Consider the following 57671-nt stretch of genomic DNA (forward strand, 5'->3'; position numbering starts at 1 on the left):
CGGGTTTTCGCAGCTGTAGCCATCGAGCCACGCATCCGGTTGGTCCAGGGCCAGGGCACTGACCCCGGCCGGGATCGGCAAGCGCGCCAGCAACGGTGCCTGGGTCAGCAGCAGGGCCAGGCCGCTGTCTTGCATCATGTAGGCCAGGCGTTCCTCGGGGTACGCCGGGTCCAGCGGCACATAGGCGCCACCGGCCTTGAGAATCGCCAGCAGCCCGACCACCAGGTCAACGCTGCGTTGCACCGCAATCCCCACCAGTACATCCGGGCCGACACCGGCCTCGATCAGGCGATGGGCCAGGCGGTTGGCCTGCTGGTTGAGTCGGGCAAAGGTCAATGACTGGGTGTCGAAGACCAACGCCACGGCATCCGGGGTGCGGGCAGCCTGGGCTTCGATCAGGTGGTGGATGGCGCTGTCGCGAGGGTAGTCGGCAGTGCTGGCGTTCCAGGCTTGCAGCGCCAGGCGCTGTTCAGTGGCGTTGAGCATCGGCAGTTGACCGATGCGCTGCCGTGGATCATCGACTATGCCCTGCAACAATCTCTGCCAATGCCGCGCCATGCGTTCGACGGTCGAGGCGTCAAAGATATCGGTGGCATAGGTGAGGACCGCCGACAGGCCATCAGGGCCGTCGAAGGTATTGAGGGTCAGGTCAAACGGCGCACTGAGGTTCTCCGAGTCGACTGGCGTGCACAGCAATCCGCCCAGGGGTTGGCCATCGGCAAACCGGCCAGTTTCCATCTGATGGTTGAACATCACCTGGAACAGCGGCGTGTGCAGGCTGTTGCGCTCGGGCTGCAGCGCCTCCACCAACTGCTCGAACGGCAGGTCTTGCCAGGTCTGGGCCTCGTGGGCCGCCGCCTTGACCGCCTGCACAAAGTCCGCAAACGGCTGCTGGCTGTCAAGCGTGGCCTGCATCACCTGGGTATTGACGAAAAAGCCGATGACCCGCTCGGTCTCGGCCCGGTTGCGGTTGGCGGTGGGTACGCCGACGCGAATGTCAGACTGGCCGCTGTAGCGGTGCAACAGCACCTGGAACGACGCCAGCAACAACATGAACGGGCTCACCCCTTGCTGCTGCGCCAGGCCCTTGAGGCCGTCGCTCAAGGCACGATCCAACGCCAGCGGCAGCGTCGCCCCACGCTGGTCCGGCGGCCCCAGGCGTGGGCGATCCACCGGTAGTTCAAGCAAGACGTGCTCGCTGCCCAATTTACCGCGCCAGTAATCCAGTTGCCGGCGCCCTTCCCCGGCCTCCAGCCATTGCCGTTGCCAGGCGGCATAGTCAGCGTATTGAATGATCGGTGCCGGCAACGCGCAAGGCGTGCCCGTGACCTGGGCAATGTACAGCGCCAGCAGCTCATCGATCATGATCTGCATCGACCAGCCATCGGTGATGATGTGGTGCAACGTCAGTACCAACACGTGCTCATCGTCCGCCAGACGCAACACTGCGGCGCGCAGCAGCAGATCGTGTTCCAGATCGAACGGCTGGCTGCTCTGCACCTGGACAAACGCCTTGATTACGGACTCGGGATCGCCTGCCGGGGCAGCCTGCACCGCCAGCTCCACGGCTTCGATGGGCCGCATGATGCATCGCACCTGCTCGCCTTGCTGCACAAATCCGGCGCGCAGCCCTTCATGGCGCGCCAGCACCTGCGACAGGCTGCGTTGCAGCGCCTCGACATCCAGCTCCCCCTTCAAATGCAGCGCCGTACAGATGTTGTAGGCACTGCCCGTTGGGTCGAACTGCCAGAGAAACCATTGCCGCTGCTGGGCATACGACAGTTGCTGGGGCCCGGTTTCGCTAGCCGGCACAATCGGGAAACGCGCGACGTTGACGCCCTGCTGCTCCAGCTTGCGGAACAGTTGCGCACGCTTGGGTGCGCTCAAGTCCTTGATACGCGCCACCAGTTCTGCGGTTTTGGCCCCGCCTTGCTTAAGCATTGGTTTCCTCCAGGTTTTCCTGCTCCAGCTCATCAAGGGCATCGAAGATCAGGTCAAAGTCATCATCCAGGCCATCGTCCCGGGTCGCATCGACCAGCGATTGGGCCAAGGCCCCGAGGCTGTCCTGCGCGTAAAAGTCCTTCACGGCCACGTCTACCCCAAGCACTGCCCGCACACGGGACAGCATCACCACCACTTGCAGGGAGTGCCCGCCCAGGTCGAAGAAGTTGTCGCCAAGCCCCACGCGCTCGACCTTGAGCACCTCTTGCCAGATCCCGGCCAGTTGCTGCTCAAGTTCCGAAACCGGCGCCACATAGGCTTTTTGCGTCTGGCTGACATCCGGTGCCGGCAAGGCCTTGCGGTCCAGTTTGCCGTTGGGGGTCAAGGGCATCTGCGCGACGAATACCAGGTGCGCAGGGATCATGTAGTCGGCCAGATGCTGCTTGAGCCCGGCCTTGATCGACTCGCGCAACGCCGTATGTTGCTCGGTGCTGTCCGTCGATTCGGCGAGCACTACGTAACCCACCAGTTGCGGGCCGCTGGGTCCATCGAGGGCCACCACGGCCGCTTCGCGCACAGCATCCTGGGCCTGTATGCGCGCTTCGATTTCCCCCAGTTCGATCCGGAAGCCGCGAATTTTCACCTGGTGGTCCAAGCGCCCGAGGTATTCGATCACCCCTTCGGCGCGATAGCGCGCCAGGTCGCCGGTGCGGTACAAGCGCTGGCCGGGCGCACCGAACGGGTCGGGCAGGAAACGTTCGGCAGTCAGGCCTGGGCGCTGGAAGTAGCCGCGCGCCAGGCCATCACCGCCGATCAACAGCTCACCGGGCACGCCGACCGGGGCCAAGGCACCGTCCTGGCTGACGATGTACAGGCCGGTGTTGTCGATCGGCCGCCCCAGCCATGGCTGGCCGTCGAGACGATGGGCGGCTGACCAAATGGTGGTTTCGGTTGGCCCATAGAGGTTCCATACCGCTCCACCGAGGGCGAGCATGCGTGCCGCCAGTTCATCGGCCAGGGCTTCGCCACCGCAGAGCAAGGTGCAGCCCTGCAACGCCGCCACCTGCAGGCTGTCGAGCAACATGCGCCAGGTCGAGGGCGTGGCTTGCAGGGTGTTGACACGCTGGGTAGCCACGGTGGCGAGGATCGCGTCCGGGTCGAGGGTGGTGTCTTTGTCCACCAACACCGCACAGGCGCCAACGGTCAGCGGCAGGTAGATCTCCAGGCCGAAGATATCGAACGAGAAGGTGGTCAGAGACAGGATCCGCTCTCCCACCGCAAGCCCCGGCTGGCGGGCCATGCTCGCAATGAAGTTGCCCAGGGCGCCATGGGGCACCATTACCCCTTTGGGCTTGCCGGTTGAACCGGAGGTGTAGATTGCATAGGCAAGGTTGCCCGGCCCGGCCGATGGCTGCGGGTTGTGGCTCGGATAGCCCGCGAACCAGCCCGCCTCACCCTCCAGCACCAGCGCCTGGACACCGCCTGGAATTGGCAGCGCCCCCAGCAGTGGCGCCTGGGTAATCAGCAACATCAGGCCGCTGTCTTGCATCATGTACGCCAGGCGATCAGCCGGGTATGCCGGGTCCAGCGGCACATAGGCGCCACCGGCCTTGAGGATCGCCAACAGGCTGATGATCATCGGCAAGCCGCGCTCCACCGCGATCCCCACCAGACGATCCGGCCCGACACCTTCGGCCAGCAACCGATGCGCCAGTTGGTTGGCCTGTTCGTTGAGCTCGCGATAGGTCAGCGACTGCTGGCCGAACACCAGGGCGACGGCATCGGGAGCGCGCTCAGCCTGGGCCTCGAACAGTTGGTGAATGCATTGCCCGCGCGGGTAATCGACCGCCGCCGGGTTCCATTGCGCGACCATCTGTTGTTGCCGCGCAGCGCCTTGCATCGACAAATCACCCAGCGCCAGCTCGGGCTGATCGAGCATACCCAGCAGCAGGTGGCTGAAATGCCCGCTGAGCTCGCTGATGGTGTCGGCGCTAAAGTGCCCATGGCTATAGCGGTAATGCACACTCAGGGTCTGCCCCAGACTGACCGACAGGCTCAACGGATAATGGGTCTGTTCATGACTCTGCACTTCGCCGAACACCAAGCCTTGCGGCGCGCCGCGCTTGAGGGTTTCGGCCACCGGGTAGTTCTCAAATACCAGCAGGCTGTCGAACAGTGCGTCACCGCTCTGCCCGGCCCAACGCTGGATATCGAACAACGGCGTGTGCTCATGCTCGCGCAGGGCCAGGTTTTGCCCCTGCACGACCTGTAACCATTGGCTGACGGTTTGCTCGGCGCGCGGGCTGGCAACCACCGGCAAGGTATTGATGAACAGCCCAACCTGCTGCTCGATACCCGGCAAGTCAGCCGGGCGACCGGCGACCGTGGCACCAAACGCCACGCAGTCCTGCCCAGTGTAGCGCTGCAACAGCAACAGCCACGCGGCCTGCACCAAGGTGTTGGAGGTGACTTTTTGCTGGCGGGCAAACTCGCTCAGGCGGCGGGTTTGCTCCCCATCCAACATCAAGTGATGGTCGCCGTGACCGGCGGCGGCCTGCCCCTGGCCACTGACCGTCTGTGCCAGCAGGGTCGGCTCCTCCAGTGCCGTCAGATTGGCGCTCCAGAATTGTTCACTGGCCTGTTGATCCTGGCGTTGCAGCCAGGCGATGTAATCGCGATAGCGCCCAACGGACGGCCCCGGCGCCTGGCCGTCATAACGCTGCAGCACCTCACCCAGGAGTTGGGAATTGCTCCAGCCGTCCATCAGGATGTGATGGTTGGTGTAAAGCAGTTCGCAACGACGGTCATCCAGGCGCACCAGTACCAGGCGTAATAGCCCAGGCCGGTTCAAGTCAAAACCCTGGGCCAGTTCGGCAGCAGCCAGCGCTTGCAGCGCAACTGATTGATCGTCGCGCGCGCGCCAGTCGAGCACGGTAAAGGGCACATCAAGCTGCTTGTGCACCACCTGCATCGGCTGCGGCAAACCGCCCTGCCAGGCAAAGGCCGTGCGCAGAATGGCGTGCCCATCGACCACCGCCTGCCACGCTGCGCGAAAGCGTTCTGGGTCCAGGCCGTCCACCGATACTTGCATCTGATTGACGTAATCGCCGCCGCTTTGCTCCAGCAAGCTGTGGAACAACATGCCTTGCTGCATGGCCGAGAGCGGGTAGATGTCTTCGATGGCTTCAGGCGCGCCGGCAAGCACATCCACGTGGGCCTGTGTCAACGCCGCCAGCGGGAAGTCCGACGGTGTCACGCCGTGATGACCGGTTGTGGTGCAGTGCTCAATCACAGCCTTGAGCTCTACAGCCAGGGCGTCGGCCAGTAGCTGGATGGTCGCTGCGTCGAACATCTGCTGGCTGAACGTCCAGCCCAGGCACAATTGGCCTTCAAATACCTGGCCGTTGAGGGTCAACCAGTTACCCAGTGGTGCGTCCGGATGCTGCTCAACCCCGGCATGCTCGCCACTGGGCACAAACAACGCCGTTTGCTCGCCTTCAACGGTGCTGTCGAATTGGCCCAGATAGTTGAAGGTGATACGCGGCGCCGGCAGTGCCGCCAGGGTTTGCTGCACGGCAGCGTCACCCAGGTAACGCAAGGCGCCAAAGCCTGCGCCCCGGTTGGGAATGGCGCGCAGTTGTTCCTTGACCTGCTTGATTGAATCTCCCAGCGCCTCGGCAGGCGCCAGACGCACCGGGAACAGGCTGGTGAACCAACCCACGGTGCGGGTCAGGTCCTGATTGTCGAACAGCTCTTCACGGCCATGGCCTTCGAGCTGGATCAGCACCTCGCTGCGTCCCGTCCAGCGCGTGATGACTCGCGCCAGCGCGGTCAGCAGCAGATCGTTGACCTGGGTGCGGTAGGCCGCTGGCGCATCCTGCAACAGGCGCCGGGTCAGCTCGGCATTCAGGCGTGTATCAAGCGTGACGCCGTCGCGACTGCGCAAGCTGGCATCCGGCTTGGCGCCCGGCAGATGGTTGTCGGTTGCGCCCAGTGATTGCCAAAACGAAATCTCGGCTTGCAGCGCGGGACTGCGGGCAAGACCTTGCAGTTGCTCGGCCCAGGTTTTGAACGCGGTGGTCTTGGCCGGTAAGCCCAGGGCGGGCTGACGGTAAGCGTCCTGCAGATCTTGCAAGAGGATGCGCCATGACACGCCGTCGACTACCAGGTGGTGAATCGCCACCAGTAAGCGCTGGCTGCCATCGGCACGCTCAAACAACACCGCGCGCAGCAGCGGGCCTTGTTGCAGGTCCAGGCTGGCCTGGGCCTGATCGGCCACCGCCTGGAGCTGGGTTTCATCGTTGACCCGATGCTGCCACAGCAGCTCAGGGTTCGACGCCTCGCCATGGCTGGCGACCCACTGCTCGCCGTCGCGGTAGAAATTCAGGCGCAAGGCATCGTGATGGCCGACCAGCGCCTGCAAGGCCTGGGCGAGTCGTGCGCCGTCCAGGGGGTGCTGGGGCGCAAGCAGCACGGATTGGTTCCAGTGATGGCGCTGGGGAACATCCTCCTCGAAGAACGCCTGCTGCACCGCCAGCAACGGCATGACGCCGGCCACCGGCCCTTGGTCGATGGTCGGCACGCCTTCACCGCTGCGCGTTACGCTGGCCAAACCTTGAATCGTTTGCTGCTCGAACAACGCTTTGGCAGTGAAGTGCAGCCCCGCCTGACGGGCGCGGCTGACCACCTGCATCGACAGGATCGAATCGCCTCCCAGCTCGAAGAAGTTGTCGTTCAAACCCACGCGCGGCAGGTTCAACACTGTTTGCCAGATATCGGCCAGTTGCTGTTGCAGCGCCGTGACCGGTGCCACGTAGTCCTGTTGCAACAGGCTGGCGTCCGGTGCCGGCAGGGCCTTGCGGTCGAGTTTGCCGTTGGAGGTCAGCGGCAAGTGGTCGAGCACCATCCAATGGGTCGGCACCATGTAGTCCGGCATGCTCGCCTTGAGACTGGCCTTGAGGCGCTCGCACAACGAGCGCTCGGCCTTCGCCGGTACGATATAGGCCACCAGTTGCTGGGTGCTTGCGCCTTGATGGGCCAGGACCACCGCGTCACGCACACCGGATTGTTGCAACAGGCGCGATTCGATTTCGCCCAGCTCGATGCGAAAACCACGGATCTTCACCTGATGGTCGATCCGCCCGCAGTAATGCACCACGCCCGCCGCGTCGCGGCGCGCAAGATCGCCAGTGCGATACACGCGGCTGCCGGCCACGGCGGCTAAAGGATCGGGAATAAAACGCTCGGCGGTCAGTGCCGGACGCTGGTGATAACCCTGGGCCAAACCTTCACAGGCGGCGAGACACAACTCACCCACCACGTCATCGGGCACCGGGTTGGCGTCGCGGTCGAGCACATACAGCGCTCGTCCCGGTAAGGCACGACCAATCGGTACGCCATTGGCTTCATCGATATCCTCGAGCTGGCACAAGTGGGTGCTGGACACTACCGTGGCTTCGGTCGGGCCGTAGGTATTGAGCAAGCGCACACCGCCAAGGCCTGCGGCGTGCCAGAGCTTGAGCCCCTCCACCGACATCGCCTCCCCCCCCACGTGCACCTGGCGCAGTCGCCCGCGACTGCGCTGCGGGTCCGCCGCCCAGTCCTGGGCCAGCAGGAACCAATAGGCTGCCGGCAAGTCGGCCAAGGTCACGCCGTGTTCGATGATCTGCTCGTACAAGGTCGCCGTGTCCCAGGCTTCATCGCCGCGCAGCACCAGGCAGGCGCCTTCGCACAGCGGCGGGAAGCACTGTTCGACAAAACCGTCGAAGCTGAATGTTGCAAATTGCAGTACCCGTTCCTGGGGCGTGAGTTGTGAGTACTCGGCGGCTATCGTGCAGAATTCGCGCAGCGCGCCATGGGCGATGGACACGCCCTTGGGCTGCCCGGTGGAACCGGAGGTGTAGATCACATAGGCCAGATGCTCGGCCTGCGCCAGGTTGGCCAGGTTGGTGCGTGGGTAGTCGCGCTCCGAACCGTCGAGCAGCAGGCACGGCACGCGTGCATCGGCCAGGACGTCGTCGAGTACGCCGGGTTGGCGCAGCAGCAGGTCCATTGCGCTGTCATCAATCATGTAGGCCAGGCGCTGGGCTGGGTAATCGGGGTCCAGTGGCACGTAGGCGGCGCCTGCCTTGAGGATCGCCAACAGGCTGGCAATCATCGCCCCACCGCGACGCACCGCCAGCCCGACGCGCTGGCCGGGCATTACGCCCTGCTCACGCAAGCGATGGGCCAGGCAGTTGGCGCGCTGGTTGAGCTCGGCATAGGTCCAGCGCTCGTCACCGCTGATCAAGGCCAGGGCATCCGGGGTCGCTGCCGCGCGGCGTTCGATACGCTGGTGCGCCAGCAGCGGGTCGAGTGCCGGCTGTACTGCGGTTTGCTCCAGGGTTGGCTCGCGCAGGCTCAGGTTGCCCAGTGCTTGCTGGTTATCCTCAACAAACTGCGCAAGCAGTTGCAGCAGGCTTGTGCCGATAACACGTATCTGCTGCGGGCTGAAATCGGCCCGGGCGTAGCTGAAGTCCAGGCTCAGGGTTTCACCCAACTCGATGCCCAGGGTCAGCGGATAGCTGGTCTGTTCATGGTTGTGCAGCCCGCTGAAGCTCAAGCCGGCCGGCGCACCGGCTTGCAGCGCCTGGGACACCGGATAGTTTTCAAACACCAGTAAGGTGTCGAACAGCGCACTACCAGGCTGCCCGGCCCAGCGTTGAATGTCGTACAACGGTGTGTGCTCATGCTCACGCAGGAGCACACTGTGCGCCTGCACGTGCTGCAGCCAGTTGGCGACGCTATGGGTAGCATCCGGGCTGCAAATGATCGGCAAGGTATTGATAAACAACCCGACCTGCTGCTCGATCCCGGCTAAATGAGCCGGACGCCCGGCCACTGTGGCGCCAAAAGCCACGCTCGACTGGCCGCAATAACGTTGCAGCAAAACCGCCCATGCCGCTTGCAACAGGGTATTGAAGGTGACCTTGTTGTGCCGGGCAAACTCACCCAGGCGCGCGGTGGTGGTTGCGTCCAGCAGTACGTGGTGACTGGCATGGCCACTGCCCTCGCGCGGCGCCGGCAAGGCGTTGCCAAGCAAGGTCGGCGCGGGCAGCGCTTGCAGTTGCACGCGCCAGAATTGCTCGCTGGCGTCGGCGTCCTGCGCCAGCAGCCAGCCCACATAGTCGGCATAACGCCCGGTGGCCGGTGGCGGCACTTGTCCGGCGTACCGCTGCAAGACCTCCCCCAGCAGTTGGGCATTGCTCCAGCCATCCATCAGGATGTGGTGGCTGGTGTAGATCAGCTCATAACGCCGGGCCGCCAGCGGTACTAGCACCAGGCGCAACAACGGCGCCTGATGCACGTCGAAGCCTTGTTCGCGCTGTTCAAGGGCCAAACGATCGAGGTCGTCAGGAGCGCTCTCCAGCACTGTCAGCGGCAATTGCACCGAGCGCTGGATCGCTTGCATCGCCTGCGCCTGGCCTTCCCAGACACATCGTGCGCGCAGCACTTCATGGCGCTCCAGCACCGCCTCCCAGCACTGGGCAAACCGCGCCACGTCCAGGCCTTCAATGGTCAGGCGCAGTTGATTGATGTAGGCGCCGGGCTCGGCATCGTAGGCGCTGTGGAACAGCATGCCCTGCTGCATCGGCGACAGCGGATAGAGGTCCTCGATCTGCGCCAATGGCAGGCCCAGGCCTTCCAGTTGTGCCTGGTCGAGGCTGACCAGCGGGAAGTCCGAAGGCGTCGCGCCGCCCTGTTGTGGATCGAGGCAGTGTTCAATCAGTTCGTGCAAGGTGCGCGCGCAGCTGTCCACCAGGGCCTGGATGGTGTCCCGACGAAAGACTTCGCCACTGAAGCTCCAGTCCAGTTCCAGTTCACCGGCGTAGACCCGCCCTTCCACACTCAGCCAGTTGGCCAAGGGCGCGTCCAGGCTCTGGGCCTGGCCGCCGCCTTCGCTGGCCGGTACGAACAACGCATCCTCACCAAATTGCTGGTCGAACTGCCCCAGGTAATTGAAGGTAATCCTTGGCTGGGCCAGGACCGCCAGTTCATTGGCCGCCGCGCCGTAGCGCAACACACCATAGCCAATGCCCTTGTTGGGTACCTGGCGCAACTGTTCCTTGATCGCCTTGAGGGTGGCACCCAGCTCGACGCTTGGCGTCAGGCGCAACGGGTAGAGGCTGGTGAACCAGCCCACGGTGCGAGTCAGGTCGATGTCATCGAAAAGCTCTTCACGACCGTGGCCTTCCAGCTGGATCAGCACCGAAGGGTGTCCGGTCCATTGACAAATCGTGCGCGCCAGGGCCGCCAGCAACAGGTCGTTGACCTGAGTACGGTACGCCGCTGGCGCCTGTTGCAGCAGTTGACGGGTTTGCTCGCGGTCCAGGCGCCAGCGGATATGTTCAGCCACTGCCTGGGTTTGCCGGCCCTGCGGGTTATCCCGGGGCAAGTCGTTTGCCACGCCCTGCAATTGTTCGCGCCAGTACGCCAACTCAGCCAGCAGCGCCGGGCTGCGGCTGTAGTCGTCCAAGCGTACTGCCCACTGCTGGTAGGCGCTGGTCTTGTGCGCCGTGGTCAGCGGTTGGCCGGCCACGCCTTGGCCGTAGCCGCGCTGCAAGTCTTCCAGCAACACACGCCAGGACACCCCATCCACCACGAGGTGATGCAGCACCAACAACAGGCGCTGGCTGCCGTCGGCCATGTCCACGAGCAAGGCCCGCATCAACGGGCCGTGCTCCAGGTCCAGGCTGGCCTGGGCGAGATCACAGTGCTCACGCAATTCCTCGACGCTGGCGGCCTGGCGCTGCCACAACTCCACAGTTGCCGACGGGGCATGAGTCTGTTCCCAGCCCTCCCCGCGCTCGACAAAGCGCAGACGCAAGGCATCGTGTTGCGCCACCAGCGCCTGCAACGCGCCAGCCAGTGCTGTGACGTCTACCGCCTGACGCGGAGTCAGCAGCAGCGACTGGTTCCAGTGCTGGCGTGTGGGAATATCCTCGGCAAAGAACCATTGCTGCACCGGGGTCAACAGCACCGGCCCCTGGACCGGGCCTTGCTCGATGGCCAGCGCCGACACTTCACGCGCGGCAGCGGCCAGGCTGCGTAGGGTCTGGTGGCGGAACAGGTCGCTGGGCGCCAGTTGCAAACCGGCCTGGCGGGCACGGCTGACCACCTGGATCGACACGATGGAGTCGCCGCCCAGTTCGAAAAAGTTGTCATCCAGGCCAATCTGCGACTGCCCAAGAATGTCTTGCCAGATCCCGGCAAGCAGCAGTTGCCGTGGATCCTGCGGCGCACTGAACGCCTGCACCTTGGCCTCACCGGCACGCGGCAGCGCCTTGCGGTCCAACTTGCCATTGGGGGTCGAGGGAAACTGTGCCAAGGCCATGGTCACCGTTGGCAGCATGTATTCAGGCAAAGTTTCGGCCAGGTACGCATGCAACGTTTGCGTGAATACCTCGTGATCCTGGGGCATTGCTGTCGGCACCACGTAGGCTACCAGCAAGCGTCCATCCTGGGCGATCACCAGTGCTTCCTTGATTTGCGGGTGACTGAGCAGGCGCGCTTCGATCTCCCCCAGCTCAATCCGCAGGCCACGGATCTTCACTTGATGGTCGATCCGCCCGACGTACTCGATCACGCCATCGGCGCGATAGCGGGTCAGGTCGCCAGTGCGGTACAGCCGTTCGCCAGTACTGGAGAACGGGTTGGGTACGTATTTTTCGGCAGTCATCGCGGCCCGGCCCAGATAGCCCCGGGTGAGCCCGGCGCCGGCCAGGTGCAGCTCGGCAGCCACCCCGGTAGGCACCGGTTGCAGGTCGGCATCGAGGATATAACCCTGGGTGTTGCTCAACGGCCGGCCAATGGACGGCTGGCCCAAGGCTTCGCGAGGGGTCCAGGTGGAATAGGTGGTGTCTTCGGACGGGCCGTACAGATCAAAGACCTGTTTGATCGACGGTTGCTGATAGAGGCGGTCCACCAGGGATTGCTTGAGCGGCTCGCCGGCCAGGTTGATGATGCGCACACTCTCAGGGATCTGCCCGGCACGCTGCAAGGCATTGATGGCCGAGGGTACGGTGTTGATCAGACGCACCTGGTCACGGGCCGGCAGCTCGGGCAGTTCCAGGGCATTGCGGGCAAGAATCAGCGAGCCGCCGTTGGCCAGGGTGACGAAAATCTCCCACACCGAGAGGTCGAAACACACCGAAGTGGAAGCCAGCACACCCTGGATATCTTCGCGACTGTAGACCTGCTGCGACCAGTGGATCAGTGCCAGTACGTTGCCATGGGCAATGGCTACGCCCTTGGGCTTGCCAGTGGAGCCGGAGGTGTAGATCACGTAGGCCAGGTTGTCGGGGGCAACCTGGGTGACCGGTGCGCTCAACGGGTAGCCAGCCAGTTGATCCATCTGCAACACCTGGGCCTGGGTCTGGGGCAAGTCGGCGAGCAGCTCGGCCTCGGTCAGCAGCACCTGAGCGCGACTGTCTTGCAGCATGTAGGCGACGCGGTCAGCCGGGTAATCCGGGTCCAGCGGCACATAGGCGCCGCCGGCCTTGAGCACGCCAAGCAAGGCAACGATCAAGGCGTCGGTGCGCTGCATGGCTACGCCAACGCGCACTTCGGGGCCAACGCCCAGCTCGATCAGCTTGTGCGCCAGTTGATTGGCCTGGCCGTCCAATTGGCGATAACTCAGAGTCTTGCTGCCAAAGGTCAGGGCCAGAGCGTCGGGCTGGCGCTCCACCTGCTCGGCGATCAGTCGATGGATGCTGCGCGCTTGCGGGTACTCAGAGGCGGTGGCGTTCCAGCCATGAATTTGCTGCTGATAGTCGCTGGCGTCGAGCATCGGCAACTCAGCCACGCGCTGCTGTACGTTGTCGATCATGCCGCCGAGCAGGTGGCTCCAGTGGCGGGCCATACGCTCGATGGTGGCGGGCGTGAACAGGTCGGTGGCGAAGGTCAATGCAGCGCGCAGGGTGCCGCCCTTTTCCCAGGTGTCGAGGCTGAGGTCGAACTGAGTGGTGCGGCTCTGCCACTCGACCAGGCTCAGGGAGAGTCCGGATTCCAGCACCAGCGCTTCTAGGTCTGCCACTTGTGGCTGGTGGTTGTAGAGCACCTGGAACAGTGGCGTGTGGCTCAGGCTGCGCTCCGGCTTGAGCGCCTCGACCAGGCGCTCGAACGGCAGGTCCTGGTGGGCCTGGGCGCCATTGACCACATCCTTGAGCACCTGCAACAGGTCGCTGACCCGCGCCTGCCCATCAACGTGGGCAGCCATGACTTGAGTGTTGACGAACAGCCCGATCAGGCCCTCGGTTTCACCGCGATGCCGGTTGGCAATCGGCACGCCTACCCGCAGGTCAGTCTGGCCGGTGTAGCGAAACAGCAGGATCTTGAACGCTGCCAGCAGCACGGTGAACAACGATACGTTCTGCTGGCGAGCCAACAACCGCGCACCGTCGGCCAAGGCTGCCGGCAAGGCGAACTCATAGCGCTGGCCCTGATGGCTGGCCACGGCTGGGCGTGCAAAGTCCGTTGGCAACTCCAGCACCGGGTGTTCATCGCCCAACTGTTCGCGCCAGTAATCCAGCTGCCGCGCCTGCTCCCCCGCTTCCAGCCAGCGGCGCTGCCACAAGGCGTAGTCGCTGTACTGGATCGGCAGGTCTGGCAGTTGTGGCGACTGGTTGCGTTCAAAGGCGTCATAGCATCGGATGAACTCGTCGATCAGCACGTTCATCGACCAGCCGTCCGAGACGATGTGATGCAGGGTCAGCAGCAACACATGCTCTTGCTCGGCGAGTTTGAGCAATTGCACGCGCAGCAAGGGGCCATTGGCCAGGTCGAAGGGTTGCAGCGATTGCGCGGTGGCGGCAGCCATCACCGCCTGTTCGCGCTCAGCCGGCGGCAAGTTGCCAAGATCCAGTGGTTCAATCGCTAACGCAAGCTGGCAGGGCACTTGCACCAGGCGCTCATCGGCCTGGCGCTGGAACACTGTGCGCAGGGTTTCATGCCGCGCGATCAGGCTGGCAAACGCCTGCTCGATGGCCGGCAGGCTCAAGGTGCCCTTTAGACGCACCGCTCCCGGCAGGTTATAGGCTGCGCTGGCAGGATCCAGTTGCCAGAGAAACCACATACGCTGCTGGGCGTAGGACAACGCCTGGCGATCCTCGGCCTCGACCTGGGCCGGAATCGGAAAACGCGAGAAGTCGATCCCTTCCTTTTGCAGCGCCTGGAGGAACAACTGGCGTTTTTCCAGGGGCAACCCGATAAACCGGCGAGCAAGTTTCAAGGAGTCTTCAGCGTTCATTTCTTGGGATCCGGAGCAATAGGCAGGAAGCACAAAGGCACGTCGTCCCTATAAAACGAATCCAGGCGGGAAAAATTAGCGCAGGCGATTGCAGTCATCGGGCGTTACATCAAACCCGGGAGAAGTCCGCGAAGCGGCCCTATCATTGACGGAGCACTGTATTTGCAACTACATTTAGTTACACGCAAGGAACGCCGTGTCCAAAAATGAAAAGCTGCTCGCCAAACTGCTTAACCTGCAGATGGCATTTACCTGGCCTGAGCTCGTGACATTGTTAGGCTGGCTGGGTTACCGACAAATCGAAGGGGCTGGGAGCCGCGTCAAGTTCGACGTAGGCGACCCGAGTGCAATGATCACCTTGCACAAGCCCCACCCTGGCAATGAACTGAAGTACTACATTCGGCGCCAGATCATTGAACAGTTGGAATCAGGAGGCTTGATTCAGTGAGCAACCAGTTGAAACACAAAGGTTACATCGGCTCCATAGAAGCCAGCGTCGAGGACAATTGCCTGTTCGGCAAGCTGCTGTTTATCCGCCCTCTGGTCAGTTACGAAGGGCAGACCGTGGCCCAGTTGGAGGCCGCCTTTCGCGAGGCCGTGGAGGATTATCTGGCTACTTGCCAGACCCTGGGCCAGGCACCGGAAAAGCCCTGCAAAGGCTCCTTCAATGTACGGGTCGGCCATGATCTGCACCTGGCTGCGGCCCTGGCGGCGACGCAGAAAAAGGTCACGCTCAACGACCTGACACGCCAGGCGCTGAACGAGTTCCTGCGCCATCACCGTACAGACAGCCACCCCGCCCTGGGGTGACTCATCCCAGGCGGCGGTAGCCCAATAAAGCGGACACCAGCACCACTGCCCCGGCCATCAGCGCCACCCAGAACCCGCTGGCGGCGCCAAAGTGGTCGATCATCCAGCCGGAACTCGCGGCACCGATGGCCACGCCGATACTCAAGCCGGTGATCAGCCAGGTCATGCCTTCGGTCAGGCGGCTGGGTGGCACGACCTGCTCCACCAGCGCCATGGACACAATCAAGGTCGGGGCAAAAAACAGCCCGGACACAAACACCGCCAATGCCAGCCCGAGGATATCCCCCACCCACAGCAGTGGCAGGGTTGTCAGGGCAGTGGCCAGGCCACAGAGCAGGAACTGCCGGGGCAAGGGCATGTTCAGCTTCAGCGCACCGAAGGCCAGCCCCGCCAGGCACGAGCCGATGGCATACACCGACAGCACGATACTCGCGGCAGCCGGCTGGCCCTGGTGCTGGGCGAACGCCACGCTGACCACGTCTACCACCCCGACAATGGTGCCCATGGCCACCAGTAGGATTATCAACACCAGCACCGACGGCTGGGTGATCAACCAACTGCCCTGGTGCTCAAGTTGCGCGTGAATGGCAGGCTCGGTCTGTTTTTGCAGAACAAAGGCGGTCACGCCAACCGCCAACAGGATCGCCCCCACCAGCGGCCCCGCCTCGGGAAACAGCAGCACACACAATCCCACCGACAGCGGCGGGCCGAGGATAAAGCACACCTCGTCAAGCACCGATTCCAGGGCAAAGGCTGTTTGCAAACGTGGCTGGCCACGGTAGATCTCGGTCCAGCGCGCCCGGACCATGGCCGACATGTTGGGCATGCAACCGGCCAGGGCGGCAAAGATAAACAGGGTCCAGTCCGGCGCCTGCAAACGGGTACACAGCAACAACAGCAACAACGCCCCGCCGCCGATCATGGCTGCCGCCGGCAAGACGCGGCCCTGGCCATAACGGTCTACCAGTCGCGAAACCTGCGGGGCGCAAAAGGCCGTGGCCAGGGCAAATGTTGCCGCCACCGCGCCCGCCAACCCATAACCGCCACGCAGTTGGGACAACATGGTGATCAGCCCGATACCGGTCATGGATATCGGCATGCGAGCGAGCATGCCGGCCGATACAAAAGCCCTGGAACCTGGCGCCTGGAACAGCTCGGCGTAGGGGTTTGCCATGGTGCGTGACCTCTTGCTGGGAGCCCTGGAGCTTGCCATTCAATGCAATCCGGGGAAAAGATATACGGTGCGTATGTGACAAATCATGAGTAACATACGCGGCGTATGTCAACCACTCACCCGCAACTAGCGAGCGTTTTCCATGAGCCGAGCCCGCGCCGAGATGATTGAAGAAACCCGCGCCCGCCTGTTGGCCAGCGCCCGCCATGCCTTTGCCACCCAAGGCTTTGCCAACACCTCGATGGATGATTTTACCGCCCGCGCCGGCCTTACCCGTGGGGCGCTGTACCATCACTTTGGCGACAAGAAAGGACTGCTGGCCGCGGTGGTCGCGCAACTCGACAGCGAAATGGATGACCGTCTGCAACAAATCAGCACTCAGGCCAACAACCCCTGGGACGGTTTTTGCGAGCGCTGCCGCGCCTACCTGCACATGGCCCAGGATCCCGAGATCCAGCGGATCGTGCTGCAAGATGCACCGGCGGTGCTGGGTGCAGACGTGGGGGCCCAGCAGCACTGCATCGAATCATTGCGTCGGCTGCTGGATGAATTGATGCAGGCCGGGCTTATCGAGCATGCCCCCAGCCTGGCACTGGCCCGGTTGATCAATGGCAGCCTGGTGGATACGGCGCAATGGATTGCCCATGCCGAACGCCCGGACGAATGCCTGGAGCAAGCGCTGCAAGGCCTGGAGTTGCTGCTGCGGGGGCTGAAACCCCATCGCTGAATTGCTCGCCACAACACGAACCCGCGACAGCCATCAAGTGCGACGAAGCAGCAACGCCGCCACCGCACACAAGGTCAGCGCCACACACGCCAGGTAGAACGCGTCGCTGTAAGCCATCAAAAATGCCTGGTGCCGCACGCTCTGGTCGAGCAACCCCAGCACTTGCTGCTGCTCCGGCCATTGCTCCTGCAACAAGCCGCCGTTCGGCAAATATTGCTGTAAAGCCGGTTCGAAAATGCTCAGCGATTCACCGATGCGCGCCGAATGCACCTGCTCGCGCACCACCACCAGTTGCGCCAGCAGGGCCGTGCCCACCGCGCCGCCCAGGTTGCGCAACATCGAGAACACTGCCGAGGCCGAGCCGGACTGTGCCTTGGCCAGCCCATGCACCGCCAGCACCGACAGCGCCACCATGATCAGCGGCTGGCCAATGCCGCGCACCACGATCGAGGGGATGATCACGTTGCTGGCGCTGTCTGCCGACAAGTGCGCGCCCATCCAGCAGCCCAGGGCCATGATCGCAAAACCGGAGGCCACGAGAATTTTTGCGCTCAACCACTTCATCAGTCGTGGCAGGAACGGCGCCAGCACCAGTTGCACCAGGCCATAGGCAATCAGGCTGACGCCAATTTCGCTGGCGTTGTAGCCCTGCATCTGTGACAGGTAATTAGGCACCAGGAATACCAGGCCGTACGTGCTGGCACCGAAGATAAACATCGCCACACTGGCCACGCCAAAGTTGTAGTGCGCCAACAGCCGCAGGTTAATAAAGCTTTTGCGGCCCCACAATTGCCGGCTGACAAAGCCCACCAGGCCCATCGCCGCCGCCACGCTCATCCAGCCGATAAACGCCGAACCGAACCAATCCTTGCGCCCGCCCTCCTCCAGCACGATCTGCAACGCCCCCAGGCCCAGGACCATGCAGGCGATGCCCAGCCAGTCGCCCTGGCGCAACAGCCCAAGGTTCATCGGCTGGCGGTCAATGGACCAGGCCACTGCCGCCAACAGCGCGATACCGGGAAACAGTTGCAGGTAGAAGATCCAGCGCCACGAGTACACATCGGTCAGCCAGCCACCAATGGACGGCCCTGCGGCCTGGGCCACACTGTTGGCCAGGCTGAACAGGGCCATGCCCAGGGGGATCTTGCTGGCAGGCAGTTCGGTGATGATCAACTGGAACGATAACGGAATCAGCACCGCCCCCGCCGCCCCCTGAATGACCCGGATGATGATCATCACCGGCAGGTTCGGCGCCATCGAACAGGCCACCGAGGCCACCAGGAAAACCCCGGAGCCCCACAGCATCACCCGCCGCAACGAGAACACCTGCACCAGCCACGCGGTGAGCGGGATCATGATGATTTCCGCCACCAGATAGGCCGTGGAAATCCATGAGCCCTCCTCGAACGTGGCTCCCAGCGCACCTTCGATTTCCGGCAGGGCGGCGCTGGTGACATGCACATTCATGCCGGCCATGAAGCAGCCGAACAAACCACCGATCACCGCGACCCAGGCGCGAAACGAAACGTTCGAGGTGCGCCCATCAGCCTCCATGGGAACCGTCCTGCTGGCTGGCCGGGCGGGTGTCCACCGTGGCGATCACGGACATCCCCGGCAAGATCACGGGTGCATTCGTCTCGTCGGCCACCAGGCGGATCTTCACCGCAAAGCGCTGCACGATCTTGGTGAAATTGCCGGTGGCGTTGTCCGGGGGCAACAAGGCGAACACCGCGCCGGAACCGGGGGCGATGCTTTCGATCTGGCCGCGCCAGTGCTGGCCGGAAAAGCTGTCCACCGCGATATCGACCGCCTGCCCCGGCGCCATGTGCTGCAACTGGGTTTCCTTGTAGTTGGCGATCACATAGGCCTGTGCCACCGGCACCACCGCCAACAAAGGCAGACCCGGCATCACATACTGCTGGCGGCGGACCTTACGCTGGCCCACTACGCCGTCGAACGGCGCGCGGATCGCTGTGTCATTCAAGGCATTCTGGGCCAGGGCCAGATTGGCCTGGGCCTCGCCCACCCGGGCCTGGGATTCGGCGATCCGCGCCTTCGCCTGCTGGCGGCGCGCCTGCAGCACCTGGCACTGGGCCTGCTGCCGGGCCACTTGGGCACGGGCTTCGGTCACGGCTGCCAATGCCTTGGCCCGCCCGGCGCTGGCGGTTTCCAGGCGCTCGCGGGTGGCGATCTGTTGATCCACCAGATCGCGGTAGCGCTGGAAGTCCAGGCGCGCACGATGGGCCTCGGCCTCGCTGCTATGCAGGGCAGCCTGGGCCTGGGCGATACGTTGCTGCTGCTCGTCGAGCCGTGCGTCGAGGGTGGTCAGGCTGGACTGGCGGGCATTCGCCGCCGCCCGGGCTTGCTGCAACCGCGCCTGGGTGCTGCGCAGCTGCTCGACAAAATCACGCTCATCCAGGCGCACCAGCACATCCCCGGCCTTGACCGGCTGGTTGTCCTCCACCAGCACCTGGGCCACATAGCCGGCAATCCGCGGGCTGACGGCGACCCAATCGGCGCGCACGTAGGCGTCGTCGGTCTCTTCCAGAAATCGCCCCAACTGCCACCAATACGCGGCAAACAGCCCCGCCCCCAACAGCGTCACCAGTGATGCGCCCGTCAGCAGGGCGCGGCGATGGCGCTGCATCAAGCTGGGAGTGGATGGCAGGATCGCGGGTTCAACAGCCTGGTTCATGGCTTGGCTCCAAGGGCAGCAAGGGGTAAGGGTTGAGGTTGATCATTGCGTTGCCAGCCACCGCCGAGCGCCTGGAACAGGTCGATCTGGCGGTTGATCAAGCGCAGGTCGGCCTGGGCCACGCGGGCCTGGAGGTTGACCAGATTGCGCTCGCTGTCCAGCAGTTGCAGGGCATCAAGGGCTCCGGCCCGATAGCTGCGGGTGGCCAGCTCATGGGCCTGCTGGCTGTTGTCCAGCGCGGCCTGCAGGGCTTGGCGGCGCTGTTGTTCGCCCTGGTACAGCGCCAGGGCTTGTTCGACTTGTTTCAAGGCACGCAGTACCGTGCCGTCGAAACGCGCCTGGGCCTCGCGCGCCTGGGCCCGGCGCTGGCTCACTTGGGCCTGGGCAACGCCGCGCTGGGGAAAGCGCCAGGACAGCAACGGCCCCACGGAGTACACCAGCGCTTCACTGGTCCCCAGCTTGCCCAGGCTGCTCGCGGAGGACTCCAGCGCGGCCCCGAAGGTCACCCGTGGATACAACTCGGCGCGAGCGACACCGATGGCCAGCGTGGCCGCTTGCAGTTGGCGCTCGGCACGGCGGATATCGGCCCGCCGCTGCACCAGCGCCCAGCCATCGCCCACCGGCAGCGGCGCCTGCAATTGTGGGCGCCGGGCACAGGTTTGCCGGGCCACCTCCAGGGGCGGCACGCCACTGAGCACCGCCAGCTCATACAGGGCCGCTTGATAGCGCGCGGTCAACATCGGCAGCGGCGCACGGGTTTCTTCCAGCAGGCCATTGAGGCGCGCCAGGTCCAGCGCCGTCGCCGCGCCGGCCTTCTGCAGTGTGCGAGTGACGTCGACACTGCGCTCCAACACCTGCACCGAATGACGCTGCACCTGGCGGCTGAACGCGTAGACACAGGCCTGGCCATAGGCCCGGGTGGTCTGCGCGGCCACGGTCACCCGCCATTCGTCTTCCAGCGCCCGCGCCGCATCCGCATCGGCACGGGCGGCGGCCAGGCGATAACGCACCTCGCCCCAGAGGTCGAGGGTGTAGCTCAGGGAAAATCCAGGGGCGTGGCTCCACTGGGCCTCGGCCTGCTCATCGCGGGCCTGGGCCAGGGTCTGGTCGTCTCGGCTGCGGCCGTAGCCGACGCCGTAGGTCAGAAGAGTCGAGGGTTGGCGTTCGCCATCTACCTGCTCCAGGCGCGCCAATAGCGCGTCGACATGGGCGGCGGCGGCGGCAAGGTCTTGGTTATGGTTCAGGGCCTGCTCTACAAGCCGGTCCAATTGCGGGTCACGGTAAAGCTGCCACCAGCGCTCGGGCAGCGGTTGGGCCGCTGACCCGCTGGACAATTGCGGCGCCGCCCGGGCCGTCAACTGCGCTGCGGGCTCGTCGGGCAGGCCACGGCATCCGGCTAGCGCACCCAGCAGAAGCAGGGTCAGGACTGCCGGGGGGCGACTGCTGGTGGAGGGATGAACGACAAGGCTGGGCATCACAAAACTCGCTGAAGAATGAGCTTTGCAGATTAGGCATGCGCCCTGGCGGATTCGCCCGCGCCAGGGCCATGTATCGTCGCCAAACGGACAATTGGGTTACATGAAGCAACATCAGGCCTGGGGACGAAAATGACTCGGCGGATAACCCAGCGAGCGACGAAACATCGCGCTGAATGCACTCGGGCTCTGATAACCATGTTCCAGCGCCACCTCCAGGATCGAGGCGCCCTGGGCCAGCAGCTTCAGGCTCAGGGCCAGACGCGCACGCTTGCGCCATTCGCCAAAGCTCATGCCCAGTTCCCGCTGGAAAATCCGGCTCAGGGTGCGCGCACTCATGTTCAGGGTGTCGGCCCAGGATTCCAGGCTGCTGTCATCGGCCGGGTTGCGGATAAACCGGGTACACAACCTGGCCAGGCGGGCTTCGCCAGGCACCGGCACATGCATGGCCACCACCGGCGCGGCCAGCAGCTCCATACGGATCACTTCCACCATGGCCTGCAAGCGTGGGCTGTTGACTTCACCGGCGATCAGCGTCGCCGCCACGATCAGCTCGCGCAGCAGTGCCGAGACCTCGATCACCTGGCAGGTGCGGCCCAGGCTCGGCTCGACCTCGGGCATCAGGAACAGGGTGCGCATATGCACTTCGCCGGCCATGCGAATCTCGTGGGGCGTCCCGGCGGGTACCCACAACGCATGCCCGGAGGGCACCAGCCAACTGCCCTGGGCCGTACTGACCACCATCACCCCGGTGACGCCGTGGATCAATTGCGCCTGGGTATGACAATGGGGATGGACCACTTCGTCGTTGCGGTAGTTGTCGGCATAAGCCTCAAGCCAAGGCCGGTGCACAGTTGTCATGGGCTGCGTCTCACGTCGTTAAGCCACTGATTCTAACTAAAAGCCCGTTGGCGAAAACGATAGATATAGACAGCCATCGTCGCATTCCAGACAGGCCACTGAACTTGTGCCCCGCGCCGTCAGTCAGCTGAATGGACTTCTGGAATAAAGGCTGGATGGACAATGCGCATCTCGTTGGAACAACAAGTCGCCGTAGTCACCGGCGCCAGCTCCGGCATTGGCGCGGGGGCCGCCAGGGCGCTGGCTGCGGCCGGCGCGGCAGTCGTGGTGAACTACAACAGCCAGGCAGAACCCGCCCAGGCCCTGGCCGCACAGATCAACCAGGCCGGTGGCCGGGCCCTGGCGATCGGCGCCGATGTGTCCAGGGAAGCCGATGTCGAACGCCTGTTCGCGCAGACCCTCGACGCCTTCGGCCACCTCGACATCCTGGTGGCCAACTCGGGCCTGCAAAAAGACGCCGCCATCAGCGACATGACCCTTGAGGAGTGGAACGCGGTGATTGGCGTCAACCTCACCGGCCAGTTCCTCTGCGCCCGCGCCGCCCTGCGTATTTTTAACCGCCAGGGCGTGCGAGCCGGCGTATCCCGGGCCGCCGGCAAGATCATCCATATGAGTTCGGTGCACCAGTTGATCCCCTGGGCCGGCCACGTCAATTACGCGGCCTCCAAGGGCGGCGTCGAGATGCTGATGCGCAGCCTCGCCCAGGAAGTCAGCCACCAACGGATCCGCATCAACGGCATCGCGCCGGGGGCGATCCGCACCGCCATCAACCGCGCTGCCACCGAGGGCGATGCCGAACAGCAGTTGCTGAAATTGATCCCCTATGGCCGCGTCGGCGACGTCGAAGATGTGGCCAACGCCGTGGTCTGGCTGGCCAGTGATGCCTCCGACTATGTGGTGGGCAGCACCTTGTTTATCGACGGCGGCATGAGTCTCTACCCGGAGTTCAAAGACAATGGTTGATCTGAAAAACGAAGCGCAAAGCGCCATCGACGCCCACGGCATTATCGGTGACATGCGCAGTGCGGCGCTGATCAACGACCAGGGCAGCATCGACTTTTTCTGCTGGCCGGAATTCGACAGCCCGTCGATCTTCTGCTCGCTCCTGGACTCCCCCGCCGCCGGGATTTTCCAGTTGACCCCGGACCTGCCCCAGGCGCGCCGGGAACAGATCTACCTGCCGGATACCAATGTCCTGCAAACCCGCTGGCTGAGTGATGACGCCGTGGTGGAAATCACCGACCTGCTGAGTATCAGCGATGACGTTGATGACCTGCCCCTGCTGATCCGCCGGGTGCGCGTGGTGAGCGGCAAGGCCACCCTGCACCTGCGCTGCGCGGTGCGCCATGACTATGCCCGGGCACCCACTCGGGCCACCGCCGATAACGCTGATGTGTGCTTCGAGGCGCCGGGCCTGCCTGGGTTGCGCCTGGCCAGCAGCGTGCCGTTGCAGATCGCAGATGACGCCGCCGTCGCCTGCTTTACCCTGGACCAGGACCAGGGGGCCGAATTTGTCCTTGGCGGCCGGGAAGACATACGCGTGGCCAGCGACGGTACCGACCTGCACCTGCAGCACACCCTGAAATTCTGGCGCGGCTGGCTGGCCCAGTCCAACTACCGCGGCCGCTGGCGGGAAATGGTCAATCGCTCGGCCCTGGCCCTGAAGCTGCTGACCTCGCGCAAACACGGCGCGATCCTCGCAGCGGCCACCTTCGGCCTGCCGGAAGCCCCCGGCGGCGAACGCAATTGGGATTACCGCTACACCTGGATCCGCGACGCCTCGTTCACCGTCTACGCCTTTATGCGTCTGGGTTTTGTCCAGGAAGCCAATGACTACATGCGCTGGTTGCGCGGGCGCGTCAGCGATTGTTGCGGGCAGCCGATGAAAATCAACATCCTGTATGGCATCGACGGCCGCCAGCAATTGCCGGAAACCGAGCTGAGCCACCTCAGCGGCCACGGCGGCGCGCAACCGGTGCGCATTGGCAACGAGGCCTTTGACCAGGTGCAGCTGGATATTTTCGGCGAACTGATGGACGCGGTGTACCTGGTCAACAAGTACGGCGAAGCCATCTCCCATGAGGGCTGGAAACACACCCTGGAAGTAGTGGACCAAGTGTGCGAAACCTGGAACCAGAAAGACGTCGGCATCTGGGAAATGCGTGGCGAGCAACATCACTTCCTGCATTCGCGGCTGATGTGCTGGGTGGCACTCGACCGCGCGATCCGCCTGGCCTCCAAGCGCTCGCTGCCGGCGCCGTTCGCCCGCTGGGACCAGACCCGCCAGGCGATTTATGAAGATATCTGGAGCAACTTCTGGAACGCAGAACGCGGGCATTTCGTGCAGCACATCGGCAGCACTGCCCTGGATGGTTCGATGCTGTTGATGCCGCTGGTGCGTTTTGTGGCGGCCACCGACCCGCGCTGGTTATCGACCCTGGACGCCATCCAGAAAAGCCTGGTGCGCGATGGCATGGTCTACCGCTACCGCAATGACGACAGTCAAATTGACGGTTTGCAAGGCACAGAGGGGGCGTTTACCGCCTGTTCATTCTGGTACGTCGAATGCCTGGCCCGCGCGGGGCAAGTAGAAAAGGCCCATCTGGAATTCGAGCAACTGCTGCGCTATGCCAACCCGCTGGGGCTGTATGCCGAGGAATTCGACAGCCGGGCGCGACATCTGGGGAATACACCGCAGGCATTGAGCCATTTGGCCTTGATCAGCGCGGCGACGTTTCTGGATCGCAAGTTGAGCGGGGAGAAAACCGTGTGGCAACCTTGAGAATCGAGCAGCGAAGTGAAACCCTTGTAGGCGCTATCAGGCAACTTCAACATTGGCTGTACTGACGTCATCGCAGCCTCGCTAACGCTCGACAGCTCCCACCTTTGATCTTTGCGACCTTGAGCGAGCTATCTGTCTGCCTCCTCCTGTATTCAAGGAACGAATATGAACCCGCCCCTGGCGCCCGAAAATGTTCAGTCGATACCTATGCCAACCGCACCACACCACGTGGATACTTTCCCCACCCTGCACACCGAACGCTTGCGGCTCCGGGAGTTGACCCCCCACGACGCCCCGGCGCTGTTTGCGATCTATCGAGATGCCGAGGCCATGCCTTGGTTTGGCATCGACCCCATGACCGACATATCCCAGGCCCACGCCCTGATCGCCACCTTCGCCCACTGGCGAACCCAGGCCAATCCGGGCACGCGCTGGGGCCTGGAATACGCTGGCGAGTTGATGGGCACCTGCGGGCTGTTCAAATGGAATCGCCAGTGGAACAGCTGCGCCCTCGCCTGCGAACTGGCGCCGTCAGCCAGGGGCAGCGGCTTGATGAGCGAGGCTTTGCGCAGCGTGCTCGACTGGGGCTTTGCGCAGATGCAACTGCACCGTGTCGAAGCGCTGGTCCATCCGCGTAACCTGCCGTCCCAGGCACTGCTGGGCCGGCTGGGCTTTACCCGCGAAGGCGTGCTGCGCGAGGCCGGGTTTTGGGCCGGTGGCTACCAGGATCTGCACGTGTTTTCGCTGCTGGCCCATGAACACGTAAAGGTTTCGCGCTAAAGTCCAGGCTCCCTGCTGTGACCCGAACGGAGTCCCAATGAGCCCCTCGATCGCGCTGCTGTATATCCGCACTCCCATGCTCGATATCGCCTACGAAGCCCATGGCCCGGCCGAAGGTGAAGTGGTGATTCTGCTGCACGGTTTTCCCTATGACCCTCGCGGCTACGATGCCATCGCGCCGGTGTTGGCCGAGGCTGGTTATCGCGTGCTGGTGCCTTACCTGCGCGGCTACGGCCCGACCCGGTTTGTGCACGCCCAGGTGATGCGCTCCGGCCAACAGGCGGCGCTGGCCAAGGATCTGCTGGACTTCATGGATGCCCTGGCCATCGACCAGGCCGCCCTCGCCGGTTATGACTGGGGTGGGCGCGCCGCGTGCATTGTCGCGGCGCTTTGGCCCGAGCGCGTGCGCTGCCTGGTCACTGGCGACGGTTACAACATCCAGGACATCGCAAAGTCCATCCAGCCCCGCGCGCCAGTCACCGAGCATCGGTTGTGGTACCAGTTCTACTTCCACACCCAACGGGGTATCGATGGCCTGACCGCCAACCGCCGCGAGTTGTGCGAACTGTTGTGGTCGCTCTGGTCGCCCTCCTGGGCTGCGGGGCCGAGCCTTTACCCGCAGACGGCACCCTCGTTTGATAACCCGGACTTTGTGGAGGTGGTAATCCACTCCTATCGCCATCGCTTCATGTATGCCGAGGGTGATCCGGCGCTGGAAGTGATTGAACAGGCGCTGGTGCAACCACCGCCGATTTCGGTGCCCACCATTTCGCTGTGCGGTGCCGACGACGGTGTCGGCCCGGCTCCCGAGGTGGATGACGACGTGGGTAATTTCAGCGGATTCTATCGGCGCCGGGTGCTCGCCGGGGTGGGCCACAATATTCCCCAGGAAGCACCACAGGCCACGCTCGATGCACTGTTTGAATTGCTTGAACAGACTCAGGCCGGCGCCGAAAACCGCTCGCGATAAAGCTGCGGGGTGATCGACAAGGCGCGGATAAAACTGCGGCGCATGGTTTCTTCGCTGCCAAAGCCACATTGCGCGGCGATGCGTTTGATTGCCACGGCGCTGTCGGCCAGTTGCCGGCGTGCGGTTTCCACGCGGATCAGTTCCACCGCCCGGGCCGGGGTCTGGCCGGTTTCGGCGCGGTAATGGCGTACGAAGCTGCGTTCGCTCATGCCGCACGCGGCCGCCAGGGTCGCGATGTTCAAGTCCAGGTGCAGGTGCTCGGCAATCCACCCATGCAATTCGCTGAAGCGGCTACCGCCCTTTTGCAGGGACAGGGTGACGCTGAACTGCGACTGGCCACCGGGGCGCTTGAGAAACACCACCAGGTGCCGCGCCACTTCCAGGGCCACCGCGCGGCCCAGGTCCTGTTCCACCAGGGCCAGGCACAAGTCGATGCCGGCCGTGACGCCCGCCGAGGTCCAGAGCGAGCCCTGCTGGATAAAGATCGGGTTGGCCTCGACCTGCAACCTGGGGTATTTGCGCGCCAGTTCCTCGCAGCGCGTCCAGTGGGTGGCGACCCGACAGCCATCGAGCAGGCCACTGGCGGCCAGCAGAAAGGCGCCGGTACACACCGAAGTCATGCGCCGCGAGTGCCTGGCTTTTTGCCGGACCCACTCCACCAGTTGCGGATCCTCGGCCGCCCCATACACGCCCCAGCCGCCAGCAATCACCAGGGTGTCGCAGGGCGTGTCGGCGCCAGGCAACGGCTCGGCCACCAGGGCCAGGCCGGCGGAGGTCATCACCGGCTCGGCCTGGGCGGCAATCACGTTGACCGCATAGGGCAACGGCAAGCCTTGCTGGCGCGCCAGGTCGTTGGCCGAGGCAAACACTTGCAACGGTCCGGTGACGTCGAGCACCTGCACATTGGCAAAGGCGAGCACATGGATGATTTTCGGCATGATTGGCGTGATTAGTGGGCTCAATGGCGTATGCGCCAAAGCCTAGGCCACTAGAGTGAAGCCGTCCATCCCTCTTCCTGGAGTTTGACCATGACCTTGCAGATCGGCTTTGTGTTGTTCCCCGGTATTCAGCAACTGGACCTCACCGGCCCTTACGACGTGCTGGCGTCGTTGCCGGAGGTACGACTGCATCTGATTTGGAAAGACCTGGCGCCGATCACTTCCAGCAGCGGGTTGGTGCTGTCGCCGACCACCACCTACGACGACTGCCCTACCCTGGATGTGATCTGCGTGCCGGGCGGCTCGGGGGTTGGGCCATTGATGGAAGATGAGCCGACCCTGGACTTTCTGCGGGCGCAATCCCAGACCGCACGTTATGTGACGTCGGTGTGTACCGGCTCGCTGGTGCTGGGCGCTGCGGGTTTGCTGCGCGGGCGGCGGGCCACCACGCATTGGGCCTACCACGACATGCTGGCCACCCTCGGCGCCACGCCGGTGCAGGAGCGCGTGGTGCGCGACGGCAACCTGTTTACCGGGGGAGGCATCACTGCGGGGATCGACTTTGCCCTGACCCTGGCCGCCGAGCTGTACAGCGAGGCGGCGGCGCAGTTGGTGCAGTTGCAGCTTGAATATGCGCCGGCCCCGCCCTTCAATGCCGGCCGCCCGGACACTGCACCACAGCAGGTACTGGACGAGGCGAATAAGCGCACCGCTGAATCACGCAAGACCCGGGGCGAAATTGCCGCACGGGCGGCGGCGCGGCTGGGCTGAAGGCCGAACTATTTTCCCCTGTGGGAGCGGGCTTGCTCGCGAAGACGTCGGCCCAGCAAACATTGATGTTGACTGACCCACTGCTATCGCGGGCAAGCCCGCTCCCACAGGGGATGTGCGTCGGAGCAAAAGCTTGGGCCACACCACAAATCAAAGGTGGGAGCTGGCTTGCCTGCGATGGGGGTATACCAGCCGCCAACAATAGTGGCTGAACCGCCGCTATCGCGGGCAAGCCCGCTCCCACAAGGAGAGGCACCTGCCGTCTACAAGGTGCGTGGCATCAGCGCCAGGCGCACGGCCAATACTGTCAGCACCGTGGCCAACCCCCATTTCTGCAAGCCGGCGGTTCTTTTACTGCCGGCGAAAAACCGGCTGATCGCCCCGCCAAAAACCCCGAGCACGGCATGAAACACCCCGGCAATCAGCGTCAGGACCAGGCCCAACTGCACCAATTGCAGGGCAATGGGCCCGGCCTCGGGCTTGACGAACTGCGGCAGGAACACCATGAAAAACAGCAGCGCCTTGGGGTTGAGCAGGCTATTGAGCATGGCGCGCATAAACACCCCGCCCAGGCGTACCCGCACAACCTGGGCGGTGTCCAGGGATGGCTTTTTTTGCAGGGTCTTGAACGCCAGCCACAGCAGGTAGACCACGCCGGCATAGCGAATCAGGTCAAAGGCCGGCGGCCAACTGGCCACCAGGGCGGTGACGCCGGTGGCGGTCAAGGCGGTCAGCAGCAGGTCCGCCACCCCGATCCCCAGCCCGGCCGCCACTCCACCCCGCCAGCCATAACTCACGCCATGACTGATGACAAAGGCCATGTTCGGCCCGGGCGACAGCAGCAACAGCAGCACGGAACCAGAGAAAACCGCGAGGGTTGCGAGATCGATCATGCTCAACTCATCCGCCAGGGAAAACCCAAGATTAGTCTCACCGCGCCCCCCGCGACCAGCCTCCAGGCACAACACCTGAAGATAGGTGATTGCCCAATGCCACGGGCCACGTCTAGAATGCGAACCGTTATCAATTAAGACGCCTGCGCCAGGACGACTATGTCGAGCGAATACCCAGCGGATCATGCGGCAATCGGCCAGCTCTACCAGGCCCACCATTCCTGGTTGCATGGCTGGTTGAAGCGGCGCACCGGTTGTCGCGAGCATGCCGCCGACCTGGCCCAGGAAACCTTCGTCCGCCTGCTCAATAGCCGCAAGCAGCACAGTTTGCTGCAACCCCGGGCCTACCTGAGCAGCATTGCCCGCAGCCTGATGATCGACCAGTATCGGCGGCGCGAACTGGAACGCGCCTACCTCGACAGCCTGGCCCATTTCCCCGAACACCAAGCCCCTTCGCCAGAAACCCGCCTGCTGATCCTCGACAGCCTGGAGCGCATTGACCGCCTGCTCGACCAACTCAAGCCACGGGTGCGCGAAGCCTTTTTGCTGGCGCAACTGGACGGCCTGACCTGCCCGCAGATCGCCCAACGCCTGGGCGTGTCCAAGGCCACCGTGGAGCGCGACCTGGCCAAGGCCCTGCACGCCTGTTATCGGTTGCGCTATGCCGACTGCTGACCCGCGCCTGGTGGACCAGGCCATCCAATGGATGATCAAGCTGCGCTTCAACACCACCGATGACGCCAGCACCGCCGCGTTTGAACGCTGGCTGGCCAGCAGCGCCGAACACCAACTGGCCTGGCAGCGGGTCACGACGATGAATGATGATTTTCGCCATCTGCCCGCCCAACTCGGTCGCCAGACCCTGGACAGCGCGCGCCGACGAATCAGCCGCCGCGAGGGCTTGAAGCTGCTGGGCCTGGTGGCCGGGGGCGCCGGGTTGACCTGGCTGGGCCGCGACTACACGCCGCTGCCGGGGCTGCTGGCCGAGTACCGCACGGCCACCGGAGAGCAGCGCTGGATCAGCCTGGATGACGGCAGCCGTATCCAACTCAACAGCGCAAGCGCCATCGACACTGCGTTCAACCGCGAACGGCGCCTGGTGCAGCTGCGCCAGGGCGAGATGCTGATTGATACCGGCAGCGATGGTCGTTCGCCCCGGCCCTTCTGGGTACAGACCCACAACGGTTATCTGCGGGCCCTCGGTACGCGCTTTATGGTCCGCGAAGAACCCCAGGGCACGCTGCTCGCGGTGCAACAGGGCCAGGTCGCGGTGTTTGCTGGGCACGCATCGGGCGCTGCCCGGCAAGTCGTCGCGTACGGCGAACAGGTGTTGTTCAACCGCCTCGCAATTTATCCGCCACCCGCCACTGGCCTCGACCCCTGGGCCTGGAGCGACGGCGTGATCAGCGCGCGCAATATGCGCCTGGATGACTTCCTCAGCGAACTGGGTCGCTACCGCCACGGCGTGTTGCGTTGCAGCGAGGCCGTCGCCGGCCTGCGTGTGTCCGGCACTTATCAGGTGGGCGACACCGATCAGGTGCTGGCGTTGGTGGCCCAGGCATTACCGGTCAGTGTCACTTACCGCAGCCGCTATTGGGTCACGGTCACCCCGCGCACCGCCCGCTCCTGAAAAATAAATGAGGTGAATTCTCATTGCCGTTCGACCTGTAAGGAAAGGCCGATCAACAGGCCCGTTCTGTCCACTTCCTTCAGGAGCAACCCGCGGTCATGCAAGCGTTCCCCTCAAAAAAATCCCCCCTGCGCCAAGCCGTCAATGCCGCCCTGCTGGGTGCCTGCCTGGCAAGTGCCCTGCCCGGCGGCGCCCTGGCCCAGGAGCCGGCACGCGACAGCCAGACCCGCGCCTGGAACATTGCCCCTGGCCCACTGTCCAGCGCCCTGGATCAATTCGCCCGTCAGGCCGGCATCAGCCTGTCTTTTGACGCCAACAGCGTGGCCGGCAAGCACAGCGCGGGCCTCACCGGCGCACTCGACAGCGAGCAGGCCCTCGGCCAACTGCTCCAGGACCAAGGCCTGCAAGCCCAGCGCCAAAGCGACAACAGCTGGTTGCTGCTCCCGTCGGTGGGTGAATCCGGCGCGCTGAACCTTGGCGCCACCACCGTCACCGGCGAACGCCTGGGGGCCACCACCGAAGGCAGCGGTTCCTACACCACCGGCGCGGTGACCATCGGCAAGGGCCAGCACAGCCTGCGGGAAACCCCGCAATCGGTGAGTGTGATGACCCGCAAGTTGATGGATGACCAGAACATCCACACCATCGACCAATTGCTGGAGCGCACGCCGGGGATCACCACCTACGAATCGCCCATGGGCGGCAAGTATTTCTATTCCCGCGGCTTCAAGATGCTCGGGCAGTACCAGTACGACGGCGTGCCGCTGGATATGGGCAAGGACTATGTCCAGGCCGACAGCTTCACCGCAAACATGGCGCTGTATGACCGGGTGGAAGTGCTCAAGGGCGCCGCCGGCATGCTCAAGGGGGCCGGCACCGCCAGTGGCGCGGTGAATTTCGTGCGCAAGCGGCCCCAGGACAAGCCCACCACCAGCCTCACGCTGTCGGCCGGCACCTGGGACAACTACCGCGCCGAAGTGGATACCGGCGGCCCGCTGAACGACAGCGGCACCGTGCGCGGCCGGGCAGTGGTCAGCCAGCAGAATCGCGGTTCGTACATGGATATTGCCAAGCGCCAGGACCAGGCTATCTACACCGCCCTGGACATGGATATCAGCCCCGACACCACCCTCGGTTTCGGCGCCAGCTACGAAGACGTCGACGCCACGCCGTGCTGGGGCGGCATCCCGCGCTACAGCGACGGCAAGAGCATCGGCCTGAGCCGCTCCACCTGCCTGGGCCAGTCCTGGAACGACTGGCAAAGCCGGCGCACCACGCTGTTCGCCGACCTGACCCACCACTTCAATGACGACTGGAAACTCAAGGTCAGCGCCGTTCACAGCCGCAACCTGCAAGACATCAAATACGCCGCCAGCGAAGGCACCGTGGCCTATGGCGATCCGGCCCCCACGGCCAACAGCTACGCCGCCCTGTTTGACTACGATCACAAGGACTATGGCCTGGACGCCTACATCGACGGCAAGTTCGAAGCCTTTGGCCTGGAGCATGAGCTGATCCTCGGCGCCAACGGCAGCCGTGGCAGCCAGGACGATGTGTACGCGATCCGCAACCTGCCCCAGCGCCAGACCATCTACCAGCCCAACCATCACTTCCCGGAGCCGGCCGACGACACGTTCTGGCCGAATATGTACCGCGGCGGCACGGTCAAGGAGACCGCCACCCAGTACGGCACCTACGCCACCCTGCGCCTGCGGCTGGCCGAGCCGTTGCTGCTGGTGGTCGGCAGCCGCGTCAGTTGGTTTGAAAACCGCCGCCAGTCCAACAACCTGGCCTGGGGCGAGTGGAGCGTGCAGGATGCGCGCACCAAGGAAACCGGTGAAGTCACGCCCTTTGCCGCGCTGATCTATGACCTCAACGACAACCTCTCGATCTATACCAGCTACGCCGATATCTTCCAGCCACAAAGCTCCTACGCCACCGTCAGCGGCGCGGCCCTGAAGCCGAAGATCGGTGAGAACTACGAGCTGGGGATCAAGGGCGAATGGTTCGACGGGCGCCTCAACAGCTCCCTGGCACTGTTCCGCGCGATCGAGAAAAACGCTGCCGAGACCGACTACATCGCCCACTGCGGCACCTCGGCCGACGGCTTCTGCTACAGCGACACCGGCAAGGTCCGCGCCCAGGGCGTCGAGGCCGAGATCAGCGGCGAACTGCTTGAACGCTTGCAAGTCTTCGGCGGCTATACCTACACCCAGACCAAGACCCTGAACAATATCGACAGCCAGGCCGAGGGCCGGGCGTCCACCAGCTACGTGCCACGCCATATGTTCCGGCTGTGGGGCGATTACCAATTGGATGGTGCCCTGTCGAAATGGACAGTGGGCAGCGGCGTCAGCGCCCAAAGCAGCAACTATCGGGTCCAGACCATCAAGCTGGAACAACCCGGCTACGCCTTGTGGAGCGCGCGCCTGGCGTATCAGGTCGATAACACCTGGACCGTGGCGTTGAACGGCAACAACCTGTTCGACAAAAACTACTACCAGACCGTGGGGACCGCGTCCTGGGGTAACTTCTACGGCGAGCCGCGTAACGTCACCGTGAGCCTCAAAGGCGACTTCTGATCCCCATCCCCCTGTAGGGGCCGGCCAGCCGGCTCCTATCCCCGTCAAAAAAGCTTTGCCCGCCCAGCAGGATAATTGGCGTTTTTGTTCCTACACTGCAAAAAGCCATCACTCATTCTCAATAAATCTGAAAAACCAATAACAAATGTCAACAAACCGTCACGACAAGAGTATCTTATGACACTCGACGGCAAAACCCTTGCGAAATGTCAAAACCTTGACATGGCACCCATAAGGAGCCATTATTTAGCCACTATTTAGCAAAGCACCTGCACCTAGACAGGTCATTGCGCGTTACCCAGCGAAAGCAGTCGTTCGCATTGCGCCACTTATAAGCAACTGCCTTATGGATGAGCGAACGAACAGGAAGTCCTGGTGGTGCATTGAGGGATGATTTATGCGTGAGAAGTCGTCAGTCGATAGCCTGTTTCTGACTCGTACCGGTTTTGTTGAATTCTTTGTGGTTTTCGTCAAGTTAATCCACGGCCTGACAGCGGTCCTGCCGGCGATGATCCTGTTGTTCTACCCGGATCCAGTCGACCCGCAAATGCGTGGCCACTACCTGGGCCTGCTGCTGTTTTTTGCGATCCTGACCATTATTCTGTTCCAGGCCCTGGGGGTGTACTCCGAGGACCTGTTCAGCAACCGCCTGCGTTTTCGCGTGATGCTGGTCGCGTGGATCTCGGCGTTTTGCATCCTGCTGTTCATGTACCAGATCCTGCTCCTGTTCCCGCAGTTGAGCCCGCGCAACCTGATGTTCTGGTTCAGCCTGAGCCTGGTGCTGTTTGGTGTGGAGCGCATCCTGATGCTGCGCCTGTACCGCAACCTGATGAAGAACGGCAAGTTCCTGCAGCGCACGGTGATCCTCGGCTTTACCGACACCGCCATCCATGTGGCCGAACACCTGTCGCGCAACAGTGATATCCGCTCCGGCCTGATCGGTTTTATCGACGACCGCACCGAACGCATTCCCAAGGAACTGAGCAGCCTGCCGTTGCTGGGCAACACCCGCGACCTGGAAAAGCTGATCAGGTCCGAACAGGTCAACCAAGTGATGATCACCCTGCCCTGGGCCGCCGAGCAGCGTATCAACGGGCTGGTCAAGCGCCTGCGGCAGATGTCGGTCAACGTCATGCTGGTGCCGGACATGGCCGCCCTGCGGTATGGCCACAACCGCATTACCGATGTCGGCGGCATCTTGATGTTCAACACCTCGCAACTGCCGCTGCGCGGTTGGTCACCCTTTATCAAGCGCTGTGAAGACCTGCTGCTGGCCGGTGCCGGCCTGCTGCTGTTGTCACCGATCATGTTGGTGACCGCCATTGCCATCAAGCTCGACTCCAAAGGCCCGGTGCTGTTTCGCCAGAAGCGCTACGGCTACAACGACAACCTGATCCGGGTGTTCAAGTTCCGCTCGATGTACGTCGACCAGACCGACTTCAACGCCGAGTGCCAGACCACCCGCAGCGACCCGCGCATCACCCGCGTCGGGCGGATTATCCGCAAGACCAGCATCGACGAGCTGCCGCAACTGTTCAATGTGCTGCTGGGCAACATGTCGATGGTCGGCCCGCGCCCCCATGCCACCGCCACCAAGGCCGCCGGGATTCCGTTCGAGGAAGCGGTCAGCGAGTACAGCTCGCGGCACCGGGTCAAGCCGGGTATCACCGGGTGGGCGCAGATCAATGGCTACCGGGGTGAAACCGACACCCTGTTCAAGATTCAGAAACGGGTCGAATACGACCTGGAATACATCGCCAAATGGTCGGTGTGGTTTGACCTGTACATCGTTTTCATGACGGTCCCGGCCGTCCTTTCCACCAAGGAAGTCTATTGATGAACCCTCTCAACGGATTGATTCCCTGCATCATTTCCGGTGGCTCGGGCACGCGGCTGTGGCCGGTTTCGCGGCAGAGCATGCCCAAGCCGTTCATGCGCATGCGCGACGACCAGAGCCTGTTGCAGAAAACTTTCCTGCGCGCCAGCCACCTGCCGGGGGTCGACAGCGTGCTGACGGTGACCAACCGCGACCTGCTGTTTCGCACCCTCGACGATTACCGCGCGGTCAACACCGGCCAACTGGGCCTGGACTTGCTGCTCGAACCGTTTGGCCGCAACACCGCAGCGGCCATCGCGGTCGCCGCGCTGCATGTGCAGGAGTTTTTCGGCGCTGATGCGCAATTGCTGGTGATGCCGGCCGACCACCTGATCCTCGATGAAAGCGCCTTCGCCCAGGCCGTGGCCCAGGCCCGCGAATTGGCCGACGCCGGCTATCTGGTGACCTTCGGCATCCAGCCCGATCGCCCCGAGACCGGCTTTGGCTATATCGAACAAGGCGCGGCGCTGGCGCAAGGCTTCCGTGTCCAGCGTTTCGTCGAAAAACCCGACCTGGCCACCGCCCAAGGCTACTTGGACGGCGGCAAGCACCTGTGGAATGCCGGAATGTTCTGCTTCAAGGCCGCCACCGTGCTCGACGAGTTGGCGAACCACGCCCCGGCCGTGCTGGACGCGGCCAAGGCGGCGCTGGAGCACAGCACCAGCCTGCAGAACAGCAGCAGCCGCCAGCGCGAACTGAACCCGCAAGGCTTTGGCACCGCGCCGGACATCTCCATCGACGTGGCCCTGATGGAAAAATCCGCCCAGGTCGCCGTAGTGCCCTGCGATATCGGCTGGAGCGATATCGGCTCCTGGGAAGCCCTGCGCCAGCTGACCCCCAGTGACAACAACGGCAACCAGATCAATGGCGAAGCGATCCTGCACGACGTGCACAACTGCTATATCGACTCGCCCAAGCGCGTACTCGGTGCGGTCGGGGTGCGTGACCTGATCATCGTCGACACCCCCGACGCGATCCTGATCGCCGACGCCAACCGCAGCCAGGATGTGCGCCATATCGTCGCCGAGCTCAAGCGTCAGAACCATCCCGCGTTCAGCCTGCACCGCACCGTCACCCGGCCCTGGGGCACCTACACGGTGTTGGAGGAAAGCACCCGCTTCAAGATCAAGCGCATCGTGGTCAAGCCCAAGGGTTCGTTGTCTTTGCAAATGCACCACCACCGCAGCGAACACTGGGTGGTGGTCAGCGGCGCGGCAATGATCACCAATGGCGAGCGCGAGATCCTGCTCAACATGAACGAGTCCACCTATATTCCCGCCGGGCACAAACACCGCCTGACCAACCCCGGCATCATCGACCTGGTGATGATCGAGGTGCAGAGCGGCGAATACCTGGGTGAAGACGACATCGTGCGCTTCGACGATATCTACGGCCGCACGCCCGCCAGCGAGCCCAAGCCCTGATGCGGACTTCACTGATCATCCCGACCCGCAACGCCGCCAGCCACCTCGACCGGCTGCTGCCGGCGCTGCGCATGCAGACCCTGCAACCCGACGAGATGCTGGTCGTGGACAGCGCGTCGAGCGATGCCACGGTGGCGCGCTTTCGCGAGTTCGGTGCGCGTGTCGAAGTGATCGCCGCCCGCGACTTCAACCACGGCGGCACCCGTCGCTGGGCCAGCGAGCAAGTGGGCGGCGACGCCCTGATCGTGATGACCCAGGACGCTATCCCGGCCGAGCCCGAGACCTTTGCCAAGCTGCTCGCCGAGCTGCAACAGGACCCACTCAACGGTGTCGCCTATGGCCGCCAACTGCCGCATCCCGGTGCGGGGGTGTTGGGTGCGCAGTCGCGCCACTTCAATTACCCGGCCCACAGCCGCAGCAAAAGCCTGGCCGATGCGCCGCAGCTGGGGATCAAGACCTGCTTTAGCTCTGACTCGTTTTCCGTGTACCGGCGCAGCGCCCTGGAGGCCGTGGGCGGCTTCCCCGCCGATGTGATCGGCAGCGAGGACGCCTACGTCGCCGCACGCATGCTACTGGCGGGCTGGAAGGTGCAATACGCCGCCAGCGCCCAGGTCTATCACTCCCACGATTACCGACTCATGGATGAGTTTCACCGCTACTTCGACATTGGGGTGTTCTACGGCCGCGAGCCGTGGATCCGCCAGGCGTTTGGCGACGCCGGCGGTGAAGGTAAACGCTATGTACTGGCCGAATTACGTGCCTTGCGCGAGGCCAACGCCTTGCACCGCGCCCCCGAAGTGGTGGTGCGCAGTGCCTTTAAATTGCTGGGCTATCGCCTCGGCCACCTTGAACGCTACCTGCCCAAATCGCTCAAGCAGCGCCTGGGCATGTTTTCCACCTACTGGACTTGAGCCGTCATGAAGACTACCAACCGACGTTCCCGTCTTACCCTGTTCAGCCTGTTGAGTGCCTCGATCTGGCTGGCTGGTTGTTCGACCCCTGCGCGGGTGCCGCTTCCTGACAACAACACGCTCAAGGCCGGCCACCAGGCGGCGCTGACCTTGGCCGACCTGCCGCCCCCGCAGGTGCTGATCCAGAGTGGCGACCTGTTGCGCATCGTGCGCGATGCCCAGGAGCCGGCGGCGGCCGACGACATGACAGTGTTCGTCGTACGCCCCGACGGCGTGATCTCCATCCCCAACATCGGTCGGGTCAAGGCGGCATTGCGCACCCCGGAAGACCTCGGCAAGGAAATCACCGACAAGTACAAGCGCATCTACCGCGAGCCGGCAGTGACGGTGAACATCGCCAGCGCCCCGAGCAACAAGGTGTTTATCGGTGGTGCGGTGCCGAACCCGGCGTTTTTCGACCTGGCGGGGAATGTCAGTGTGGAGCAGGCGTTGCTCAGTTCAGGGGGGGTGTTGCCGTCGGCAGATAGCTCCAACGTGGCGTTGATGCGCACCGGCCCGGATGGTAAGTACCGGACGTACTTCATCAGCCTGAACAGCATGTTGACCAACCCGAACCATCCCAGGGTATCGCTGCAACGTGGTGATTTGATCTTTGTGCCGCAGTCTGGCATTGGCGCAACCGTGGAGGCGGTGGATATGTACTTCACCCGCCTGTTCCCGATCAACAAGGGCATTGGTATTGGCTTGAACTACGACCTCAACGACAGCGGTGTGAAGAACAGCGGGAATACGACCAACAACACGAGTATCGACAACGTCAACATCCCCGGGGTCCCTTAGCAATGGAACGCGTCTTTGATACTTCGATGCCTGCGCCCAAACCCCATCTTCATCTCCCTATCAATGGAGTGATCCTGTGATCGAAATCCGCTCTCTACGCGACCTCTTGCGGTTGTTTTTCATCTTCCGCCGCGAGTTCAAACTGGCCGTGATCACCACGATTGTGGTGGCCGTGTTGGGTGCCTTCCTGTTGCCGGCTCGCTACGAGTCCGACGCGCGCTTGCTGGTCAAGCCAGGGCGGGACAACACCACGTTGCCGATCGAAGCCGCCAACCGCCAGACGCTGATTGCGCCCAGTACCCAGCACGACCCGATCGTCGATGAGGAGAAGATGCTCACCGGCCGGCCCATCGTGCACATCGTTGCCGAGCGCTACCTGGCAATGACGTCCGAGCCGCCACAGGGCTTCTGGAAAGTCACCAAGTTCTACGTCAAGAAAGCCGCCGGTGAAGTACTGGATGCGGTGCGCAGCGTCCTGCAATTCGTCGGCCTGGCCGAGAAGCAAAGCCCGCTGGAACGCCTGGCGACCAAGCTGGAGAAGAACTTCGAAGCCGGCCACGAACCGGGCTCCTCGGTGATCGAAATTTCCTTCACCTGGGACGATCCGGCCATCGCGCAGAAAGTCGTCGAGACCTGGGTCGATGCCTACCTGGAAGAGCGCGCGCGGATTCTCGGGCGCAAGAGCCTGCATACCTTCTATGAAACCGAACGCAGCAAGGTCGCGACCAACATCCAGGGGCTCAAGGATGAACTGCAGGGCCGCTTGAAGCAGATCGACTCGATCAGCGTGGACGCGCGCCTGAAAAACCTGACCAACCAGATCGACCGTGTCACCGACGCCAAAGTCACCGCGCAAAACCAGATCGCGGGGATCCGCAGCTTCCTGGCCAACGCCAGCCAGCAGATCAAGAACCAGCCGGCCGAAGTGGTCACTGGCCGGGAAACCAGCCTCAACCCGACCCAGCTGGACCTCAAGCGCCAGCTCAATGCCCTGCAAGTAGAACGGGCGCGCCTGCTGCGCACCTATCTGCCGAACACACCGCAGGTCAATCAGATCGAGCAGAACATCCGCGACATGGAAGCCCTCAGCGCCCAGGAAGCGACACGCCTGGAACGCTCGCAAAACACCGCGCCCAACAGCCTGGTGATCAACGTCAAGCAGCAGATCATCGACGCCCAGTTGCAGGAGCGCAAACTGGCCGGGGAAATCGAGAACTACGACAAGACCCTCGCCGAACTGCGCGCCCAGCGTGACCAGGCGATGACCGATGAACCTGAGCTGAACAAGCTGACCCAGCAACTGCGCACCGCCGAGAAAAGCTACGCGTTGTACTCGGAAAACCTCGAACAGGCGCGCATCGACCACGCACTGGACAGCAGCCAGATCAGCAACATCGCCCTGATCGAACACGCCACCCTCAACCCGGCGCGCGTGTTTCCCAAGAGCCTGCTGATTCTGCTGTTCACCATTCCTGCCGGCCTGGCCGTCGGTTTGCTGACCATCTACGTGCTGTACCTGCTGGACCAGCGCATCCACGACGGCGCGCGCTTGCAGGAAGTGTTCGGTGTACCTCTGTGGAGCAGCATCCCCGATGTGCAGCACGCGACACCGGCCGCCCTCACCGCCAGCATCTATCGCTTGTACAGCCTGCTACCCGCCGAGCGCATCGCCAGCGAGGGCTTTGCCCTGGGCCTGACCTCGGCACGGCACGGCGAAGGCGTGAGCTTTATCATCGAGCAACTCAAGCGCCTGCTCGAAGAGCGTGGCCACCGGGTCTCGGTCAACGGCACTGAAGCGGCGAAGCCGGGTGAAGTGTTGCTGTTGGACGCCTCGGCCCTGTCGTCCAACCCGCAGGCGTTCCTCACCCTGCGCCGCGCCGAGCAGATTGTGCTGGTGATCGAAGCCCGCACCAGCACCGTACCGACCATCGAGAACGCCCTGTCGTTGCTGACCACTGCGTTCGGCAAAGTGGATGGGATGATCCTCAACCGCCGCCGTTTTGAAGTGCCGGCCAATGTCCTGGCACGGCTCAACAGCTGGCGCGGTGCGGCCTGATGCGCATTGCGTTGCTGGCGCCACTGCCACCGGAGCAGACCGGGATCGCCGACTACGCTGCGCACTTGCGCAGCGCGTTGCGCGAACGGGGCCTGGAGGTGCTGACGCCTCTGGAAGGTTGCCTGGACCTGGCTGAACAATTGCGGCGCCTGCAGGCCTTTGACTGGCGCGGTGTGGACCTGGTGCATGCCGAGCTGGGCGGCGGACGCTTTGCCGAGTTCCAGGCCCTGGACTACTTGCGCCGGGCCCAGCCGCAATTGCCGCTGACCGCCACTGTGCATGATCCGGAGCGCCTGATCTGGCGCCGGGCCAAGCTGTTTTTCCCGCTGACCCTGCTCGAACGCCTGCCCCACCCGCTGCCCCAGGCGGCGGCGTTGCTCGCCGATCCATTGACCCTTTACGAAGAACGGCGCCTGGCCAAAAGCATGCGCCGCCTGATCACCCTCACCCGCCTGGGTGGCGATTGCTTGCGCCAGCGCATGGGGCTAAAACCTGAGCAAGTGGCGGTGATTGCCCACGGTAACCTGCCCATCGCCCCCGTGGCCTTGCCGCCGTTGCAACCGTTGCGCCTGCTGTATTTCGGCTTTATCTACCGCGGCAAGGGCATCGAAGATCTGCTGCAGGCCCTGGCCCGCTCCCTGAGCGCCCACCCGCAATGCCGTGGCCAGGTGCGCCTGACCCTGGCCGGTGGCACCGCGCCGGAGATGACCTTCGACCCCGCCGGCAATTACCTTGAGGGCCTGCGCCAACTGATCACCACCCTGCACCTGGGCGATGTGGTGGACTGGCAACTGGACCTGCCCTCAGCCGACATTCCCCATACCATCCAGGCCCACCATGTGATGGTGCTGCCGTACCGTGAATCGAAAAAACTCGGTTTCCTCGGCCAGATGCGCGGCACCAGTGGCGCGCTGTCCTGGGCCAACGCCTGCGGGCGCGGAGTGATTACCTCCAATGCCCGCGCCTTCGCCGAAGAAGTCGCCGGTGGCAATGGCATCACCTATCAACAGGGGGATATCGCCTCGTTGAGCGATGCCCTGAACCGCCTGATCCTCGACCCGCAACAGGCCCGCCAATGGGCCGACCACGCCGCCGACATCGGCCGGCAGCGCCAGTGGGCCAGCACCGCGCAACGCTTTGCCGAGTTGTTCCAGGCCGCAGTCAAGGAGCCTTTGTGATGAATGTTTCGTCAACTCGCCGGATGTGGCGCTACCTGTCACTGGTCATTGCAATGGCCGTGGGCGGCGCACTGCTGCTCAGTGAAAACGTCGACGCGGAGCCCGTGAACCTGGCGCCCCAGCGCACTGTGGAGTGGCGCGAGTTCCTCGGGGTGAACGCGCATTTTCTGTGGTTCAAGCCCGAGCAGTACCAGAAGCAGATCCGCCAATACCAGAAACTGGGGCTGGACTGGGTGCGCGTCGACCTGCACTGGGACCGCCTGGAGCCCAAGGAAGAAGATTATCAACTGAGCACCTTCGATGAACTGGACCGCACCCTGACTGCCGAGAAAATCCGCTCGGTGTTCTACCTGGTGGGTTCGGCGCCGTTTATTACCACCGCCCCCAAAGGCGCAGAATTCCAGGACCAATACCGCCCGCGAGACGCCAGTGTGTATGCCCTGCGTCTGGCCCTGCTGGCCAAGCGCTACCCGAATATCAACGCCTGGCAGGTGTGGAACGAGCAGAACCTGCCGAACAACTGGCGCCCGCAAGTGAATGCCGAGGAATACGCGCGCTTGCTGCTGGCCAGTCACCAGGCACTGAATATCGCCGCACCAGACAAGATCCAGGTGATGGGCGGCATGGCCTACTACAGCCAGATGCCCCCGCGCGGCAAAACCCTGATGTTTGAAGCCCTCGGCGCGCTGGGCGTGCAAACCCTGGGCATGGTCGCGGCGTATCACCCGTACTCGATGACCCCGGAAACCGACGAACCGGGCAAGAATGAAGTGCTGCTGCGCGGCGACCAACTCAACGCCGTGCTGCACGGTGCCGGAGTCAAGGATGTGTGGGCCACCGAGTGGGGCTGGTCCAGCTATGCCGGGCCCAAGGAGATGCAGGACCTGATCGGCGTCGACGGCCAGGCCGATTTCACCTTGCGCCGCCTGGCGCTGATGGCGTCCCAGGATTACCAGAAGATTTTCCTGTTTGCCCTGTCCGACCTGGATGAACGCGCCTCCGTACGTGACCAGCACTATGGCCTGCTGGACCTCAACGGTGAACCGAAGCCGGTCTACAGCGCCCTCGCCCGCTTCCTGGAGATCACCGGGCCAACGCTCAAGCCGGGGGTCACCCCCGTGCTCGAGGACGTACCCAAGACTTTTTACAGCGTGGCCTGGACCCGCGAAGACGGCAAACACCTGTTGATGTACTGGAGCGCGGAAGGCACCCGCATCACCTTGCCCAAAGTGCAGCACGCCGAACTGCTGGACCCGCTGACGGGCGCCAGGCAGACCCTAAACGATTACAACGGCATTCGCCCCGTGGTGAAACCGTCGTTGCAGATATTGGTGTGGTAGCACGCCCAGGCATGGAGAGCTGCACGTGAGAATCCTGTGGATTGTGCCCTATCTGCCGTGGCCGACGACCAGCGGCGGCAAGACCCGGCAGTACCATTTGCTGCGTACCTTGAGTGAGCGCGGGCATCGCATCACCTTGCTGGTGCAATCGAAGACGCCGGCCGATGCCGCCGTGCACGCGGCCCTGGAGCCCTTGCTCGAGCGCCTGATCGTGGTGCCGCGCCGGGCCCTGAAACACCCCATGACCCTGCTCGCCGGGGTGTTTGCGCCCTGGCCGCTGCTGACCACGGTCAACGGCCTGTCGCCGGTGCTGCAGGCGCGCTTTAGCGAACTGTTGAAGGAAACCTGGGATGTGATCCAGGTCGAGCATAGCTACAGCCTGCAACCGTACTTCACCCTCTTGCAGCAGCAAGCGCGGGATTTCGTGCTCACCGAGCACAACCTGGAATCGAGCCTGGGCGGCGCCACCTATGACCGCTTTCCAAAATGGGCCGCGCCGTTCGTGCGCTACGACCAGTGGCGCTGCCAGCAGTGGGAGCGCAAGGCGTTTGACGCGGCGTGCCATGTGGTTGCCGTGACCCAGGCCGATGCCCAGGCTATCGGGCAACTGACCAAGACCCCGGTGAGCGTGGTGGTCAATGGGGTCGACAGCCGCGCATTCAGCGACGTCAGCGCCGCCCCGCAGAGCCAGCGCCTGTTGTTTGTCGGCAACTACGAATACGCGCCGAACCTGGACGCGGTGCAGTGGCTGCTCGACGACATCTTCCCGCGGGTCTGGTTGCAATGCCCCAACGCCCGCCTGGCGGTGGCCGGCTTCGGCTTGCCCGCACACTGGCGCGAGCGCTGGGTGGACGATCGTATTGAATGGCAGGGTTTTGTTCCCGACCTCACCGCCTTGCAGCGCCGCTGTGCAGGGTTTGTCGCCGCGCTGCGCCATGGCGGCGGCTCCAAACTCAAAGTGCTGGAGACAATGGCCGCCGGCCTGCCGCTGGTGAGCACCGCCCAGGGTGTGTCCGGGCTGGCGGTTGAGCCGCAGGTGCATTACCTGGCCGGCGAAAGCGCCGAGGCCCTGGCCGATGGGATTGTGCGCCTGCTGGACGAACCGACGCTGGCCCGGCAACTGGCGCAGGCTGCGCGCGACTATGCGCGCAACCATCACGACTGGGCGGTGGCCGGTAATGAACTGGAGCAGATCTACCGCACCTTGCCCACCCAACAGGAGCCTCAAGCATGCGCGTAGCCCTGGATTACCGCCCGGCCACGGTCGCGCCTTCGTCGGGCATCGCCCGCCAGGTGCTGGCCCTGGAACACGCCTTGCGCGCCCGGGACAACACTGAAGTGGTGCTGTTTACCGAAGCGCCGCTTGATCATCCTCAGCGCGAGACGGCGGTTTGCCCGGCCTGGGCCAGCCCCCTGGAGGGCCTGCAACGGCCTCAGGTGCGCTGGCGCTTCGAGCGCGGCTTCCTGCCCCGGGAAATCCACCAACAGCAGATCGACCTGTACATCGCCACGGCCAACATGGGCCTGCCCTTGTGCCGCAAACCCGCCGGCACCCGCTATGTGCTGGTGCTGCATGACCTGTTTCAACTGACCCACCGCAACTTCCATCGCTCCCGCCTCAAGGCCCTGGCCTACCGCCTGATCGACGGCGCGTCGATTGCCTGGTCGGTGTGGCAAGCCGACCGGGTGTGGTGCCCGTCGCAGTTCTCGTGCGATGAGGCTGCGCGCCTGTTTCCCTGGGCGCGGGCCAAGTTCCGCGTGTTGAATAACCTGGTGCCGGAGTTCACCGAGGCCCCCGAGCCGTTGCCCGAAGGCATTCCGCCGCGCTACTGGCTGGTGGTGGGTACCCGTGAGCCGCGCAAAAACATGGCGTTTTTCCTGGCGCAATGGCAGGCCAGCCGCGCCCAGGACCCAAACGTGCCCGACCTGGTACTGGTCGGCCACGCCAGCGATGTGCCGGCGTCCCTGGGCGAGTTGCCCGGCCTGCATTGGCGCAGTGGCTTGTCCGACGGCCAGTTGCAGGCGCTGTACCGGCATGCCGCGTACCTGTGGCAGCCGTCCTATGCCGAAGGGTTTGGTTTGCCGGTGGTGGAAGCGCTGAGTGTCGGCACGCCGGTCGCGGTTGCCCGTGGCTCGGCCCTGGATGAAGTGGCGCCGCCCACCGCACAGCGTTTTGCCCCCGACGACGCCGGTCAACTGCAAACGTTGATGGTGTCACTGGCTGCACCGGGGGGCACGGTCGACCCCGAACTGCAACGCACATGGGCCCGGCAATTTGCCGAACCGGCCTATCGCCTGCGCCTGGATAAACTGCTCAAGGAATTGAACCGCTAATGCTGCCAGGAAAACTCGTTAGTCTGCTCCTGGGCCTGGTCTTCGGCGGCCTGCTGTTGGCACTGCCGCCGATGAAGGTCTTTATGATCGTGGTCGGCCTGGGCGTGGCGCTGACCCTGATCCGCAAACCGCTGTGGGGCTTGCTGATCTTTGCCGTCTTGGCCACCAGCATTCCCTACACCACCTTGCAACTGGGGATCCGCACCACCATCAGCGAGGCGGTGCTGGGCCTGACCTGGGCCGGGGTGTTCTGGCAATCGTTTATCGGCAAGACCCGTGGTTTCATGGTCTGGCGCCCCACGGAACGGGCGTTGATGTGGCTGATGCTGTTCAGCACCATCCCGTTTATCTGGGGCATGATCATCATCCACGCCGAGGGCAACGGCCCGGTGAACTGGGTGCGCTGGCTGATGAACCTGTCGCTGCTGTTTATCGTGCCGCTGCTGCTGCGCACCGATGCCGACCGCGACAAGGTGGTGGTCGCTCTGCTGCTGGGTAACCTGGCGATGCTGTTGCTGTCGATTTTCATGTTCCTCAAGACGCGCAACGCGATGTCGATGATCGACATTCTCACCGACCTCAAGTACGCCCACCCGGAGGCGGTGAAGGATATTTTCTCGGCCAACTACAAGCGCATGGCCTCGCCCTGGGTTCACCCGAACCTGACCGGTGGCGTGCTGGTGCTGTTTATCCCGCTGGCGCTGTTCTACGGCTGGACCCGCACCGGCTGGCGCCGCGCCCTGGGCCTGGCAGTGGCGGTACTGGGTTGCGCCGGCCTGCTGCTGAGTATCTCCCGGGGCGCGATTGTGGCCCTGGCGCTGATCCTGATCTGGCTGACCTACAAGCGCGTGCCTCACAGCGGGCGGATCATCGGTATCGGCGCGGCTTTTGTGATCGCCCTGGTGCTGTTCTATCCGCCGCTGCAGGACCGTTTGATGACGATGTTCTCGACCACCAACGCCAGTACCGAGATCCGTTTCGACGAGTACGCCGGGTTCCCCGATGTAATGGCCAAGTACCCGTTGGGGATCGGTTTCAAGATCGACCCACCGGTGCCGGGCAGCAACTTGCTGGGGATTTCCAACCTGTGGCTGAACTTCATCTACAAGATTGGTGTTCCGGGGATGCTGCTGTTCATCGCCGTCACCGTGCTGTGGTGGCGAGAAGTGCGGCCATTAGGGATGGTGCGCAAGGTCACCGCCGACAACGCCCTGTGGCTGGGTTGCGTGTGCGGCGTGCTGGCGGCGCTGCTGACCGGGATTTTCGACCACTACTTCAGCTTCACCTTTGTATTGATCGCGCTGTTCTGGCTGTTGATGGGCATCAGCCTGCAACAGGTGCGCCTGAGCCCGACCATTACTGCTCCTGTTTCCGTGCCAAAGGATGACCGACCATGAAACATCGCACTATTCACTCCCCCGACCTGCGTGACCGCCTGCCCGCCCTGGCCAGCGAACTCGGTGCAAGCCTGGAAGACTTGCAGGACGGCCTGGCCTGGTGCCTGGCCAACGAGGTGGTTTTTGAAGAGGGCGAAGGCGAGAACAAGCGCTTCTGGATGACCTCTTTCGATGTGGAACCGACTATCGAGCATCCGGTGGCACGTCGGCTGTTCCATCGCATGAAACAGGATGTCCCGGCGCAGTTCCTGCCGATTTATGGCAAGAACTGGGCTACCCTCAAGGACCGCTGGCGCAGTGCCTGGGACATGGCCTACAACATCCTGATCAACAAGATCCCCAGCCACCACATACGCATCGGCTGGCTGCGCCTGGGCGGCGCGAAGATCGGCAAGGGGTCGAGCCTGTGGCGCAACACTGAGGTGCTGGGCATCCACAACCTGAGGGTCGGCGACGACACGGTGATCGGCTGGCATTGCCAGGTGGATGCACGCTCTGGGCTGGTAATCGGCAACCATGTGGCGATTGCCTCCCATGTGCTGATCATCGCCGGCAGCCATGACTTGCAGGCGCCGGAGTTCTGGTCGATTTCCGGGGCGATTTATATCGACGACTATGTGTGGATCGGCAGCCGTGCGCTGATCGGTTTCGGCACCCACCTGTGCGAAGGCTCGGTGGTGACTGCCAATACCGTGGTGGCGAAAACCGTCGCGCCGTACAAAATTGTCGGCGGCACCGGTGCCAAAGTCATGGGCGAACGCGTTCGGGGGCTGAACTACAAGGTGGGTGGCAAGGGCCTGTTCACCCTGTTCCACTGATGTTTGGCAGCACCCTGTGGCTGACCCTGGCGACCCTCGCCGGGCTGGTGGCCGGCTTTGCCCGGGAATGGCTGCTGGTCGCAGCCTGGGGTGCGGGCAGCCGCAGCGACGGGTTTCTGGTGGCGGTGTTTTTGCCCGAGGCGCTGCGCATGACCCTGGCCGCCGGTTTGCTCGCCGCTGCGGCCCTGCCCCTCTATCAACAACGGGATGCGCAACGCCAGCAAGCCTGGTTGGCCAGTCTTTCGCCGCGCCTGCTCGGCGTCGGCCTGGGCCTGTTCGCCCTGCTGGCCCTGGGCGCGCCGCTGTGGGTACGCCTGATCGGCCCGGGGCTGGACGCCGCAGCCCACGACCAGGCCGCCGCCAATCTGCGCTGGCTGGCCGCCTGTGCGCCGGGGCTGGTGATGCATGGCCTGTTCAGTATTCCGTTGCAGGCGCGCCAGCGCTTTGTGCTGCCGGGGCTGGGCTCGCTGCTGTTCAACCTGCCGCCGGTGCTGTACCTGTTTATCCGCGGCACGGCCAGCGACAGCGCGGAACTGGCAATGTGTTTTTTTGCCGGCAGTGTGTTGATGTGCCTGCCCTTGCTGGCACCGGTCTGGTCGTTCGGCTGGCGCCCCTGGCAGGTCAAGGGTGATGCCCTGGCCGGCCGCGAACTGCTGGGACGTATCGGCCCGCTGTTGGCGAGCAATCTCGCCAGCCAGGGCCTGGCCTTGCTCGAACGGCTGATCGCCAGCTACCTGGGCGAAGGTGCGGTGACCTGGGTCAACCTGGCGCGCAAGCTGATCAACCTGCCGCTGATTGCGCTGATGAGCCTCAACCAGGTATTGCTGGGGATGATGAGCGGTGAACAAGGCCAACAACGCCTGGCCTTGCTGCGCCGTGGCCTGGACGCCGCCACCCTGCTGAGCCTGCCCGCCGCCCTCGGCCTGATTGGCGCCAGCCCGGTGCTGATTCACCTGCTGATGCCCGCGCAAAGCGCCGACGGCCCGCTGCCCGCCCTGCTCGCCTGGTTCGCCACACCCCTGGTGTTCGGCGCCTGGAACGCCATGCTCGCACGCTATGCCTACGCCAGCGGCGACACACGCCTGCCACTCAAATGTGAACTGCTGGGCAGCCTGGTCAACGCCGGCCTGTTGGTATTGCTGCCGTACTTCTTCGGCCTGCCAGGCATTGCCTTGGCGGCCCTGGGTGGGGTGATCGTCACCAACCTGCTGCTGATGCAACGCCAACACCTGCTCGGGCAACTGGGCTGGCCGTTGCAGTGGGGCTTGAGTGTGGTGTTGCTGGGTGTGGCGGCGCTGGTGCTGCACCCGCTGCATAACGATGGCTGGCAGTTGGGTTTGAGTACCTTGGCGGGCGCCGGGGTGCTGGTGGGATTGGGGCTGTGGTTCAAGCCGTGGAAGGCTTGAGCTGCGAAAGCAAAGGCATAACAAAAGCCAGCGCGCGGAGGTGCTGACTGCGATGGTGGTGTGTCAGCTAGCAGAAACAGTGCCTGGACCACCGCTATCGCGGGCAAGCCCGCTCCCACAGGGGGGTTCTGCCGGGCATAGAGTTTTGGCCATACCACCGTTCAAATGTGGGAGCTGGCTTGCCTGCGATGGCGGTGTGTCAGCTAGCAGAAATGGTGCCTGAACTACCGCTATCGCGGGCAGCCCGCTCCCACAGGGGGGCTCTGCCGGGCATAGAATTTTGGCCACACCACCGTTCAAATGTGGGAGCTGGCTTGCCTGCGATGGCGGTGTGTCAGCTAGCAGAAACAGTGCCTGGACCACCGCTATCGCGGGCAAGCCGGCTTCCACAGGGGGGCTCTGCCGGGCATAGAACTTTGGCCACACCACAATGCAAATGTGGGAGCTGGCTTGCCTGCGATGGCGGTGTATCAGCTAGCAGAAATGGTGCCTGAACTACCGCTATCGCGGGCAAGCCCGCTCCCACAGGGAGGGGCTCTGCCGGGCATAGAGTTTTGGCCATACCACACTGCGAATGTGGGAGCTGGCTTGCTTCCACCGGGGATAGTGGGCAGGTCTAGAAGTCGTACTTGACGCTGGTCATCAGGTTGCGCGGCGCACCATACATCCCATGGTTACCGGCATAGCTGAAATACTCACGGTCAAACAGGTTGTTGAGGTTGACCGACGTACTCAACTGCGGCGTCACGTCGTAGCGCAGCAGCAGGTTGGTGATGGCGTAGCTGCCCTGGCTGAATGTGTGCAGGTCTTCGCCAACCTTGCTCTGCCAGTTCACCCCGCCGCCAACCGTCACTTTGTTCAAGGCCCCCGGCAGACGGTAAGTGGTGAAGGTTTTCAGGCTCTGGCGCGGCAAGGTGGTGACGATGCGTTTGTCGTCGGCATCGGTACTGACCGCATAGGCGTAGCCCGCAGAGGCTTGCCAGCCTTCAGCCAACTCACCGTTGAGTTCCAGCTCGACGCCCTCGGTAGTGGTGCCCTTCTCGTTGCGATAAGTATTGCCGCCCGGGGTGTCGATCCAGATCGCCAGGTTGTCCTGTTCCAGCTTGAACAGCGCCAGGCTGGTGTTGAGTTTTTCGTCGAAGAAACTGCCCTTCAAGCCCAACTCGTAGCCCTTGCCTTCCATGGGCTCCAGGGCCTTGTTGTTGATATCGCGCACCCAACTGGCCTGGGGATTGAAGATCTTGGTGTAGCTGGCATAGGCCGACCAGTTGCCGGTCAGGTCATAGACCACGCCGGCATAGGGAATGTACACGCCGGTTTCCGACTCATCGGTGCGGGTGGCGACGCCGCCGTAGGGGCTGTCTGCGGTTTCGCGCTTCCAGTCGATGACACGGCTGCCGAGGATCACGCTCAGGTCGTCGGTCATGCGCAGGCGGGTACTCAGGTAAGCGGCGTATTGGCTTTCATCCACCGAGGATTTGCCGGTCAGCGGGAAGTCCGGCTTGGCCGAGTGCCCGTCCCAGTTGAACAGGTTGTCGATGGCGCCTGCCGGGGAGCCGGAATACGCGTAGTTCCAGCCGCCATGGCTGGGCACGTTTTCCTTGTATTTGGACAGAGTCACGCCGGCGATCAACTCGTGCTCGCGGCCCAGCAGGTCGAACGGCCCGGTGGCGTACAGGTCGAGGTTGTCCTGGCGCGGCGTACCGGAGAAGCGCACCGGCAACTGCGTGGTGCCGCTGCCATCGCTGTTGAGGCTGCCGTTGACGTAGTTGAACACCTCATCGAACTTGTTTTGCGAATGGGTGAACTCGGCCTTGGCGCTCCAGCCGCTGTCGAACTTCTGCTCGATGGAGGTAAAGAAGCTGGTCTGCTCATGGTCGTTATAGGACCAGGCCGGCGCAGTATTCAGGGAGCGACTGAGGTTGCTGCGCGAACCGTCGGTAAAGCGCGTAGGCAAACCGGAGCGCGCCGGGGCATCGACGTCGGTACGCAGGTAGCTGAAGCCCAGGGTCAGCAAGGTGTCGTCGGTCAGGTCGAATTCAGTGATGCCATACAGCAATTGGGTCTGCTGCTTGTAGCGGTCGACCCAGGCATGTTCGGTCTTGTAGTCGGCCACCACGCGTCCGCGCACGTTGCCGGTTTCGGTCAGCGGGCCGGACACGTCGAGGCCACTGCCGTAGCGGTCCCAGTTGCCCGCTTCAGCAGTGACACTGGCCCGCGCCTCGGCCGTCGGGCGCTTGCGGATCAGGTTGATGGTGGCCGAGGGGTTGCCCATGCCGCTGATCAAACCGGTGGCGCCGCGCACCACCTCCACCCGGTCGTACATCGCCATGCTCTGGGTGTAGTTGTCCATGCGCGCAACGGTAGGCACACCGTCGATTTCGAAGTTCTGGATCTGGAAACCACGGGAGAAATAGCTATCGCTTTCCGCCCCCAGGCCATCACGCAACACGATGATGCCGGGGGTGGCATCCAGGGTATCCGACAGGTTGGTCAGGCGCTGGTCATCCAGGCGCTGGCGGGTCATGACGGTCAGCGATTGCGGGGTTTCCCTCGGGGTCAGGTTCAGGCGGGTGGAGCTGCTGGACGACTGCGTGGTGTAGGAACCGGTGCCTTCGGTGGTCGACCCCGGCGCCTTGCCGGAGATCGACACGGTACCCAGTTGCAATGCGCCGTCGGTAGGCCGGGGCTCCAGGGAATAGTTACCGCCACTGCCGCGCACGGCTTGCAACGAGCTGTTACTGAGCAGGATCGCCAGACCGCTGTCGAGATCATGCCGCCCTTGCAGGCCCGGGCTGGTCTGCCCTTGCGTGAGCGCGGCCGGGTAGGACAGCAGGATCTGCGCGGCCTGGCCAAACTGGTTCAACGCGCCGGCCAGTGAGCCAGGGGCAATATCGAACTCCTGCTGTGGCGCGGCCATGGCCCAGGCCGGCGCCAGCAGCAGCGGCGCAGCCACGCCGAAGCTGGCGATGCCACGGACGACGGCCACGGCCAGTGATTTTTTCAGTGTTGCACGGATGGTGCGTTGCGGGTGCATGCCCTGTTCCCCAGATAAGTGAGTGTCTGGGGATATAAGTCTCGTGAGATTCGGAAACGGACCACCTGCATGCGAAATAAATTCATACCTGCGCCCGCCGCGGTTTCAACGTCACCCATAAGCGCGTGAAATGCTGCACATCCAGCTTGAGGGTCTGTTGCAGCGCCACCAGAATGCGGTCGGTGTCGGCCAGTGGATAGGTGCCGGACACCCGCAGTTCGCGCACGCTCGGGTCACAGTCCAGATGCCCGCGCCGGTAGCGGCTCAGTTCCTTGAGGAAATCTTCCAGACGCAGGCCCTCAGCGACGATCATGCCGCGGCTCCAGGCCAGTTCGCCGGAGCGCTGGGGGCGCCGCGCCAGCAGGGTCTGCGGGTCAAAGCTGATGATTTCGCCGGGTTGCAGGCTCAGGTTGCGCGCTGGAATCTGCGCCGCCAGCGGCTGCTGGTCAGCCCCCAACTGGGTAAAACCCTCACGCTGGCGCACGCTGAAGCGACCGCCTGTGACATGGATCAGGCCTTCGGCGGTTTTCACCCACAGCGGGCGGGCGTCCAACGGGTTGGGCAGCACCAGGATCTCCCCGCGCAACAGGTGGATCTGGCGCTGCTCGGGGCGGTAATTCACATCGACGGCGGTGTCGGTATTGAGCTGGATTTCGCTGTTGTCCGCCAGTTCGATGCGCCATTGCTCACCGACCGAGGTGCTGAAATCGCTGGTCCAGGGTTGCAGCAGGCCGGCGTCCCGGGCGGTCCACGCCACACTGCCGGCCGCCAGCAACAGGGCCAGGTTTTTAATCACCCGACGCCGGGATATCGCCGGCGACAGGGTGGCGCTGACCAGCGCCTGGTGTGCCGGGTCGCGCACCTCGTGCATACGCTGGAAAAATCGCTGGGAATGCTGCCAGGCCTGCTCGTTGAGCGGATCCAATTGGCGCCACGCCAGCCACTGGGCGCGGGTCTGTTCGGTGACATCCGGCGCCTGCAACTCCAATTGCCAGTACATGGCCTGCTCGGCGGCTTCCAGGGTCAGGGGCAACGGATTCATGGGCGCTGGCTGTCGAGCACAATGCACTGGGCGCCGGCCTTGACGATGTAGCGCTTGACCGTGGTGATGCTGGTGCCCAGGCGCTCGGCAATCTCGCCGTGGCTCAAGCCGTCGAGTTGCGACCAGAGGAAGGCCTGGCGCACCGGTAATGCCAGGCGGCTGAGCACTTCGTCGAGGGCCATCAGGGTTTCCAGGAGCAGCCACTGCGTTTCGGCGCTGGGCGCCACGTCTTCCGGTAACAGCGCCAGGGCTTGCAGGTAGGCCTTTTCCAGCTTTTGCCGACGAAAGTGATTGGACAACACGCTTTGTGCGACTTTCGCCAGAAAGCTGCGGGGCGCCTGGACTTCAAGGGGTTGGTTCTTGGCCAGCAGACGCAGGAACGTGTCCTGGGCCAGGTCGGCGGCGCTCTGCGAACAGTTCAGGCGACGCCACAGCCAGTGCTGCAGCCAGCGATGTTGCTGCTGATACAGCGTGGCCAGGTCAGTAGGGCTTGTCGCAGGGGTCGGGGGCATGGAGGGCGCGCGCAGAAGTTAAGCCGTAAATGATAACGGTTATCATATGCTTCATGGCGCAATGCCTGCAAGTGGCATACGACTGGTAGGGTTCGCTGGCCCCTCCCCTATAGGAGGCGCCAGCGAGGAGCATCAATCTTCCAGCGGTTGCGGCGCGTGCTTGCCAGGCTTGGCTTTGGCGCCAGGCTTGCTCGGTGCCGGGGCGGCGGGTTCAGGCTCGGCGGGGGCGGCGGCTTCTTTTTCTGCCATGGGCATCTTGTCGACAGCCGCAAAGAACTCTGCAAGGTCAAGGGTATCGGGTGGCACGGTCTTTTCGACTTTCTTCTCACCGTCCTTGCCCACCAGGATTACTTTGGTGCCGGCACTGGCCCCCAGCTTCAAGGCGCGGATCAACGCATTGGTGTCCTGGGCGCCGAGGTCCTTGCCGTCACGCTGGCCGACGGTGCCGATGCTCGTGTAGTTCACGGTGTAGAGCACCATGTTGCGCTCGGTGAACTTCTGTTTGTTCTCAGGCTGTTCAAGATCTTTCTTGAGCTGGACCTGAGTCGGGTCTATGGAGCTGGGTGCAATCACGATCAGCGGGCGGAATTTGCCTTGATCCTGTTCCAGCGGGCCTCGGTTATCCGCAGCCAACAACGGCCCCGTAAACGCCATCAAGGTAGCCAGGGTCAGCGACCGGACGAGCATGCGTACCTCCTTCCAATTCCATGCAGAGTTTTTGAGTTTCATGTCTGCGACAGTCAATTTCAAGGATGATTCCTACGCGACTATCAGAAAGAGTAGGCCAGGACGCCCGTGACGCAAGGGCTCGAGGTGCTTCGAGGCTCATTGTTTCTTCTGATTGCCAAGGCTCACTCCTCAGGCCAATCCGGCCAGTGCCAGGCGAACACCGGGGCCACCTGCGGGTCGGCGTCCACCTGCGCCAGGGCCTGGGCGCATGCAGGGTGGGAGTGTCGCAGGACGTCGCGTCCCCCCTCCCAGCGGGACACCGCCGCCGCCATGATGCCCAGGGCATTGGGCAGCCCCTGCGGGGTAAAGAGTTGCCCGGCAAATTGCTCGGCAAATACCTGCCAGGTCCGGTGCAGTTTCTGCTGGGTGCCCGCGATCAGTTGCGCCTGCACCGTCTCGTCGGCGTCGGCGAGAAAGCGTTGCGGGTAGTCGATGATGGTGATCGCCGAGTAGCAGTTGGCGGCGATATACACCAGGCCGCGAATGATCTGCGCACGGTGACCGGACAGCAAGTCGCTGGCCGGATACGCCAGGCCCAGGTGGATCAGGATCGCCGCGCTTTCCGTCAACACGCTGCCGTCGGGCAGTTGCAGGGTGGGGATCTGCCGCAGCGGGTTGATCTGCCCAAGGGCCTCAATCCCCGCCCCATCACCCCAGGGGCTGGCATCGACCTGCTGCCACGGCACGCCGCAGCGTTGCAGGGCGATTTCGACGATGCATGAACCAGAACTCTGCGTGCCGTAGAGCGTGTACATGGGCATTGCTCCTGGAGACTCAGCGTCCAGAGTGAAACGTTTTCCCGGGGTTAAAACAAGCCCATCTGACCACCGACCAGGGTGCTGAAATCATCATCGACAAACGGCAGGATCGCATCGGCCACCGGCTGCAATTGCCGGGTGACGTAGTGGTCGTAGTCAATTGGCGCCTGGCGCACTTCCAGGGGCTCGGGGCCGTTGACGGTGATCACGTAGCGAATCCAGCCACCGTTCTGATACTGGCGTGGGCGGCCCTGGCGGTCGTTGTATTCATCCGCCAGGCGCGCGGCCCGCACATGGGGCGGCACGTTGCGCTCGTAGTCGCCCAGTTGCCGGCGCAGGCGTTTGCGGTAGATCAGCAGCTCATCGAACTCGCCACTGAGGGTGCGGCGCACGTAGTCACGCACATAATCCTGGTGGGGCTGGCGGTGGAAGATGCGCTGGTACAACTCCTGCTGGAATTGGCGGGCCAGGGGCGACCAGTCGCTACGCACAGTCTCCAGGCCTTTGTAGATCATCTCTTCACTGCCATCGGCACGGCTCACCAAGCCGGCATACCGTTTCTTGCTACCCTCCTCCGCCCCGCGAATGGTCGGCATCAGGAAGCGGCTGAAGTGGGTTTCGTATTGCAGTTCGAGGGCGCTTTGCAGGCCGAATTCGTTGTGCAGGCGTTCGCGCCACCATTGGTTGACGTGTTGCACCAGGTCCTGGCCGATGCGCGTGGCATCCTCCTGGGAATGGGCACTGCCGAGCCAGACAAACGTGGAGTCGGTATCGCCATAGATCACCTCATAACCCTGGGCTTCGACCAGTTCGCGGGTCTGGCGCATGATCTGATGACCGCGCAGGGTGATCGACGACGCCAGCCGCGTGTCGAAAAACCGACAGCCGCTGGAACCGAGCACGCCGTAGAAGGCATTCATGATGATCTTCAGGGCCTGGGACAACGGTGCGTTGTGCTCGCGCTTGGCCACCTCGCGGCCTTCGGAGACCCGCGCCACAATCGACGGCAGGCAATGCCGGGTGCGGGAAAAGCGCGCACCGCGAAAGCCTTCCACCGACTCGTTGTCGTCGGGGTGGCGCAGGCCTTCGATGAGGCCCACGGGGTCGATCAGGAAGCTGCGGATGATCGACGGATACAGACTTTTGTAGTCCAGCACCAGCACCGACTCGTACAGCCCCGGCCGCGAGTCCATGACAAAACCGCCGGGGCTGGCCTGGGGCGGCTTGTCCCCCAGGTTGGGCGCGACAAAGCCCTGGCGATGCATCAGCGGCATGTACAAGTGGGTGAACGCCGCCACCGAACCACCGTTGCGATCCGCCGGCAGGCCGGTGACGCTGGCCCGCTCCAGAAGAAACTTGAGCAGCTCGGTCTTTGCGAAAATCCGCGTCACCAGCTCGCAGTCCTTGAGGTTATAGCGCGCCAGGGCGGGCTTGTCCTCGGCGAACATGCGGTTGATCTCGTCCATGCGCTGGTAGGGCGTGGAGATCGACTTGCCTTCCCCCAGCAGGGTCTGGGCGACGTTTTCCAGGCTGAATGACTCAAAGGTCCAGGTCGCCGAGCGCAGGGCCTCGATACCATCAATGATCAGCCGGCCGGCAGCGGCGGCGAAGTAATGGTTGCGGCTTCCGTGCTCGCGCCAGGCCATGGCCTCGCCGCCACGGCCGAGCAGCAATGGCACGTTAAGGCGTTGGGCATGCTCGTGGAGGACCCGCAGGTCGAACTGCACCAGGTTCCAGCCGATGATCGCGTCAGGGTCGTGTTGCCCCAGCCACTGGTTGAGGCGCTCCAGCAGTTGGGCACGGCTGTCGCAGTATTCGAGCTTGAAATCCACCGCGCAGGTTTTGTTCGGCGGGCCGAGCATGTACACCTGGCGCTCGCCACAACCTTCCAGGGCGATGGAGTACAGCTCGCCGCGCGCGGTGGTTTCGATATCCAGCGACACCAGCTTCAATGCCGGGCGGTAGTCGGGCGCGGGCTTCATCTGCGCCTCCAGCAACATCCCGCCCTCGCCGGGCGTGCCGTCAAATGCCACCGGCGCGGTGATGAAGCGCTCCATCATATAGCGCTCGGGCGGGCGCACATCGCCTTCGTAGACATCCACGCCGGCCTGGCGCAGGCGTTTTTCCAGGTCCATCGCCTGGCGATGCTGACGGGTATAAAGGCCCAGGACCGGGCGGTGGTGGAAATCACACAGTTGCAGCGGGCGCAGTTCCACGTCGCGCTCGCCCTTGAGCACCCGTTGCGCGTGCTCGCGGTGGGCCAGCGGAATAAACATCACCGAAGGCTGTACCGGTAGACGGATATACCGCGGCCCCTGGTCGGTCGCCAGCCAGAAGCTGACCTCCGTGCCCGCCGGGGTGTCGCGCCAATGCCGGGTCAGGACAAAACCCTGCTGTAAATCCACCTTGCCGCACCTCAGGAATCGCTTTAAGGGCGCGATTCTACTCGGCATCCGCCATCAGGCCTTAATAGAAATTTCTGGCCTTCAGAAAAGTCATACATCACAAATCAGTTTGTGAAATATCATTTGGCATTTATTATCATTTGCACTGGAGTCGTATTCGCGCAGCGAGGAAGCGCAACGTTGTTGCCCCCTCTTTCCTCACACTGACGCTTCGCCGTCCGGATCGACCATGCCGACTTGTACTCGCCCGACCCTGCTCGCCCTGTGCTGCTCCCTGAGCTTCACGGCCCATA

General features: G+C 63.5%; 39 protein-coding genes (1 of these 39 running past the window's edge). 24 read left to right on the plus strand and 15 right to left on the minus strand.

Features of this window, described 5'->3' with window-relative positions; all coding sequences use genetic code 11:
• Both HBR93_RS24165 and HBR93_RS24170 read right to left on the minus strand, forming a co-directional pair.
• A partial coding sequence (locus HBR93_RS24165) for a condensation domain-containing protein (RefSeq protein ID WP_169961239.1) occupies window positions 1-1941 on the minus strand: 1941 nt, incomplete at its 3' end.
• On the minus strand, window positions 1934-14227 hold the full coding sequence (locus HBR93_RS24170; RefSeq protein ID WP_169961240.1) for a non-ribosomal peptide synthase/polyketide synthase: 12294 nt from the start codon (window positions 14225-14227) through the stop codon (window positions 1934-1936). The genes HBR93_RS24165 and HBR93_RS24170, both read right to left, overlap by 8 nt.
• A 196-nt stretch (window positions 14228-14423) precedes the next feature.
• Between HBR93_RS24170 and HBR93_RS24175 the strand changes: the two genes are divergently transcribed.
• Complete coding sequence (locus tag HBR93_RS24175) at window positions 14424-14675, plus strand: type II toxin-antitoxin system HicA family toxin (RefSeq protein ID WP_169961241.1); 252 nt, start codon at window positions 14424-14426, stop codon at window positions 14673-14675.
• Window positions 14672-15037 carry a type II toxin-antitoxin system HicB family antitoxin gene (locus tag HBR93_RS24180; RefSeq protein ID WP_120732483.1) on the plus strand — a complete coding sequence of 122 codons (366 nt, stop codon included), beginning with the start codon at window positions 14672-14674 and terminating at the stop codon, window positions 15035-15037. The genes HBR93_RS24175 and HBR93_RS24180 overlap by 4 nt, the downstream gene beginning before the upstream one ends.
• A 1-nt stretch (window position 15038) precedes the next feature.
• On the opposite strand, the gene HBR93_RS24185 is transcribed toward HBR93_RS24180, so the two are convergent.
• Window positions 15039-16211, minus strand: a complete 1173-nt coding sequence (locus HBR93_RS24185; RefSeq protein WP_169961242.1) for an MFS transporter — start codon at window positions 16209-16211, stop codon at window positions 15039-15041.
• Window positions 16212-16353: 142 nt separating this feature from the next.
• Here HBR93_RS24185 and HBR93_RS24190 point away from each other — a divergent pair, with 142 nt between their 5' ends.
• Window positions 16354-16938: a TetR/AcrR family transcriptional regulator gene (locus HBR93_RS24190; protein ID WP_057959159.1), complete on the plus strand. Its 585-nt coding sequence runs from the start codon at window positions 16354-16356 to the stop codon at window positions 16936-16938.
• A gap of 33 nt (window positions 16939-16971) precedes the next feature.
• On the opposite strand, the gene HBR93_RS24195 is transcribed toward HBR93_RS24190, so the two are convergent.
• The 4 genes from HBR93_RS24195 to HBR93_RS24210 form a co-directional block, all read right to left on the minus strand.
• The gene (locus tag HBR93_RS24195; RefSeq protein WP_115127921.1) at window positions 16972-18492 is read right to left on the minus strand and encodes an MDR family MFS transporter; all 1521 of its coding nucleotides are present in this window, start codon (window positions 18490-18492) and stop codon (window positions 16972-16974) included.
• Window positions 18482-19633 (minus strand): HlyD family secretion protein, encoded by a 1152-nt coding sequence (locus tag HBR93_RS24200; RefSeq protein ID WP_057439103.1) that lies wholly within the window; start codon window positions 19631-19633, stop codon window positions 18482-18484. Before HBR93_RS24200 ends, HBR93_RS24195 begins: the two co-directional genes overlap by 11 nt.
• Window positions 19630-21108, minus strand: a complete 1479-nt coding sequence (locus HBR93_RS24205; RefSeq protein ID WP_169961243.1) for a TolC family protein — start codon at window positions 21106-21108, stop codon at window positions 19630-19632. Before HBR93_RS24205 ends, HBR93_RS24200 begins: the two co-directional genes overlap by 4 nt.
• 114 nt (window positions 21109-21222) lie before the next feature.
• Complete coding sequence (locus tag HBR93_RS24210) at window positions 21223-21969, minus strand: helix-turn-helix transcriptional regulator (RefSeq protein ID WP_057439104.1); 747 nt, start codon at window positions 21967-21969, stop codon at window positions 21223-21225.
• A gap of 162 nt (window positions 21970-22131) precedes the next feature.
• Here HBR93_RS24210 and HBR93_RS24215 point away from each other — a divergent pair, with 162 nt between their 5' ends.
• The 4 genes from HBR93_RS24215 (at window position 22132) to HBR93_RS24230 (ending at window position 26501) form a co-directional block, all read left to right on the plus strand.
• Window positions 22132-22932 (plus strand): glucose 1-dehydrogenase, encoded by an 801-nt coding sequence (locus HBR93_RS24215; RefSeq protein ID WP_057439105.1) that lies wholly within the window; start codon window positions 22132-22134, stop codon window positions 22930-22932.
• Entirely contained in the window at window positions 22925-24751 is a 1827-nt protein-coding gene (locus HBR93_RS24220) for a glycoside hydrolase family 15 protein (protein WP_169961244.1), read from the plus strand. Before HBR93_RS24215 ends, HBR93_RS24220 begins: the two co-directional genes overlap by 8 nt.
• Window positions 24752-24916: 165 nt before the next feature.
• On the plus strand, window positions 24917-25531 hold the full coding sequence (locus HBR93_RS24225) for a GNAT family protein (protein ID WP_233093305.1): 615 nt from the start codon (window positions 24917-24919) through the stop codon (window positions 25529-25531).
• Between the two features lie 37 nt (window positions 25532-25568).
• A complete protein-coding gene (locus tag HBR93_RS24230; protein WP_169961245.1) occupies window positions 25569-26501 on the plus strand; it encodes an alpha/beta hydrolase in 933 nt (310 codons plus the stop codon).
• On the opposite strand, the gene HBR93_RS24235 is transcribed toward HBR93_RS24230, so the two are convergent.
• Window positions 26471-27439, minus strand: a complete 969-nt coding sequence (locus HBR93_RS24235) for a DJ-1/PfpI family protein (RefSeq protein WP_115127916.1) — start codon at window positions 27437-27439, stop codon at window positions 26471-26473. The two genes, HBR93_RS24230 and HBR93_RS24235, sit on opposite strands and share 31 nt — an antisense overlap.
• Before the next feature lie 90 nt (window positions 27440-27529).
• Here HBR93_RS24235 and inhA point away from each other — a divergent pair, with 90 nt between their 5' ends.
• Window positions 27530-28210: an isonitrile hydratase gene (gene inhA / locus HBR93_RS24240; RefSeq protein ID WP_115127915.1), complete on the plus strand. Its 681-nt coding sequence runs from the start codon at window positions 27530-27532 to the stop codon at window positions 28208-28210.
• Window positions 28211-28473: 263 nt separating this feature from the next.
• Here inhA and HBR93_RS24245 read toward each other — a convergent pair whose 3' ends face one another.
• The gene (locus HBR93_RS24245; RefSeq protein WP_057959064.1) at window positions 28474-29103 is read right to left on the minus strand and encodes a LysE family translocator; all 630 of its coding nucleotides are present in this window, start codon (window positions 29101-29103) and stop codon (window positions 28474-28476) included.
• Between the two features lie 159 nt (window positions 29104-29262).
• On the opposite strand from HBR93_RS24245, the gene HBR93_RS24250 reads away from it, so the two are divergent.
• The 15 genes from HBR93_RS24250 (at window position 29263) to HBR93_RS24320 (ending at window position 48895) form a co-directional block, all read left to right on the plus strand.
• On the plus strand, window positions 29263-29778 hold the full coding sequence (locus HBR93_RS24250) for a sigma-70 family RNA polymerase sigma factor (RefSeq protein ID WP_057959063.1): 516 nt from the start codon (window positions 29263-29265) through the stop codon (window positions 29776-29778).
• Complete coding sequence (locus tag HBR93_RS24255) at window positions 29765-30733, plus strand: FecR domain-containing protein (protein ID WP_169961246.1); 969 nt, start codon at window positions 29765-29767, stop codon at window positions 30731-30733. Before HBR93_RS24250 ends, HBR93_RS24255 begins: the two co-directional genes overlap by 14 nt.
• A gap of 98 nt (window positions 30734-30831) precedes the next feature.
• Window positions 30832-33315, plus strand: coding sequence for a TonB-dependent receptor (locus tag HBR93_RS24260; RefSeq protein WP_169961247.1), 2484 nt, complete (start codon window positions 30832-30834; stop codon window positions 33313-33315).
• A gap of 397 nt (window positions 33316-33712) precedes the next feature.
• Window positions 33713-35152, plus strand: coding sequence for an undecaprenyl-phosphate glucose phosphotransferase (locus HBR93_RS24265; RefSeq protein WP_057439111.1), 1440 nt, complete (start codon window positions 33713-33715; stop codon window positions 35150-35152).
• Window positions 35152-36615 carry a mannose-1-phosphate guanylyltransferase/mannose-6-phosphate isomerase gene (locus HBR93_RS24270; RefSeq protein ID WP_169961248.1) on the plus strand — a complete coding sequence of 488 codons (1464 nt, stop codon included), beginning with the start codon at window positions 35152-35154 and terminating at the stop codon, window positions 36613-36615. The genes HBR93_RS24265 and HBR93_RS24270 overlap by 1 nt, the downstream gene beginning before the upstream one ends.
• Window positions 36615-37526 (plus strand): glycosyltransferase, encoded by a 912-nt coding sequence (locus HBR93_RS24275; protein ID WP_115127909.1) that lies wholly within the window; start codon window positions 36615-36617, stop codon window positions 37524-37526. The genes HBR93_RS24270 and HBR93_RS24275 overlap by 1 nt, the downstream gene beginning before the upstream one ends.
• A 6-nt stretch (window positions 37527-37532) precedes the next feature.
• Window positions 37533-38366 carry a polysaccharide biosynthesis/export family protein gene (locus HBR93_RS24280; protein WP_169961249.1) on the plus strand — a complete coding sequence of 278 codons (834 nt, stop codon included), beginning with the start codon at window positions 37533-37535 and terminating at the stop codon, window positions 38364-38366.
• 76 nt (window positions 38367-38442) lie between these two features.
• On the plus strand, window positions 38443-40422 hold the full coding sequence (locus HBR93_RS24285) for an exopolysaccharide transport family protein (RefSeq protein ID WP_057439115.1): 1980 nt from the start codon (window positions 38443-38445) through the stop codon (window positions 40420-40422).
• The gene (locus tag HBR93_RS24290; protein ID WP_169961250.1) at window positions 40422-41600 is read left to right on the plus strand and encodes a glycosyltransferase; all 1179 of its coding nucleotides are present in this window, start codon (window positions 40422-40424) and stop codon (window positions 41598-41600) included. Before HBR93_RS24285 ends, HBR93_RS24290 begins: the two co-directional genes overlap by 1 nt.
• Window positions 41600-42940 carry a beta-xylosidase gene (locus HBR93_RS24295; protein WP_169961251.1) on the plus strand — a complete coding sequence of 447 codons (1341 nt, stop codon included), beginning with the start codon at window positions 41600-41602 and terminating at the stop codon, window positions 42938-42940. The genes HBR93_RS24290 and HBR93_RS24295 overlap by 1 nt, the downstream gene beginning before the upstream one ends.
• Before the next feature lie 25 nt (window positions 42941-42965).
• Window positions 42966-44180 carry a glycosyltransferase family 4 protein gene (locus tag HBR93_RS24300; protein WP_169961252.1) on the plus strand — a complete coding sequence of 405 codons (1215 nt, stop codon included), beginning with the start codon at window positions 42966-42968 and terminating at the stop codon, window positions 44178-44180.
• A complete protein-coding gene (locus HBR93_RS24305) occupies window positions 44171-45274 on the plus strand; it encodes a glycosyltransferase family 1 protein (RefSeq protein ID WP_169961253.1) in 1104 nt (367 codons plus the stop codon). Before HBR93_RS24300 ends, HBR93_RS24305 begins: the two co-directional genes overlap by 10 nt.
• Window positions 45274-46671 carry an O-antigen ligase family protein gene (locus tag HBR93_RS24310; protein ID WP_120732462.1) on the plus strand — a complete coding sequence of 466 codons (1398 nt, stop codon included), beginning with the start codon at window positions 45274-45276 and terminating at the stop codon, window positions 46669-46671. Before HBR93_RS24305 ends, HBR93_RS24310 begins: the two co-directional genes overlap by 1 nt.
• Window positions 46668-47489 (plus strand): acyltransferase, encoded by an 822-nt coding sequence (locus tag HBR93_RS24315; RefSeq protein ID WP_057959055.1) that lies wholly within the window; start codon window positions 46668-46670, stop codon window positions 47487-47489. The genes HBR93_RS24310 and HBR93_RS24315 overlap by 4 nt, the downstream gene beginning before the upstream one ends.
• On the plus strand, window positions 47489-48895 hold the full coding sequence (locus HBR93_RS24320; protein WP_115127903.1) for a lipid II flippase MurJ: 1407 nt from the start codon (window positions 47489-47491) through the stop codon (window positions 48893-48895). The genes HBR93_RS24315 and HBR93_RS24320 overlap by 1 nt, the downstream gene beginning before the upstream one ends.
• Window positions 48896-49511: 616 nt before the next feature.
• Here HBR93_RS24320 and HBR93_RS24325 read toward each other — a convergent pair.
• The 6 genes from HBR93_RS24325 to HBR93_RS24350 form a co-directional block, all read right to left on the minus strand.
• On the minus strand, window positions 49512-51932 hold the full coding sequence (locus HBR93_RS24325; protein WP_169961254.1) for a TonB-dependent siderophore receptor: 2421 nt from the start codon (window positions 51930-51932) through the stop codon (window positions 49512-49514).
• 82 nt (window positions 51933-52014) lie between these two features.
• Complete coding sequence (locus tag HBR93_RS24330) at window positions 52015-52974, minus strand: FecR family protein (RefSeq protein ID WP_169961255.1); 960 nt, start codon at window positions 52972-52974, stop codon at window positions 52015-52017.
• A complete protein-coding gene (locus tag HBR93_RS24335) occupies window positions 52971-53486 on the minus strand; it encodes a sigma-70 family RNA polymerase sigma factor (RefSeq protein WP_115127900.1) in 516 nt (171 codons plus the stop codon). The genes HBR93_RS24330 and HBR93_RS24335 overlap by 4 nt, the downstream gene beginning before the upstream one ends.
• 132 nt (window positions 53487-53618) lie before the next feature.
• Window positions 53619-54173 carry a DUF4174 domain-containing protein gene (locus tag HBR93_RS24340; RefSeq protein ID WP_169961256.1) on the minus strand — a complete coding sequence of 185 codons (555 nt, stop codon included), beginning with the start codon at window positions 54171-54173 and terminating at the stop codon, window positions 53619-53621.
• A 164-nt stretch (window positions 54174-54337) separates the two neighbouring features.
• Window positions 54338-54970, minus strand: a complete 633-nt coding sequence (locus HBR93_RS24345) for a glutathione S-transferase (RefSeq protein WP_169961257.1) — start codon at window positions 54968-54970, stop codon at window positions 54338-54340.
• Between the two features lie 50 nt (window positions 54971-55020).
• The gene (locus HBR93_RS24350; RefSeq protein WP_169961258.1) at window positions 55021-57378 is read right to left on the minus strand and encodes a DNA polymerase II; all 2358 of its coding nucleotides are present in this window, start codon (window positions 57376-57378) and stop codon (window positions 55021-55023) included.
• A 229-nt stretch (window positions 57379-57607) separates the two neighbouring features.
• Here HBR93_RS24350 and HBR93_RS24355 point away from each other — a divergent pair, with 229 nt between their 5' ends.
• Window positions 57608-57671, plus strand: partial view of a TonB-dependent receptor gene (locus tag HBR93_RS24355; RefSeq protein ID WP_169961259.1) — the 5' portion only. Its footprint extends 2159 nt past the window's final position; the window shows 64 of its 2223 coding nt (coding positions 1-64); the start codon lies at window positions 57608-57610; its stop codon lies off the right edge, out of view.

Origin of the sequence: Pseudomonas sp. WS 5411, assembly GCF_012985595.1 — a bacterium.
GTDB lineage: Bacteria > Pseudomonadota > Gammaproteobacteria > Pseudomonadales > Pseudomonadaceae > Aquipseudomonas > Aquipseudomonas shahriarae.

Excerpts from the sequence above, each read along its gene's own strand:
- HBR93_RS24245 (WP_057959064.1), bottom strand. The coding sequence starts at position 29,103 with ATGATCGATCTCGCAACCCTCGCGGTTTTCTCTGGTTCCGTGCTGCTG.
- HBR93_RS24345 (WP_169961257.1), bottom strand. The coding sequence starts at position 54,970 with ATGTACACGCTCTACGGCACGCAGAGTTCTGGTTCATGCATCGTCGAA.
- HBR93_RS24230 (WP_169961245.1), top strand. The coding sequence starts at position 25,569 with ATGAGCCCCTCGATCGCGCTGCTGTATATCCGCACTCCCATGCTCGAT.
- HBR93_RS24265 (WP_057439111.1), top strand. The coding sequence starts at position 33,713 with ATGCGTGAGAAGTCGTCAGTCGATAGCCTGTTTCTGACTCGTACCGGT.
- HBR93_RS24255 (WP_169961246.1), top strand. The coding sequence starts at position 29,765 with ATGCCGACTGCTGACCCGCGCCTGGTGGACCAGGCCATCCAATGGATG.
- HBR93_RS24250 (WP_057959063.1), top strand. The coding sequence starts at position 29,263 with ATGTCGAGCGAATACCCAGCGGATCATGCGGCAATCGGCCAGCTCTAC.
- HBR93_RS24330 (WP_169961255.1), bottom strand. The coding sequence starts at position 52,974 with ATGAATCCGTTGCCCCTGACCCTGGAAGCCGCCGAGCAGGCCATGTAC.
- HBR93_RS24310 (WP_120732462.1), top strand. The coding sequence starts at position 45,274 with ATGCTGCCAGGAAAACTCGTTAGTCTGCTCCTGGGCCTGGTCTTCGGC.
- HBR93_RS24340 (WP_169961256.1), bottom strand. The coding sequence starts at position 54,173 with ATGCTCGTCCGGTCGCTGACCCTGGCTACCTTGATGGCGTTTACGGGG.
- HBR93_RS24295 (WP_169961251.1), top strand. The coding sequence starts at position 41,600 with ATGAATGTTTCGTCAACTCGCCGGATGTGGCGCTACCTGTCACTGGTC.
- HBR93_RS24190 (WP_057959159.1), top strand. The coding sequence starts at position 16,354 with ATGAGCCGAGCCCGCGCCGAGATGATTGAAGAAACCCGCGCCCGCCTG.
- HBR93_RS24170 (WP_169961240.1), bottom strand. The coding sequence starts at position 14,227 with ATGAACGCTGAAGACTCCTTGAAACTTGCTCGCCGGTTTATCGGGTTG.
- HBR93_RS24275 (WP_115127909.1), top strand. The coding sequence starts at position 36,615 with ATGCGGACTTCACTGATCATCCCGACCCGCAACGCCGCCAGCCACCTC.
- HBR93_RS24200 (WP_057439103.1), bottom strand. The coding sequence starts at position 19,633 with ATGAACCAGGCTGTTGAACCCGCGATCCTGCCATCCACTCCCAGCTTG.
- HBR93_RS24195 (WP_115127921.1), bottom strand. The coding sequence starts at position 18,492 with ATGGAGGCTGATGGGCGCACCTCGAACGTTTCGTTTCGCGCCTGGGTC.
- HBR93_RS24210 (WP_057439104.1), bottom strand. The coding sequence starts at position 21,969 with ATGACAACTGTGCACCGGCCTTGGCTTGAGGCTTATGCCGACAACTAC.
- HBR93_RS24305 (WP_169961253.1), top strand. The coding sequence starts at position 44,171 with ATGCGCGTAGCCCTGGATTACCGCCCGGCCACGGTCGCGCCTTCGTCG.
- HBR93_RS24220 (WP_169961244.1), top strand. The coding sequence starts at position 22,925 with ATGGTTGATCTGAAAAACGAAGCGCAAAGCGCCATCGACGCCCACGGC.
- HBR93_RS24235 (WP_115127916.1), bottom strand. The coding sequence starts at position 27,439 with ATGCCGAAAATCATCCATGTGCTCGCCTTTGCCAATGTGCAGGTGCTC.
- HBR93_RS24260 (WP_169961247.1), top strand. The coding sequence starts at position 30,832 with ATGCAAGCGTTCCCCTCAAAAAAATCCCCCCTGCGCCAAGCCGTCAAT.
- HBR93_RS24335 (WP_115127900.1), bottom strand. The coding sequence starts at position 53,486 with ATGCCCCCGACCCCTGCGACAAGCCCTACTGACCTGGCCACGCTGTAT.
- HBR93_RS24225 (WP_233093305.1), top strand. The coding sequence starts at position 24,917 with ATGAACCCGCCCCTGGCGCCCGAAAATGTTCAGTCGATACCTATGCCA.
- HBR93_RS24280 (WP_169961249.1), top strand. The coding sequence starts at position 37,533 with ATGAAGACTACCAACCGACGTTCCCGTCTTACCCTGTTCAGCCTGTTG.
- HBR93_RS24315 (WP_057959055.1), top strand. The coding sequence starts at position 46,668 with ATGAAACATCGCACTATTCACTCCCCCGACCTGCGTGACCGCCTGCCC.
- HBR93_RS24185 (WP_169961242.1), bottom strand. The coding sequence starts at position 16,211 with ATGGCAAACCCCTACGCCGAGCTGTTCCAGGCGCCAGGTTCCAGGGCT.
- HBR93_RS24205 (WP_169961243.1), bottom strand. The coding sequence starts at position 21,108 with ATGCCCAGCCTTGTCGTTCATCCCTCCACCAGCAGTCGCCCCCCGGCA.
- HBR93_RS24325 (WP_169961254.1), bottom strand. The coding sequence starts at position 51,932 with ATGCACCCGCAACGCACCATCCGTGCAACACTGAAAAAATCACTGGCC.
- HBR93_RS24270 (WP_169961248.1), top strand. The coding sequence starts at position 35,152 with ATGAACCCTCTCAACGGATTGATTCCCTGCATCATTTCCGGTGGCTCG.
- HBR93_RS24215 (WP_057439105.1), top strand. The coding sequence starts at position 22,132 with ATGCGCATCTCGTTGGAACAACAAGTCGCCGTAGTCACCGGCGCCAGC.
- HBR93_RS24290 (WP_169961250.1), top strand. The coding sequence starts at position 40,422 with ATGCGCATTGCGTTGCTGGCGCCACTGCCACCGGAGCAGACCGGGATC.
- HBR93_RS24320 (WP_115127903.1), top strand. The coding sequence starts at position 47,489 with ATGTTTGGCAGCACCCTGTGGCTGACCCTGGCGACCCTCGCCGGGCTG.
- inhA (WP_115127915.1), top strand. The coding sequence starts at position 27,530 with ATGACCTTGCAGATCGGCTTTGTGTTGTTCCCCGGTATTCAGCAACTG.